47 protein-coding genes, 1 tRNA gene and 5 pseudogenes (1 of these 53 only partly in view) are annotated in these 57,671 nt (G+C 32.1%); 26 read left to right on the top strand and 27 right to left on the bottom strand.

Going from position 1 to position 57,671, the window contains the following annotated elements:
- Window positions 1-610: 610 nt before the first annotated feature.
- The 3 genes and pseudogenes from ACZZZT_RS15955 to ACZZZT_RS15945 form a co-directional block, all read right to left on the bottom strand.
- Window positions 611-968, bottom strand: a pseudogene (locus ACZZZT_RS15955) (XRE family transcriptional regulator).
- 33 nt (window positions 969-1,001) lie between these two features.
- The gene (locus ACZZZT_RS15950) at window positions 1,002-2,513 is read right to left on the bottom strand and encodes a hypothetical protein (protein ID WP_463461103.1); all 1,512 of its coding nucleotides are present in this window, start codon (window positions 2,511-2,513) and stop codon (window positions 1,002-1,004) included.
- Between the two features lie 715 nt (window positions 2,514-3,228).
- Window positions 3,229-3,302 (bottom strand) — tRNA-Arg (locus tag ACZZZT_RS15945).
- Between the two features lie 113 nt (window positions 3,303-3,415).
- On the opposite strand from ACZZZT_RS15945, the gene ACZZZT_RS15940 reads away from it, so the two are divergent.
- From ACZZZT_RS15940 to ACZZZT_RS15930, 3 genes are read left to right on the top strand one after another with little or no spacing between them, the layout of a single operon-like run.
- The gene (locus ACZZZT_RS15940; RefSeq protein ID WP_463461102.1) at window positions 3,416-3,928 is read left to right on the top strand and encodes an adenine phosphoribosyltransferase; all 513 of its coding nucleotides are present in this window, start codon (window positions 3,416-3,418) and stop codon (window positions 3,926-3,928) included.
- 33 nt (window positions 3,929-3,961) lie between these two features.
- Window positions 3,962-4,384, top strand: coding sequence for a hypothetical protein (locus tag ACZZZT_RS15935; RefSeq protein WP_463461101.1), 423 nt, complete (start codon window positions 3,962-3,964; stop codon window positions 4,382-4,384).
- The gene (locus tag ACZZZT_RS15930; RefSeq protein WP_463461100.1) at window positions 4,360-4,734 is read left to right on the top strand and encodes a hypothetical protein; all 375 of its coding nucleotides are present in this window, start codon (window positions 4,360-4,362) and stop codon (window positions 4,732-4,734) included. The genes ACZZZT_RS15935 and ACZZZT_RS15930 overlap by 25 nt, the downstream gene beginning before the upstream one ends.
- A gap of 23 nt (window positions 4,735-4,757) precedes the next feature.
- Here the strand turns inward: ACZZZT_RS15930 and ACZZZT_RS15925 are convergent, their stop codons facing one another.
- The 4 genes from ACZZZT_RS15925 to ACZZZT_RS15910 all read right to left on the bottom strand — a co-directional run bounded on the left by ACZZZT_RS15925 (window position 4,758) and on the right by ACZZZT_RS15910 (window position 7,246).
- Window positions 4,758-4,877 carry a hypothetical protein gene (locus ACZZZT_RS15925; RefSeq protein WP_463461099.1) on the bottom strand — a complete coding sequence of 40 codons (120 nt, stop codon included), beginning with the start codon at window positions 4,875-4,877 and terminating at the stop codon, window positions 4,758-4,760.
- 68 nt (window positions 4,878-4,945) lie between these two features.
- Window positions 4,946-5,401, bottom strand: a complete 456-nt coding sequence (locus tag ACZZZT_RS15920; protein WP_463461098.1) for a response regulator — start codon at window positions 5,399-5,401, stop codon at window positions 4,946-4,948.
- Window positions 5,391-6,050, bottom strand: a complete 660-nt coding sequence (locus ACZZZT_RS15915) for a sensor histidine kinase (protein WP_242607246.1) — start codon at window positions 6,048-6,050, stop codon at window positions 5,391-5,393. Before ACZZZT_RS15915 ends, ACZZZT_RS15920 begins: the two co-directional genes overlap by 11 nt.
- Window positions 6,051-6,802: 752 nt before the next feature.
- A complete protein-coding gene (locus ACZZZT_RS15910; protein ID WP_463461097.1) occupies window positions 6,803-7,246 on the bottom strand; it encodes a hypothetical protein in 444 nt (147 codons plus the stop codon).
- Between the two features lie 258 nt (window positions 7,247-7,504).
- Between ACZZZT_RS15910 and ACZZZT_RS15905 the strand changes: the two genes are divergently transcribed.
- On the top strand, window positions 7,505-8,329 hold the full coding sequence (locus ACZZZT_RS15905; protein ID WP_463461096.1) for an N-acetylmuramidase domain-containing protein: 825 nt from the start codon (window positions 7,505-7,507) through the stop codon (window positions 8,327-8,329).
- Window positions 8,330-8,609: 280 nt separating this feature from the next.
- Here ACZZZT_RS15905 and pheT read toward each other — a convergent pair.
- Together pheT and ACZZZT_RS15895 are read right to left on the bottom strand one after the other, a co-directional pair.
- Window positions 8,610-11,029, bottom strand: a pseudogene (gene pheT / locus ACZZZT_RS15900) (phenylalanine--tRNA ligase subunit beta).
- A gap of 165 nt (window positions 11,030-11,194) precedes the next feature.
- Window positions 11,195-12,187 (bottom strand): hypothetical protein, encoded by a 993-nt coding sequence (locus ACZZZT_RS15895; RefSeq protein WP_463461095.1) that lies wholly within the window; start codon window positions 12,185-12,187, stop codon window positions 11,195-11,197.
- A gap of 361 nt (window positions 12,188-12,548) precedes the next feature.
- Between ACZZZT_RS15895 and ACZZZT_RS15890 the strand changes: the two genes are divergently transcribed.
- The gene (locus tag ACZZZT_RS15890) at window positions 12,549-13,379 is read left to right on the top strand and encodes an aldehyde dehydrogenase family protein (RefSeq protein ID WP_463461094.1); all 831 of its coding nucleotides are present in this window, start codon (window positions 12,549-12,551) and stop codon (window positions 13,377-13,379) included.
- 102 nt (window positions 13,380-13,481) lie between these two features.
- Here ACZZZT_RS15890 and ACZZZT_RS15885 read toward each other — a convergent pair whose 3' ends face one another.
- The 6 genes and pseudogenes from ACZZZT_RS15885 to ACZZZT_RS15860 all read right to left on the bottom strand — a co-directional run bounded on the left by ACZZZT_RS15885 (window position 13,482) and on the right by ACZZZT_RS15860 (window position 21,000).
- Entirely contained in the window at window positions 13,482-13,715 is a 234-nt protein-coding gene (locus ACZZZT_RS15885; RefSeq protein ID WP_463462446.1) for a helix-turn-helix transcriptional regulator, read from the bottom strand.
- Between the two features lie 183 nt (window positions 13,716-13,898).
- Window positions 13,899-14,404, bottom strand: a pseudogene (locus ACZZZT_RS15880) (AraC family transcriptional regulator); the annotation flags it as partial.
- 70 nt (window positions 14,405-14,474) lie between these two features.
- A pseudogene (locus tag ACZZZT_RS15875) lies at window positions 14,475-15,337 on the bottom strand (bestrophin family protein).
- 26 nt (window positions 15,338-15,363) lie between these two features.
- Complete coding sequence (locus tag ACZZZT_RS15870; RefSeq protein ID WP_463461093.1) at window positions 15,364-16,671, bottom strand: TolC family protein; 1,308 nt, start codon at window positions 16,669-16,671, stop codon at window positions 15,364-15,366.
- Window positions 16,672-16,728: 57 nt separating this feature from the next.
- Window positions 16,729-19,827, bottom strand: coding sequence for an efflux RND transporter permease subunit (locus ACZZZT_RS15865; protein WP_073394137.1), 3,099 nt, complete (start codon window positions 19,825-19,827; stop codon window positions 16,729-16,731).
- A gap of 111 nt (window positions 19,828-19,938) precedes the next feature.
- On the bottom strand, window positions 19,939-21,000 hold the full coding sequence (locus tag ACZZZT_RS15860) for an efflux RND transporter periplasmic adaptor subunit (protein ID WP_073394138.1): 1,062 nt from the start codon (window positions 20,998-21,000) through the stop codon (window positions 19,939-19,941).
- Window positions 21,001-21,518: 518 nt separating this feature from the next.
- On the opposite strand from ACZZZT_RS15860, the gene ACZZZT_RS15855 reads away from it, so the two are divergent.
- The 5 genes from ACZZZT_RS15855 to ACZZZT_RS15835 all read left to right on the top strand — a co-directional run bounded on the left by ACZZZT_RS15855 (window position 21,519) and on the right by ACZZZT_RS15835 (window position 24,057).
- The gene (locus ACZZZT_RS15855; RefSeq protein ID WP_463461092.1) at window positions 21,519-21,833 is read left to right on the top strand and encodes a hypothetical protein; all 315 of its coding nucleotides are present in this window, start codon (window positions 21,519-21,521) and stop codon (window positions 21,831-21,833) included.
- A gap of 116 nt (window positions 21,834-21,949) precedes the next feature.
- Window positions 21,950-22,114, top strand: coding sequence for a hypothetical protein (locus ACZZZT_RS15850; protein ID WP_463461091.1), 165 nt, complete (start codon window positions 21,950-21,952; stop codon window positions 22,112-22,114).
- 29 nt (window positions 22,115-22,143) lie between these two features.
- On the top strand, window positions 22,144-22,998 hold the full coding sequence (locus ACZZZT_RS15845; RefSeq protein WP_042567070.1) for a hypothetical protein: 855 nt from the start codon (window positions 22,144-22,146) through the stop codon (window positions 22,996-22,998).
- A gap of 59 nt (window positions 22,999-23,057) precedes the next feature.
- Window positions 23,058-23,390, top strand: coding sequence for a hypothetical protein (locus tag ACZZZT_RS15840; RefSeq protein ID WP_463461090.1), 333 nt, complete (start codon window positions 23,058-23,060; stop codon window positions 23,388-23,390).
- Window positions 23,391-23,457: 67 nt separating this feature from the next.
- Window positions 23,458-24,057 carry a PAS domain-containing protein gene (locus ACZZZT_RS15835; RefSeq protein ID WP_302096054.1) on the top strand — a complete coding sequence of 200 codons (600 nt, stop codon included), beginning with the start codon at window positions 23,458-23,460 and terminating at the stop codon, window positions 24,055-24,057.
- A gap of 247 nt (window positions 24,058-24,304) precedes the next feature.
- Here ACZZZT_RS15835 and recG read toward each other — a convergent pair whose 3' ends face one another.
- On the bottom strand, window positions 24,305-26,413 hold the full coding sequence (gene recG, locus ACZZZT_RS15830) for an ATP-dependent DNA helicase RecG (RefSeq protein WP_073394140.1): 2,109 nt from the start codon (window positions 26,411-26,413) through the stop codon (window positions 24,305-24,307).
- Between the two features lie 260 nt (window positions 26,414-26,673).
- Between recG and ACZZZT_RS15825 the strand changes: the two genes are divergently transcribed.
- Window positions 26,674-27,561, top strand: a complete 888-nt coding sequence (locus tag ACZZZT_RS15825; protein ID WP_463461089.1) for a hypothetical protein — start codon at window positions 26,674-26,676, stop codon at window positions 27,559-27,561.
- A 122-nt stretch (window positions 27,562-27,683) separates the two neighbouring features.
- Window positions 27,684-28,226: a DUF1697 domain-containing protein gene (locus tag ACZZZT_RS15820; protein ID WP_463461088.1), complete on the top strand. Its 543-nt coding sequence runs from the start codon at window positions 27,684-27,686 to the stop codon at window positions 28,224-28,226.
- 79 nt (window positions 28,227-28,305) lie between these two features.
- Here ACZZZT_RS15820 and ACZZZT_RS15815 read toward each other — a convergent pair whose 3' ends face one another.
- Window positions 28,306-29,079 (bottom strand): Dph6-related ATP pyrophosphatase, encoded by a 774-nt coding sequence (locus tag ACZZZT_RS15815; RefSeq protein WP_463462445.1) that lies wholly within the window; start codon window positions 29,077-29,079, stop codon window positions 28,306-28,308.
- A gap of 67 nt (window positions 29,080-29,146) precedes the next feature.
- On the opposite strand from ACZZZT_RS15815, the gene ACZZZT_RS15810 reads away from it, so the two are divergent.
- Complete coding sequence (locus tag ACZZZT_RS15810; RefSeq protein ID WP_463461087.1) at window positions 29,147-31,207, top strand: M1 family metallopeptidase; 2,061 nt, start codon at window positions 29,147-29,149, stop codon at window positions 31,205-31,207.
- Between the two features lie 143 nt (window positions 31,208-31,350).
- Window positions 31,351-32,250, top strand: coding sequence for a patatin-like phospholipase family protein (locus ACZZZT_RS15805; protein ID WP_042567064.1), 900 nt, complete (start codon window positions 31,351-31,353; stop codon window positions 32,248-32,250).
- A gap of 78 nt (window positions 32,251-32,328) precedes the next feature.
- Here ACZZZT_RS15805 and ACZZZT_RS15800 read toward each other — a convergent pair whose 3' ends face one another.
- Window positions 32,329-32,850, bottom strand: a complete 522-nt coding sequence (locus tag ACZZZT_RS15800) for a DUF7935 family protein (RefSeq protein ID WP_463461086.1) — start codon at window positions 32,848-32,850, stop codon at window positions 32,329-32,331.
- Window positions 32,851-32,973: 123 nt separating this feature from the next.
- Between ACZZZT_RS15800 and ACZZZT_RS15795 the strand changes: the two genes are divergently transcribed.
- The 3 genes from ACZZZT_RS15795 (at window position 32,974) to ACZZZT_RS15785 (ending at window position 37,251) form a co-directional block, all read left to right on the top strand.
- Window positions 32,974-33,741, top strand: a complete 768-nt coding sequence (locus ACZZZT_RS15795; RefSeq protein WP_463461085.1) for a sulfite exporter TauE/SafE family protein — start codon at window positions 32,974-32,976, stop codon at window positions 33,739-33,741.
- A 332-nt stretch (window positions 33,742-34,073) separates the two neighbouring features.
- The gene (locus ACZZZT_RS15790; RefSeq protein WP_463461084.1) at window positions 34,074-36,410 is read left to right on the top strand and encodes an ATP-dependent helicase; all 2,337 of its coding nucleotides are present in this window, start codon (window positions 34,074-34,076) and stop codon (window positions 36,408-36,410) included.
- Between the two features lie 220 nt (window positions 36,411-36,630).
- The gene (locus tag ACZZZT_RS15785) at window positions 36,631-37,251 is read left to right on the top strand and encodes an L-threonylcarbamoyladenylate synthase (protein ID WP_042567057.1); all 621 of its coding nucleotides are present in this window, start codon (window positions 36,631-36,633) and stop codon (window positions 37,249-37,251) included.
- A gap of 190 nt (window positions 37,252-37,441) precedes the next feature.
- On the opposite strand, the gene ACZZZT_RS15780 is transcribed toward ACZZZT_RS15785, so the two are convergent.
- From ACZZZT_RS15780 to ACZZZT_RS15770, 3 genes are read right to left on the bottom strand one after another with little or no spacing between them, the layout of a single operon-like run.
- A complete protein-coding gene (locus ACZZZT_RS15780) occupies window positions 37,442-38,275 on the bottom strand; it encodes an OmpA/MotB family protein (RefSeq protein WP_042567056.1) in 834 nt (277 codons plus the stop codon).
- A gap of 34 nt (window positions 38,276-38,309) precedes the next feature.
- Window positions 38,310-39,329, bottom strand: coding sequence for a glycosyltransferase family 2 protein (locus tag ACZZZT_RS15775; RefSeq protein ID WP_073394147.1), 1,020 nt, complete (start codon window positions 39,327-39,329; stop codon window positions 38,310-38,312).
- Between the two features lie 16 nt (window positions 39,330-39,345).
- Complete coding sequence (locus ACZZZT_RS15770) at window positions 39,346-39,798, bottom strand: type I restriction enzyme HsdR N-terminal domain-containing protein (protein WP_073394148.1); 453 nt, start codon at window positions 39,796-39,798, stop codon at window positions 39,346-39,348.
- 80 nt (window positions 39,799-39,878) lie between these two features.
- Here ACZZZT_RS15770 and holA point away from each other — a divergent pair, with 80 nt between their 5' ends.
- The 3 genes from holA to ettA all read left to right on the top strand — a co-directional run bounded on the left by holA (window position 39,879) and on the right by ettA (window position 42,898).
- The gene (gene holA / locus ACZZZT_RS15765; RefSeq protein ID WP_463461083.1) at window positions 39,879-40,883 is read left to right on the top strand and encodes a DNA polymerase III subunit delta; all 1,005 of its coding nucleotides are present in this window, start codon (window positions 39,879-39,881) and stop codon (window positions 40,881-40,883) included.
- A gap of 67 nt (window positions 40,884-40,950) precedes the next feature.
- Entirely contained in the window at window positions 40,951-41,133 is a 183-nt protein-coding gene (locus ACZZZT_RS15760; RefSeq protein ID WP_035666747.1) for a CAL67264 family membrane protein, read from the top strand.
- A gap of 73 nt (window positions 41,134-41,206) precedes the next feature.
- Window positions 41,207-42,898 carry an energy-dependent translational throttle protein EttA gene (gene ettA / locus ACZZZT_RS15755; protein ID WP_042567052.1) on the top strand — a complete coding sequence of 564 codons (1,692 nt, stop codon included), beginning with the start codon at window positions 41,207-41,209 and terminating at the stop codon, window positions 42,896-42,898.
- A gap of 412 nt (window positions 42,899-43,310) precedes the next feature.
- On the opposite strand, the gene ACZZZT_RS15750 is transcribed toward ettA, so the two are convergent.
- Both ACZZZT_RS15750 and ACZZZT_RS15745 read right to left on the bottom strand, forming a co-directional pair.
- On the bottom strand, window positions 43,311-43,724 hold the full coding sequence (locus ACZZZT_RS15750) for a thiol-disulfide oxidoreductase DCC family protein (protein ID WP_463461082.1): 414 nt from the start codon (window positions 43,722-43,724) through the stop codon (window positions 43,311-43,313).
- Window positions 43,725-44,004: 280 nt separating this feature from the next.
- The gene (locus ACZZZT_RS15745; RefSeq protein ID WP_302096070.1) at window positions 44,005-46,170 is read right to left on the bottom strand and encodes an endonuclease MutS2; all 2,166 of its coding nucleotides are present in this window, start codon (window positions 46,168-46,170) and stop codon (window positions 44,005-44,007) included.
- A 135-nt stretch (window positions 46,171-46,305) separates the two neighbouring features.
- Here ACZZZT_RS15745 and ACZZZT_RS15740 point away from each other — a divergent pair, with 135 nt between their 5' ends.
- Together ACZZZT_RS15740 and ACZZZT_RS15735 are read left to right on the top strand one after the other, a co-directional pair.
- Window positions 46,306-46,971, top strand: a complete 666-nt coding sequence (locus ACZZZT_RS15740) for a uracil-DNA glycosylase (RefSeq protein WP_463461081.1) — start codon at window positions 46,306-46,308, stop codon at window positions 46,969-46,971.
- Between the two features lie 465 nt (window positions 46,972-47,436).
- Window positions 47,437-48,966: a CotH family protein gene (locus tag ACZZZT_RS15735; protein ID WP_463461080.1), complete on the top strand. Its 1,530-nt coding sequence runs from the start codon at window positions 47,437-47,439 to the stop codon at window positions 48,964-48,966.
- Window positions 48,967-49,002: 36 nt separating this feature from the next.
- Here the strand turns inward: ACZZZT_RS15735 and ACZZZT_RS15730 are convergent, their stop codons facing one another.
- The 4 genes and pseudogenes from ACZZZT_RS15730 to porX form a co-directional block, all read right to left on the bottom strand.
- Entirely contained in the window at window positions 49,003-49,377 is a 375-nt protein-coding gene (locus ACZZZT_RS15730; protein ID WP_302096073.1) for a DUF4258 domain-containing protein, read from the bottom strand.
- A gap of 36 nt (window positions 49,378-49,413) precedes the next feature.
- Entirely contained in the window at window positions 49,414-50,613 is a 1,200-nt protein-coding gene (locus ACZZZT_RS15725) for an alanine dehydrogenase (protein WP_042567047.1), read from the bottom strand.
- A 222-nt stretch (window positions 50,614-50,835) separates the two neighbouring features.
- Window positions 50,836-51,243 (bottom strand): tRNA (adenosine(37)-N6)-threonylcarbamoyltransferase complex ATPase subunit type 1 TsaE, encoded by a 408-nt coding sequence (tsaE, locus tag ACZZZT_RS15720; RefSeq protein ID WP_463461079.1) that lies wholly within the window; start codon window positions 51,241-51,243, stop codon window positions 50,836-50,838.
- 111 nt (window positions 51,244-51,354) lie between these two features.
- A pseudogene (porX, locus tag ACZZZT_RS15715) lies at window positions 51,355-52,907 on the bottom strand (T9SS response regulator signal transducer PorX).
- 219 nt (window positions 52,908-53,126) lie between these two features.
- On the opposite strand from porX, the gene ACZZZT_RS15710 reads away from it, so the two are divergent.
- From ACZZZT_RS15710 to lpxA, 4 genes are all read left to right on the top strand, one after another.
- On the top strand, window positions 53,127-54,356 hold the full coding sequence (locus ACZZZT_RS15710; protein WP_463461078.1) for an HD domain-containing protein: 1,230 nt from the start codon (window positions 53,127-53,129) through the stop codon (window positions 54,354-54,356).
- Between the two features lie 39 nt (window positions 54,357-54,395).
- Window positions 54,396-55,439 carry a UDP-3-O-(3-hydroxymyristoyl)glucosamine N-acyltransferase gene (gene lpxD, locus ACZZZT_RS15705; RefSeq protein WP_073394158.1) on the top strand — a complete coding sequence of 348 codons (1,044 nt, stop codon included), beginning with the start codon at window positions 54,396-54,398 and terminating at the stop codon, window positions 55,437-55,439.
- Complete coding sequence (locus ACZZZT_RS15700) at window positions 55,432-56,820, top strand: bifunctional UDP-3-O-[3-hydroxymyristoyl] N-acetylglucosamine deacetylase/3-hydroxyacyl-ACP dehydratase (RefSeq protein WP_073394290.1); 1,389 nt, start codon at window positions 55,432-55,434, stop codon at window positions 56,818-56,820. The genes lpxD and ACZZZT_RS15700 overlap by 8 nt, the downstream gene beginning before the upstream one ends.
- Window positions 56,821-56,892: 72 nt before the next feature.
- A protein-coding gene (gene lpxA, locus ACZZZT_RS15695) for an acyl-ACP--UDP-N-acetylglucosamine O-acyltransferase (RefSeq protein ID WP_029270176.1) crosses the window boundary here: on the top strand, window positions 56,893-57,671 show its 5' portion. The gene runs 7 nt beyond the window's last position; 779 of the gene's 786 nt are visible here — the first part of the coding sequence; its start codon is at window positions 56,893-56,895; the stop codon falls past the right edge of the window.

Raw genomic sequence — 57,671 nt, 5'->3', positions numbered from 1 at the left:
AAATGTACTCGGCTGCCGTTGGTATGTATTTATCTGTTACTAACTTTATAAATAAAAATCCTGTCGACAATATAAAGGCAATTATTATAAACAACTGCAAATACCATACATTATAAGAGGGGTCGGACATTAAAAATGTTTCGATAAATAAGCTTATATGCTTTTGGAAATAAAGGAAGATAAATATAATTACAGCAACAGGTATGGTAATGCTGATGTTTTGAAAAAAATCGCGTAGAAATCTTCCCATAGTCGGTATATTGATATTTGCGGAATTAAACTTTTATGTAAATATACAATTACTTCTTAACTAAAAAATTCGTAATTAAAGTTACATTTTTCATATTTACTTCGGATAGAGAAAATGAAAATACATCTAAAAATAAACACTTGGTTATCATTGTATATTTCTGATTATTTTAGCAACGTTTTTGTCTATTACTCTCGATAACGAGGTTTGCTGTGTTGAAAAAATAATCTTACATTATCAATACAAAACCCGCTCTCTGAAGTCTTCCTTATTAATGTAATTAAATAGAACAAACACCGTTAAAACAAATAAAGAGACTTCAAAAGTCTCTTTATAGAATTTATATATCTTTATAAATAATTATTTATTAATCAATTTTTCAAGCCTAACCATCATTTCATCTTTCTCTTTCAACATACGCTCGTACAAAGCAATCTTTTCTTCGTGTAGTTTAATAAATTGATCAATTTGATTAATGGTAGAATTGTAAAATACAAATGCAGTTTGCTGACAATTGTCAAATGTATTAGAAATAATATTTATTGCTTGCTCTTCATCAAAATTCTGAAAAGCTTCAACTGGAATTTTTAATGCGTCTGAGATTTGATTAAGTATATCATCTTCAATTACATCTTTTTGCTCCAGCATAGAAATTTTCTTTTGGTTCCAGTCATTTCCCAAATCAAAAGCTAATGCTTCTTTGTTTGATATCAAGCATTTCTCTAAAACGTTACCCAAATGGGAGCTTTTTTTAGTCTTTAAAAAATAAAATTTTATAACTTTCTTTGTTATCTGTTTCTACTAACCAAATACCCTCATCACAAACTATACTTTCATAATATAATTTTTTACCATCTTTCGATACACTTTTTACATAACTCATTACATTAGGATTTACAATCATAGCTACAAAAGTCATCTGTGAGAAAACTTTATTTTTAAATTCACCGCTAACGTAGCTATTATTTATAAAAGCTTTATTTTTTAAATTACTTGTATTATTATTATACTCAATAAAATTAATTTTTGAAATAGATCCAGTCAATTTATCGACCTTTGTAGAATATGAAAATTCAGTAAAATCATTAACTGAAACTGAAAAAATTAAATCTTTTTTATACTCCAATAAATTAATCTGTAGTCTAGAACTTGTATGTATTTTTTCAAAAAAATCTTTACTAACAATAGCATTAATAGATTCCCATAATTTAGTACCATTTTTATCAAACTTATAAATATAAAAACCTTTTGGAGTAGTTACTCCACCTATTATTTTAGTTGCTTTTTCACTAAAAGCTCCGTAAACAAAAATATCACCTGTCTTTTTATCTTCATAGTAATTATTTACAGATAATGTTCCTAAACCAGATGCAGCCGCTGTGAAAGGATTACCTGGCTTTTCTTGAGGTGACACAAAACCCTTTGGTCCTCCAGAATTATCTGATGTAATGAAAAATTTATTATTAAGTTTTAATGTCAGAGATATTTCATTTATTTTTTTGCCTACAAAATCATAAGTTGTTTTGTATAATATTGTAGTTTGAAAATCTGCAGAAACAGATTTTGTAATGATATCAAAATTTTCATTACCGTTTAATTTACAAATAAAAGATGTTTTATAATCTTGTTCTGCAAATGCATCACCCTTTAATAGAGATAAATTTGGTTTTTCTAATTTAAATCTTTTCCTTGCATTGTTAGCAATCTCAATGCTTTCTAAATAAATATCATCTTTTTCAAAATTAATTATATCTTTTTGTTTTTGATTTGTAAAACCAAAATCATGAGAATCATTGAAAGAAGCATCAAAAAACATGTCTGACGATCTATCTTCAACAGCGCATAATACGCTATTATAATCATATCGCCCAAAATAACTGGTATTTAGATCTTCGAGCGTATCATAATTAACAGGGAAAACATTCTTATCCTGAAAAAATTTATAATTAGCCTTCTTAATTTTTGTAGCATCGTTTGCTTTATAAGTATTCTCTGTGACTGAAAATGTAGGACTCATTAACTTTTCATTTTCAAAAAGAACAGATTTTTTTCCATTGACATCAAAGCTTAAAGCATTTGTAGTTATGTAAGAAAATGACATTGAAATTGGCCAACCTTTATAAACTACAATTTTTTTAGAATTTGGTAGGTATTGAAAAGTAATTGGTTCATTTCTATCTTCATATTTTTCTTCAACAATTACCGCTTGCGCAGACATATAAATTGTAGAAAACATAGCAATACTTAAAAGTATTTTTTTCATAAATTTTGTTTTTTATTTTAATTTACCTCAAAAATAAAATAAAAATTAACAAAAAAAATAGTCAAAATAATTATCATCATAAAATTCGTAATTTACCACATCACATAAACATAAATCAATATCATCATGGGTACATTTTTTATTATCGTATTAGTATTCGCGTTCTTTATACTGATGTCTTCCTTTTTTACAGTAAAACAACAATCGTCTGTAAAGAAATAAATTAAGTTTTAAAGTCCTTTGAGTAACAATTAATAATAGCAGATATGTAGAGGAAGATTTAAATAATGATGAAATCCTGCACCAATTTCTAAAATGTTGATATAGGCTTACCATTATAAATAATTATCTTCTTATTTGTTTAAAAAACTTCTTTACTACTCCGTTTGCCTTGAATTTTAGAAAGCTAAAATTTCTGCAGCTTCTTCCAGTGTAACATCCATTCCTTCATCGCTGAGCATTTTCTGTACCTTGCGTGGTGTAATTTTTCCTTTAACCTTTTCTTCTTCAAATTCCATAAGCTTAAATTATTGTTAATATAAGGATAAGGAATTTCTGCAAGTATAATATTTACAGGCTTTTGAAGTGGTTTGAATCAAGTAGAGTAATTCAACGATACATACAAATCATCAGAAATTAGAAGTATTAACTAGTTAAAATATTAGGTAAAAGACAAAAAAAGCTAAAACTTTTGTTTTAACTTTTTTTTAAGAAGTGACCTCGACTGGATTCAAACCAGTAACCTCTTGAGCCGTAATCAAGTGCGCTATTCAGTTGCGCCACGAGGCCTTTTGTTTTTCAATAAGGTATTTTTTATACCTTTGTTGATTGCTGTTAGCGGGTGCAAATATAGGCATAAATGTGACATATACAAACGAAAAATAACATAAAAATAAAAAAAAATGAAGATTGAAAATTATATACGTGATATTCAGGGTTTTCCAAAAGAAGGAATTTTATTTAAAGATATCACTCCGCTACTAAATGATCCTATTGCAAGAGAAGAATGCCTTAAAATATTATTAAATTCTTTAAACGGACAAAAAATTGATAAGGTAATAGGAGCGGAGAGTCGCGGTTTTTTCTTCGGAATGTTATTGGCTGATCGTTTAAACGCAGGTTTTGTTCCTGTACGTAAACCTAAAAAGCTTCCTTTTACAACAATTTCTGCTTCTTATGAATTAGAATATGGAACTGATTCTTTAGAAATACATATTGACGCTATCAAAAAAGGCGATAAAGTTTTAATTCACGATGATGTTCTTGCAACCGGCGGAACAGCAAAAGCACTTGCCGACTTAGTAAATGAATTAGGAGGCGAAATTGTTCAGTTTAATTTTTTAATGGAACTTTCTTTTTTAAATGGAAGAGAAAAAATAAAGGATAATCCTATATTTGCTGCAATTACCTATTAATGACCCAAATCATTTTAAAATAAACCTACTACTATGAAGCAACTGTATTGTGTGGCATTACTTGCCGTATTATTTTCCTGTAAAGACAATAAAGAAACTACTGCTGAAAATTTGAATAATAACATTCAGAAAGATACAACAGTTGTAAAGAATGTAACTGATAATTCTTCAGATTTAAACCTGAAAAGTAATTTAAGAAGTGGCGAGAAGCTACAGCTGGAACAGGTTTATGAAGATACTGTTCAATTTGTTAATTTTGATGGAAATGGAGATTATGCTTTATTTACGGTTCAGAAAGACAAAAAACTGATTTCGTTTTATACAGATCTTGCAAATGCCAAAGCTTTTAAAAGAGGAGATTTACTTGATGTATCCTGGAAAATGGATACCATTTATGAAGCCGGCGAAGGAGAAAAACTGGAATTTGCAGAATGGCTTGTAAATGCAAAAAAATAAAAGATGGAAATGTGAGTTTGTTTCGAAAAAAACATCCTAAACCAATAAAATACTATTCAGAGAAAAACGATTTTACAGCAGATTTTAAAGATCATATCTACGAACAAGTCGAATATTATCTGGCAAATTCTAAAAGCGAACTGGTAAAAAGTACTATAAAAGATGCAAACGCCGATTTAAGCTATTCGATTGAAGAAAGAGACAGAGAAAACCATTCTTATATTGTTTTAGGAATATCGAATGATTTTGAGCATCATACGAATATAATTCAGTGGTTATATCTTGATGATACAAACGGTAAATTATACGAATACGACTTACCAAACGATAGATTAATTCCGTTTGATTAAGTTCAAAAAAATTGTCTTAGTGATTAAACTAAGACAATTTTGTGTTTTATAGCATATAGCACTAAGCCTATTCTGGTTTTAATTTCGAGTTTATCAAATAAACACTCTCTGTAGCCATCAATTGTTTTTGGGCTTAAACACATTTCCGAAGCGATTTCTTTGTATGTTTTCTCAGTGCAGGCATGTTTTATGAAAACAATTTCTTTTTCTTTTAAATTGACTTTTTTGAATCGTCATTGGCTTTCTTCACTAGCATTCCGGAAACCAATTCGGTGAAATAAAAACCTTTTTCGATAACAGATACAATACCATCCTTAAATATTTCGGGTGAAGTATCTTTTAATAAATATCCTTTGGCACCGTTGGTAATCATTTTTATAATAACTTCTTCGTCGTCATTTACAGAAAGTGCAATAACTTTAAGTTCCGGTCTGTTTTCCTTAATCCATTTCATGGTGCTAATGCCATCTAAAACAGGCATATTTACATCTAGTAAAATTAAATCCACATTGGTATCTACATTTTCCTGTAAGTAGGTAATAAATACTTTACCATTTTCAAAGCGGTTTATTACTTCAAAATCTTTAAAACTATTGATCAAAAGTTCAAGCGATTGCGAAAACAGTAAATGATCATCTACAATAATAATTTTGTTTTTAGGTTTCATTGGTTTTAGTTAAAGGGTATTCTAAAGTTACGGTAGTTCCTGATGCGTCTGATTCCATAATTAAAGTAGCTCCAATTAATTTAGCTCTTAATTTCATATTGCCCAATCCCTGGCCTGAATTTGTATTGAGCGCGTCGTAACCAATTCCGAAATCCTTAATTTTCAGGCAAAAAACGTCGTCTGTTGTGGTAATATTTACTTCAAATTTATCACTGTGAGAATGTTTTAGGCTATTATGCAAAGCTTCCTGAAAAATTCGGTAAATAAACAAATCATGTTCTCCGCTAATCTCAGGTATTTCTCCGGAAAGAGTATATTTATACTGAATGCTTTTTAGTTTTTTTATGCGCTCTAAATCTTGTTTTATGGCTTCGATAAAATTGCTTTGCAGTAAATTATCTTTATTGATAATTCGGGACAGAATTCGAATTTCGTCCAGCGATTTGGCTAATATTTCTTTTAAATCACTTAATTCACTTTGCTGAATGGGTTTTTCGCTGTTGAGATACATATTAAGCTGCATAATACCAACTGAGACGATTTGCCCAATATTGTCATGAAGTTCTTTACTGATTTCAGAAAGTGTCTGATCTTTTATTTCAATTCTGGTTTTGATTAATTCTGATTGAAAATAAAGATTAGCTTCCATTTTTTCAACGAGATAATTATTTTTTTCTTTAAGAAATAAAAGAATATGACAAGCAAAATGATTAGTAAAGTTAAGAAAACTATACCTAACAAAATAACTAATAATTGTACTTCTTTTCGCTCCATAAAAACCCGATGATAAAACAACTATGCGCTAAAAAATTCAGAATAAACAATACCAGACTAAAAATGGATTCATCCTGTTTCACTAAGAACCATTTTATGGCAAGCATGAAAGGTAAAAAAGGCACATGAAAAACCAGAATTCCCAAGATATACCAAAAGAAAACTGATTTTTTAAAGTTTAATATTTTGTCTGAATTAAAAATTTCTACCAAATATAAGCAAGATAATATCATAACTACCAAAACGCCTACGGCAAAACTATAAATAAAAGAGTTGTTCATGTCTTTTTCAAAAAATAAAAGGTTGAGAAAAAAGAAAACACAAACAAGATTAAAAACAGCATGGCTGATATTTTGTTATTTCGTTTTGGCAAAAGACTCCTGATAATCAATATGTAGGCAGAAATACTGATGAGCATGTAAAAATTATATACATAATAATTTAATAAACCTGTCCAGTACGTAAAATAGTAGCCAACAATTTCTATAAGTATCGAAAACCAAATTAAAATAACTAAAGATTTTGCTTTAGTATCAGGAAGTTTGTGTAATGAAATCAAACCAATAATTCCTGATAATAAAGCAAAATAGATAACATAAGATCTTAAAAATTCAAACATAAATTTTTTTAATATGTTAAACTTGGCGGTCTGCCAATATTTCCATAATTCATTGGTTCAAGGCTTTGTATATCGCTTGGTGCATCATCTTGTATGGCAACAAAGCTTTGAATTTTTGCAGTATTGGCAGCCTCTATTTTTTTACCAGTCGGGACTAAAAATAAAGTTGTTTGTCCTGCTTTTTCTTCGTGTTTTTCATCTTCAGGATAAACGCCAAAATAAAAACGAATGCCATCTACATTGTATCCATCTTGTGCGCCCTGAGTTTTTACATAATGAATGTAACTTTCTAAAGCTTCTATCGAATACCAAATGGCATTTGCTTCTTCTTTTTCTTTTTTGGCAGACTTACCGGTTTTTAAATCGGCTTTCTTTTTGTTGTAATTTACGTTTAATACCTGAGCAAATTCTCTGGTAATTAACTGACTTGGTTTAGCGGGAGGGTTTTTCATTTTTTTTAATGTAATTGGTTAAAGGTTTAGTTAACAATATTTTTATTAAATATTTCTGCCAAAAGTATTTTAATCGTTGCAGAAACACAAGGGTGAATTTACCCTTTTTTCATTAGGTTGAATTATTTTAAAAACAGGTTAAAGTGCTGTTTTATAGTTGTTTAATAAGAATTACTTTTGTATTGTTTATTTTATGCAAAAAAACAAGCAGATAAAATAAATAAAAACCACCATCAAAAATAATTATAAATAAAAAGTATGAAAACTATAAAATTTGGACTCAAGTCAAGCGAAGTTTATTACCTAAATGAACTTCTGGAAAAACTAAAATACAGCGTTATTGTTTCTGATTACTTTGGGACTGAAACAAACAAAGCCGTTAAAGATTTTCAGCTAAAAAATAATTTGGTTGTAGATGGAATTGTAGGGCTTAAAACGTGGTCTGCACTTATCGAGAAAAGCAAAGAAGAGTTTTCTTCGAATAATAAATTGCTTTCAGAACAAAATCTGATTGATTTTTCAAAGGCTCACAATCTCGAATTGGCTGTTGTTAAAGCTGTTAATGAAGTTGAAAGCGGAGGGAAGGGCTTTTTAGTAGACGGGCGTCCGAAGATTTTATTTGAAGGACATATTTTTTGGAAAGAACTCGAAAAACGAAATATAGATCCCGCTAATTATGCCAACGCCAACAATCAGGATGTTTTATATAAAAATTATACAAAAAAGTATTATTTGGGAGGTGCGGCAGAATATACGAGACTGGAAAAAGCAATACGTTTAAATCCTGACAAGAAATTTAGTGATGCAGCAAAATGTTCGGCATCGTGGGGTTTGTACCAAATAATGGGTTTTAACGCAGTTTCTATTGGTTATGCATCTATAGATGAATATGTGAAAAAGATGTACTTAAACGAAGGTGAGCAATTAAAGGCATTCGGTATGTTTTTGGCAAAGAATAATTTGATTGGTCTTTTAAAAAACAAAAAATGGGCAGATTTTGCTTTGAAATATAATGGCCCGGCTTATAAAACAAATAAATATGATGAAAAATTGATGAAAGCGTATGCTAAATTTTCTGCTTAAATAGGTTTTGTTTCAGGTTTCAGGTTTCAAGTTTGCTTTTCTTTGAACATAATTTTTACCGCAGAGTTCGCTAAGATTTACACAGAGTTTCGCAAAGAGATTAAAATAAGATTTACGCAAAGTTCGCAAAGCTTTGTGAACTTTGCGTAAATCTTAGCGAACTCGGCGGTTAATTACACGTTCCAACAACCTGAAACCTGAAACCTGAAACAAACAAACAAAAACAAACCCGACAAGTCTTTAAAGCCTGTCGGGTCTGAATTATGTATAAATAAAATTTTTATCTCAAACTAGCTCCCAATTCTGTTTCGAAAGTTTGCTGTAGTTTCGACATGATTTTATCAATTTGAGAATCTGTAAGCGTTTTTGTATTATCCTGAATAGTAAAACTTAACGCATAAGATTTTTTGCCTTCCGGAAGTTTATTACCTTCATAAACATCAAATAAATTAATGTCTTTCAAAAGTACTTTTTCCGTTTGTTTTGCCAAATTATAAATGCTTTCGTAAGTTGTATTTTGATCAATTAACAAAGCTAAATCTCTACGAACTTCTGGATATTTAGGAATTTCAGAATATTTAATTTTTCCTGTAATGATTTTTAAAACCAAATCCCAATTAAAATCAGCATAATAAACATCTTGTTTAATTCCGAAATGTTTCAATATTGATTTTTTTACAACACCCATTTCTACCAATGTATCATTGTTATAGCAAATAGAAGTTCCTTCAGAGAAAATATCCGATTGCACCGGCGCATTTGAGATTTTATCAATTCCCAAACGTGATAAAATTGCACTCACATATCCTTTTAATAAAAAGAAATCAGTCGATTTTTGCGCATTTGTCCAGCTTTCTTTATTTCTGTTTCCCGAAATTGACAGCGACAAATGTTTGTGTTCTTCGTAACCATTTAGGTATTTATGGTATGATTTTCCGAACTCAAATAATTTTAAATCCGAATTTCTTCTGTTGATGTTGTATGAAATTGCTTCAAGCCCTGAAAATAATAAAGACTGACGCATTGTAGACAAATCACTACTCAACGGATTAAGCATTGTAACATTATGTTCTTCTTTTAAAACAGTAGATAATTTTGCATAAGCTGCTGTTGTTAAAGAATTTGCCATCATTTCATGAAAACCTTGAGAATTCAATTGTGATGCAATTACATTTTGTACTTTATAATCTTCAGTTCTTGGTGAATTAGAAACTGTTGCATTGAATTTTTTAGAAAAATCGATGTTGTTGTAACCGTAAACTCTTAGGATTTCTTCAATAACATCAATTTCACGTTGAACGTCAACACGATAAGCCGGAATTGTTAATCCTAAACCAGAATCAGAAACACTGTTTACTTTAATATCTAAAGAAACTAATATTTTTTTGATGGTATCTTTAGGAATTTCCTGTCCGATGATTTTGTAAACGTGACTGAAATTTAGTAAAACCGAAAAATCTTCTACTTTTTTAGGATACACTTCTACAACGTCAGATGTGATTTTTCCACCCGCTACTTCCTGAATTAAAAGGGCAGCACGCTTTAAAGCATATTCTGTAATCGTTGGGTCAATTCCTCTTTCAAATCTAAAAGAAGCATCTGTGTTTAATTGATGTCTTTTTGCTGTTTTACGAACGCTAACGGCATCAAAATAGGCACTTTCTAAAAATATAGTTGTAGTTCCGTCGGTAACACCAGATTTTTTCCTCCAAAAACTCCCGCAATACAAAGCGGTCCTTTTTCATCACAAATCATTAAATCTTCTGCATGCAATGTTCTTTCGACATCATCAAGAGTTGTAAATTTAGTTCCTTCCGGAAGTGTTTTTACAATTACTTTTCCGTTGATTTTTGCTGCATCAAAAGCATGTAAAGGTTGTCCTAATTCGTGTAAAACATAATTAGTAACGTCAACAATATTATTTTTTGGAGTTAATCCAATTGCTTTTAAACGATCTTGTAACCACGCTGGTGATGGTCCAACAGAAATTCCGGAAATTGTTACACCACAATATCTTGGCGCCAAATGAGAATCTTCGACACTTACATCAATTTTTAAAGTACGCATGTCAACTCTAAAATTGCTTACAGAAGGCGTAATCAATTCTACGTTTACACCACGCTGCAGCATTCCTGCTCTTAAATCACGTGCGGTTCCAAAATGGCTCATGGCATCAGCACGATTTGGTGTTAAGCCAATTTCGAAAACTTCATCATTTACAATTTGAAATACTTCAGCCACAGGAGTTCCAGGCGTTAATGCTTCATCCAAAACCATAATTCCGTCGTGGCTTGAACCCAATCCCAGTTCATCTTCGGCACAAATCATTCCGTGACTTTCCTGACCGCGAATTTTTCCTTTTTTTATAGTAAATTCTACACCGTCTTTATCGTATAAAACTGTTCCAATAGTAGCAACAGGTACTTTTTGTCCCGCAGCTACATTCGCAGCTCCGCAAACAATTTGTATAGGCGCTTCAAGACCGATATTTACGGTTGTAACTTTTAATCTGTCGGCATCAGGGTGTTTTTCGCATGTTAACACGTGTCCTACAACAACTCCTGCTAAACCACCTTTTACAGATTCATATTTTTCGACAACTTCAACTTCCAGACCCAAATCTGTCAATAATTCCGAAGTTTGCTCAGACGTCCAGTCTGTTTTAATGAATTGTTTTAACCAGTTGTAAGATATTTTCATTTTAGTGATATTATTCTTGAATAAGGGTGTAAATATAAGGATTGATCGTGGGAGTTGGAAATATTTTTTTGTTTTTTGATTAGGATTTTTTTTCAAAAATAAATAATTAAAGTTTGAATTTAAAAAGAAAGAGAGAACCTAAGTTCTCTCTTTTATAAATTAAAATTATTTGGTAGTACAGACTCCGGCGTGTACAATTAACCAAAAAGTGCCATCACCACTATAAGTTAAATTGTAATTATCTAGCATTGTATTGTTTAATGTATGTTGATTTCCAAATTGACCTGGCGCCGCAGTTGTAGGAGGACTATCAGATAAGTAAACATGCGTTTCTGTAAATACAGTTCCCGGATTTGTTGCGTTGATTTCGATACCTATATTGGCACCCTGAATAGTAACCGTAACTGTTCCGGCCAAATATCCTTTAGTAATATCATTTTGTCCTGCTCCGGCATATAAATTATAAGTATAAATGCCATTTTGTGCATTGTCATAATAATTTGCCCAGCCCCATTTTTCTGAGATTTGTAAGGCATTAAAAGTATAGTTTCCGTACATATACGCTGTGTCGCAAGTTGTTACATCAGGAGGAGGCGTTGTGCAGGTTCTCAGGCAATAATTAAAATAAGTTGCCCAGTTTTTTCCGGGAAATTTAATATCTCCGGCCCAGCCAGTTTCAGTTTTTACAATAGTTCCGTTTACGACATTTTTCATGCTTGAATGTGCTGCAATGTAAAAACATTTGTTTGCATCGAGAGTTATACTGGAAATCGGGATTGTAAAAGTGTAGCTCTGAACTAAAGGGTTAAAAGTCTTTTTATACGGAAATTGTCCGGGAACAGGGTTTCCATTTTGGGTTGGAATATTGGCATAAGCACCAACAAATAAATGTAGTTCGCTAAAATACCAGTTGCTAAGTGCAGTATAGGTTACATAAAGATTGGTAGCATCATTTTCAACTAAAATTTTTCCCGAGTTTGTAAATTGCCCGGCCATAATGTTAATTGAAACAGGATCACATTCTGAATAAGTTCCTTTGGAGGTTAAACTGGAACTATTCGATTCTTTAGCTTCTGTTGGAGTCTCGGTACTTACAGGATCGTTAGCACAATTGACAGAAACAAAAGCTAAAACCAGCATTAAAATAATCTTTTTCATTTTAATAAGGAATTAAATTAGTAAAGAAACAATTCAATACCATCTGCGCAGATTTTTAACAGGCATATAAATTATCGATCACAAATTTTATCGCTTATTATTAACATTTCAAAATATAATCGTTTAATGTATTATTTAGGCGATTAAAGGTTTGTTTATTAGTGTATTAGATTACCAATATATGATTTAAAGTGTTTTGAATTGAGTATTTTTCATTTTTATTATTAATATTTTATTAAATAGATATTAAAAGCTGGTTATAAAAATGAATATGTAATTTTTGTGCTATTAAATGAATGAAAAGTGCTATTCTATTTCGATTCATGAAGGTAAATTTGAAATGAATCAAAAAAATAATATTATGAGCAATACCACAGAAAGACCTGAATTTAAGGCAAAATACAATAATTATATAAATGGAAAATTTACAGCTCCTCTTAAAGGAAAATATTTGGATGTCATTTCGGTAATTGACGGAAAAGCATTTACACAAGCCGCGCATTCGGGAAAAGAAGATTTAGAATTGGCCGTCGAAGCTGCTTATGAGGCACTTAGACCGTGGCAAAAAATGTCTGTCGCAGAAAGAAGTATATTATTAAATAAGATCGCTAAAAAAATAGAAGATAATATAGAATATATTAAAACCGTACAAACTCTTGACAACAGTAAATTGATTTATAAAAAAGCCGCGTCGGATATTGCTCTGGCAATTGATCATTTCAGGTATTTTGCAGGTTTAATTCGCACAGAAGAAATTTTAATTGCCCAGCTTGATTCTAAAATTGTTTCTATTGTATTATGTGAACCATTAAGTGTTGTTACAAGAGTGATTCCGTGGAATTTCCCGATTTTACTGGCTGTCTGGAAAATTGCTCCCGCATTGGCAGCAGGAAATACAATTGTTTTAAAAACCACCAAAAGACTACCTATTTCAATATTAGTTATAATTAAGTTAATCGGAGCCGTCCTTCCTCCGGGAGTTCTAAATATTGTAAACGGTCTGGATATCGAACTTACAGATTCATTAAAAGCAAATAAAACTGCATTTGGGAATTTATCTGCTGAAGAAAAATTTCCAGATATTTACTATCCGTCTGTGGCAGATCATGATGATGATTTTTTTGATAAAGCTATTGAAGGCGCTGTCTTATTTGCATTAAATCATATATTAATCAATCAGGATATTAATTAGAAAGGAGCAAAGGAGCAAAGGTTTTCTGTAGTTAGATCTGAAAAACCTTTGCAACTTTGAACCTCTGTCCCTTAAATAAGTAGCTCTAAACCTTAAAAAAGATTAATTGACATGCAACATCTGATATTGTTTTGGAGTAATTCCTTCATACTTTTTAAACAATCTTGTAAAATAATTAGCATCTTCAAAGCCAACTAAATAACAAACTTCATTAATTTGTAATTCAGGATTTCGGAGTAATTTTTTAGCATGTTTTATTTTTTCATTTAAAATATATTCAATCGGACTCATTCCCAGTTCTCGTTTGAAAAACCTGTAAAATGATACGTTACTCATACAGGCTTTTTCACTCAGACTTTTAAGATTAATATTTTCTTTTAAATTGAGTTTGATAAATTCAGTAATTTCAAAAATCAGGTTATTAGACTGGATAATCATTCCTTTGTCTAAAGCATGTAAGTTTTGAGTTTGTATAATCCGAATCAGTAATTCCTGCAAAGTCAGGTCGGCCAGGGCATCTTTTGTAATCGAGGGGCTCATACATTCCTTAAGAAGTTTATTCATCGTTGTCGCCAGATCAGCATTATTATAAAAGTAATAATTTTGATAATCTAAGTTCCAATATTCATTATGAAATTCTTTTGGATAATGTTCATTTAAAAAATTTAAAGTATCAGTTATTTTCGATTTATCAATTGCTAATGCCAGACATTGTGTTGGTTTTTTTCTGATGCTTCGGGAAAATCGATTTTCATTTCTACGTTTGAAGGAATTATAACGGTTTCTCCGGGCAGATAATCAAACGCGGGATCGTCAAAAAGATGCATTGTCTTTTTTCCTTTTAACATACTTGTTATAACAAAATCATTAAATTTTAGCGGCACCAAACTAGAAGATTGGTAAGTTTCAAAAATATTTAACTCACATTGATTTAGTGTGTAAACTGTTCTGTTTTCAACAAGTGTTTTTAATGATTTTTCATTCGACAAATTTGGAGGAGTGATGAGAAAAGGTTGCTTGCTCATTTAATTAAATTTTTAGGTGTATTTTTTAAATTTAATCAAATAAAACAAAATTGTAGGATTTAACTTTCTCTTAAATCAATTCTTCAACGTGCTTTTTAATGTTTTCAGAAATCTTTCTGGTTGGCAAATCATTTTCATCATCACCAAACGGATCTTCGATTTCTTCGGCAATAAGTTCTAAACTCGCCAAAACATAAAAAATAAAAACGACCACCGGTGCAACATAATATCCCAGACTAATTGAATATCCAAATGGCAAAGTCATCGTGTAAAAAAGATGAATTTTTTGATAAAAGCACTGTAAGAGTAGGGAATAGGTGTGTTTTTAATACGCTCGCAGGCTCCACAAATATCGGTGAAAGATTGTAATTCTTCGTTTAAAATAATCAATTGATCGCCGGTAATTTTTTTGTCATCATACAAATCATTGATTTTATGAAACATCATTCTTTTCAATTGATTCGGTTTGTGTTTATGATGATCAATTTCCAAATCTACATCTTCAAAAAGCTGCTTGCTCGTATCTACATCTTTAAGATGTTTGTGCAAAATATCGGCATACATTGGAATGAATTTCCTGAAAAATTTCCTGTCATTCTCGTCTTTTAGCATTGCCGAAAGTTTAATCGCAAGATTACGGCTGCTGTTTACCAGACCGCCCCATAATTTACGTCCTTCCCACCAGCGATCATAAGCCGTATTAGTACGAAATACAAGCAATAATGAAATGACAAAACCAAGCATTCCGTGCATAATAGGAATGTTGTGTATATAGTCATTTTTACCAAATTTAAAATATTCAACTTCCAGATAACCAACCGTTGCCGCGTATATTCCGATAGCAAGCATAATGGGCAATAACTTTCTAACAGTATCAGATTTATGAAAATGGAATATAAAAGTAAACCAGTCCTTGGTATTGTATGAGATCATTAAAGTTTGTTTTGAAACAAATTTACTTAAAAATTAATAGTTCCCGCCAATTCTTTTAATGCAATTTCGGATAATTTTGCTTCGTATTGCGCATTGCTGTAACGTACTTTTGCGTTTACATAATTAAGCTGTGCCGTCCTGAAATCAATCGTTGTTATTGTTCCAATTTTGAATTTATCCAAAGTAATATCCAAATTTTGTTTGGCAATCGCTTCGTTATCTTCTTCAAGATCGATTAATTCTAAATTGGTCAAATAGGTTTGAAAAGCCGTGCTTAATTGTGTGTTCAAAATCATATTTTGCTGCTCAATTGCGATTTGAGAATTCTCGATTTGCAATTTTGCGACTTTTTCATTTCGATGCTGATTAAAACCGTCGAATATGTTAAGCGTTGCATTAAAACCATAATTTAAACCTTTTGAAGATGCTGAACTTGTAAAACCCAAACTCGACTGGCTTTCAGAAAAATTATAACCAGAGGTTAAGTTTACAACAGGATAACGGTCTGCTTTTACTTGTTTAAGCTGCAATTCGGCAATACGTTTGTTGATTATTTGAGCTTCGAGAGCCGGATTTTGTTTTTGTGCCAAATCCATTAAATTAGCTAAAACCAAAGTACTGTCAACTGTAACCAGATCAGTAACTTTAAAGTCAATTTTTGGATCACGCGCCAAATATTGGTTCAATAAAATCTTGGCATTCGCATAAGATTCTTTTTGCCTCAACAAAGCAACCTGATCTGAATTTAAATCAACCTGAGCATTTAAAACCTCTAATTTTGAAGCTTTTCCAATACTGAAACGGTTTTGTGCCAATGTCAGTCTTTGTTTTGAAATTACAATAGTTGTGTCCAAAGCCGATAATTGCTGCTGCTGTAGAACCAAATCATAATAAGAAGAATTGACCTGGCCAATTTTTACCAAAATGGTTTGTTTTAACTGAGAATCACCAAGCTTTTGAAGCTCTTTTAACTGATCTAATTTTGCAAACATTTTCATACCGTCAAAAACCGTCCAGCCTAGTGTTACACCATAATTTAAACTGTTGTTTTTTGCATTATCCAAAGAGGTTGATGTACCATCCTGACGTGTTTGCGATGAGTTGGTAATGCTGTTATTATCAACAATTGAGGCAGTCGCAACGGGCAGCATTCCTGCATTTCCAATAGTTACGTTTGTCTCGCTTATCTGGGTGTTATTTTTTGCAATTTTAATTTCAAAGTTATTCTCCAAAGCTATTTTCATAGCATCTTCAATAGTCAGCGTTACTTGTGCATTTATTTTTATAATGCATAAGAAGAATAATAAACTGCTAAATAAAATTTTAATATTCATATTGGTTTTCTTTTGCTGTAAATTCATGAACCAAATCAGGAATTTACAGCCAATAAATTATTTGTTACTTTCTCTTTCGTATTCGTCAATATGGTCAAATTCCGGATAATGTTTTCTGGCTTTAGACCACATTAAATAGATTGCAGGAATAACAAAAAGCGTCAATGCTAATGAAAAAATTGTTCCTCCAACAATTACAACTCCCATTCCAATTCTACTTGTAGAAGCCGCTCCAAGTGACATTGCAATTGGCAAAGCTCCTAATGCGATAGCTAAACTGGTCATCAAAATTGGACGTAAACGCGCTTCTGAAGCTTCTAAAATAGCCTCAAGTTTTGGCTTGCCCTGTTCTCGCAACTGGTTGGCAAACTCTACGATCAAAATACCGTTTTTGGTTACCAAACCAATAAGCATTACGGTACCAATCTGGCTAAAAATATTCCATGTCTGGTTGAATAGCCATAGAGAAAATAATGCACCGGCAACAGCCATTGGAACAGTTAAAATAATAATTAACGGATCTATAAAACTCTCAAATTGAGCAGCCAGAATCAAAAATATTAATAATAAAGCCAACCCGAAGGCGAAAGAAGTATTGGAACTACTTTCGACAAAATCTCGCGATTCTCCACTTAAATCGGTTGTAAAACTCTGATCCAGAACTTTAGCTTTAATTCGATCCATTTCCTCAATACCATCGCTGATACTTTTTCCCGGTGCCAAACCTGCGGCAACAGTTGCAGACATATAACGGTTATTGTGGTATAATTGCGGTGGATTACTTTGCTCTTGTATTTTTACAACATTATCCATCTGAATCAACTGACCGGATTTGTTTCTCACAAACATCGAGGTTAAATCCAAAGGTTTCGAACGGTCTTTTTGATCAAACTGACCAATTACCTGATATTGTTTTCCGTTTTTAATGAAATAACCGAAACGCTGACCGCTTAAAGAAAGCTGTAAAGTCTGCGCAATATCCATAATTGATATACCTAAACTTTCGGCTTTTGCACGATCAATACTTACGTTTATTTCAGGCTTGTTGAATTTCAGATTTACATCGGTCGTAGAAAAAACATCACTTTTACCGACTTCTTCCATAAAAGCAGGAATTTTTTCTCTAAGTTTATCAAAAGTTGGTGCCTGAATAATATACTGAATCGGAAGTCCGCCACGTCTGTTTACAGAAATTGTAGGCTGTTGAATTACAGATGTTTTAGCGTCTGGATATTTTTTAGTCCATTTAGTTAATTTATCAGCGATATCTTTTTGAGATCTGGCTCTTTCATCTGGTTCTTTCAGCGAAAGCCTAATAAAACCTGAATTTGTTGCAGATCCTCCGGAACCTCCTGCGGTAATAACTAAACTAACTTTTTTCTCCGGAATAGAATCATCAACCAATTTTGACATTTCCTGCATAAAACGGTTGGTATATTCATAAGAAGAACCTTCTGGAGTGGTCATACGCATCGTTACAGAACTACGGTCATCATATGGAGCTGTTTCTTTTGGAAGAATGGTAAAGAACAGATAAATCAATCCAAAACAAACAATCAAAATAGGGAAACTGATCCACTTTTTATCCATAAAACGGCCAAGAGAATCTGCGTAACCGCTGTTTAATTTTTCAAAAAACGGTTCTGTTTTAATATAGAATTTCGATTTTTTCTGTTCGCCGCCTTTCATCAAATAGGCATTTAGCATTGGTGTTAAAGTTAGGGATACAAAGGCAGAAATTAATACCGCGGCACCAATTACGACACCAAATTCCCTAAAGAGTCGGCCAACGAAACCTTCTAAGAAAATTACAGGTAAAAATACCGCAGCAAGTGTAACCGAAATCGAAATTACAGCATAAAAAATCTCGTTTGATCCTTTTATTGCCGCTTCAATTGGCGACATTCCTTCTTCGACTTTCTTGAAGATATTTTCGGTTACCACAATTCCGTCATCCACCACCAAACCTGTAGCCAAAACAATTGCCAATAAAGTTAATACGTTGATAGAGAATCCGAAAAGCCACATGATAAAAAACGTAGCAATTAAGGAAACAGGAATATCAATTAAAGGTCTGAAAGCAATTGCCCAGTCTCTAAAGAATAAATAAATGATGATAATTACCAGAATGATTGAAATTCCCAATGTTTCGGCAACTTCAAGTACTGATTTCTTTACGAACAGTGTATTATCAAGTGCGATATTAAGTTTAATATCTTTTGGGAGATCCTTTTTTAAAGCTTCGTATTTTTTATAAAATTCAGATGAAATATCTAAATAATTAGCTCCCGGCATCGGCACGATGGCTAAACCAATCATTGGAAGTCCGGACGATGTTAAAGAAGTTTCAATATTTTCAGGGCCTAATTCGGCACCTCCAACATCGCTTAAGCGAACAATTTTATCACCATCGGTACGAATGATAATATTGTTGAATTCTTCCGGTTTAGAAAGATTTCCAATTGTTTTTACGGTAAGTTCTGTATTGTTTCCTGTTAGTTTTCCTGATGGCAGTTCTACGTTTTGTGCGTTTAAAGCATCGCGAACATCAGAAACAGTACAATTATAAGCATTTAATTTTATCGGATCGATCCACAAACGCATCGCATAACGTTTTTGTCCCCAGATTTGAACACCACTTACTCCTGGAATAGTTTCTAAACGCTGCGAAATAACATTTTCGGCATAATCACTTAATTCTAAAGGGCTTCGGCTGTCACTTTGAACTGTCATCGAAATAATAGATTCACTATCAGCATCAGCTTTAGAAACTACCGGAGGCGCATCAATATCCTGGGGTAAACTTCTAACGGCTTGCGAAACTTTGTCTCGAACATCGTTTGCAGCTTCTTCTAAATTTTTATCTAAATTAAATTCTATGGTAATATTACTGCTTCCCTGATTGCTTGACGAAGTAATATTTCTGATTCCATCAATAGCATTTATTGCTTTTTCAAGGGGTTCTGTAATTTGTGATTCAATAATGTCAGAATTGGCTCCGGTGTAGTTGGTTCTAACAGAAACCTGCGCCGGATCAATAGAAGGGAATTCCCGAACACCCAGAAAGGTATAACCAATGAAACCGAATAAAATAATCAAAAGATTCAGTACAATGGTTAAAACGGGCCTTCTTATACTTGTGGTTGATAAACTCATGTTTATATTTTAGATTTTAGATTTTGAATAAGGAAAATAGAGTATAGAGAATAGATTTAAGATTTAAACTTCATCATTATTAACTTATAACTCTTAACTCATAATTCAAAACTACTTTTTTACGTTAACTTTTATAGGAGCTTCATTTTTTAATGACATTACACCACTTGTAATCAAAGTGTCGCCTGCTTTTAATCCTGATAAGATTAAGATTGAAGCATCAGTTCTTGTTGTAGCGTCTACCATCACTTCTTTGGCCTTGCCCATATTTGCGATATAGACTTTTTTACCATCCTGTATTGGTATGATAGCCTCAGAAGGAACTACAATAGCATCTTTAATAATGCTTAAAGGCAGTTTTACATCGGCAAATGTTCCGGGAAAAAGTTTTCCTTCAACATTATCGGCAATCGAGCGTATTTTTAAAGTACGGGTTGCGACTTCAACTTCCGGCTCAATGGCGTAAATTTTTGCAGTATATATTTTATCAGATCCCGAAACAGTAAAATCAATTATAGAACCTGATTTTACTTGCGAAGCATATTTTTCGGGAATAGAAAATGTGATTTTTAATTTTCCGGTATTAACCAATTTTGCAACCAAAATAGTTGGTGTAATATAAGTTCCCGGTGAAATAGAGCGCAAACCAATTTTTCCTGAAAAAGGAGCTTTCACAGAAGTTTTGGCAATTTGTGCTTTAATTAATTGTGTTTGAGCTTTCATTGATGCGTAATCTGCATTGGCAACATCAAACTCTTCCTGGCTTATAGCTTCTTTTTGCAAAAGTAATTTTGCTCTTCTTTCGTTTTCAGCGGCTAAACCTTCTTTTGTCTGTGCCTGCTTTAACTGAGCTCTTAATTCAATATCGTTTACTTTAAAAAGAACCTGACCTTTATTTACATATGTACCTTCAGTAAAATAAATCCCCTCAACAATTCCCGAAACTTCACTATGAATTTCTACTTGTTCATTGGCTTCAATAGATCCTGATAATGATAAATTATTATCAAAAGTTGAAGTTTGAACAACAATTCCGGTTACAGTTGTAGGTTTGTCTTTATCGCCGAATTTTTTAGATTCATCATTTTTACTTTTGTTAGACATCACTCTATAAGTGATAAACCCTCCGAGTACTATAATAATAAGGGCGTAAATTAGGTTTTTCAGTTTCATAAACTTGAGGTAAAGATATTTTTTTGGTGTTTTTAGTAGCTCGCAAATTTAACTTTTTGTATTGAAATCAAAAGGCGTTAGCTTTTATTTAACAATAAATTTAAACAGCTGTTTAATAGATTATTTGGGCAAACTTTTGCCTTTAGACTGGTTTTTTGATAAAAGGTTTAAACTGAATTTGATTTTTTTCTGTTAAAGTTAACAATTTTTGGACAGTAAATATTTAAAATATTTATAATCAATTGATTAGGTTTTTTGAATGGTTTATAATAATTCTAAACAAATATTTTTTTCACATTTTGTATGATTTATTTTGCAGTTTATCGTTTTTATTTGTAACATTGATAAGCTTAAACAAAATGGTAGTTTTTTGTGAGAATATTAATGTTTTCGGCGGTTAAGTGTTAAATTATGTAAGTTTTTTATTTAAATTTAAGTTAAAAAACTGCTTTTTTAAAACTATTTAATTAACAAGTGTTTATTAATTGTTTGCTTTTTAGATAAAAAACTACCCATTTATGAGAAGAAAAATACTCGTTGGTTTATGGATTTCGTTATTGTTTTGTGCTATTTCATTTTTGTTTTGGCAAAATGAAATAAAGTATACTTTACCCACACCAATTCCTCAAAATTTCCACCAGATAGCAATAGGAAATAAAGTCGACTTAAAATGCTGTATCACTGATAACAGACCTGTTTTTATTCATTTTTTTAATCCAGATTGTCCATGTTCCCGATTTAATATTCCGCATGTAAGTGGATTGATTAAAAAGTACGGAGACCGGATTAATTTTAAAATTGTTGTACTGAATAAAAAAAGAATTTTACCATAGAAGAAATTCAGAAGAAGTTTGATGCCAAAATTCCCGTTTATTTTGACGAAAGCATTGCTAAAAATTGTGGTGTTTTCTCAACTCCGCAAGCCGTTATCGTTGATCCGTCGCATAATTTGTATTATCGAGGAAACTACAATAAAACAAGATATTGTACTAATGCCGACAGTAATTATGCACAAATGGCATTAGAATCATTATTAAAGCAAACCAAAACTCCATCATTTGATGCTTTAGCTCTAAGAGCTTACGGATGTTCATTACCAAAATGTTCTAAATAAATCTAACCTTAACCAAAATTACCAAAATTATGAAAACAAAAGCCAGTTTAAACGAACAGGATTATTTGCACAGTTTTATGTCAACAATGACGCAAAAGTCTGATACTATTATCAATTATGTTCTTGCAGCCTATTTCTTTCTGGGAATTGGCCTTTCCTTTAAATACGACACCTTTGAAATTGGAGTAGGAGTGGGTACATTAAATCTCCTTATGTATTATTCTGCAAAACTTTTACTTAAAAAATCAAATTTTTACCAGTATGTTTTATCCGTTGTACTGGCTATTTTTATGGCACAATACATTTACCAGATGCACGGTTTGTTTGAAATGCATTTTACAGTATTTATTGCCAGTACGATTCTTATTATTTATCAAAACTGGAAATTACAAATTCCGCTTACGCTTTTGGTTGTAATACATCACGCAGGTTTGGCTTATATGCAGAATTTTGTTTACCAGGATCCAAATGGTTTACAAATTTATTTTTCGCAGGTAAATTTTGATGTGGAAACTTTAATTATTCACGTGATATTGGCGGCCGTAGTATTTTTTATGAATGGTTATTGGGCTTATTATTTTAAAGAACACAGCCAGAATCATATTTCTAAAATATCTGACGAATACGAATTGGAAAACATCAAATTGGCTTCGGCAAAATACAGTTCACTTTCTGCAACTAAAGAATACAACGATTTTGTTCACAGAACTACTTTAGATTTAAAACTTCCTGTAAGCTCTGTATTAAAATTGATTGATGTTTCTAAAGGACATACTGACAATGACCAATTGCTGAGCTACTTGGAAATGATGAGAGACAGTGCCAAAAAAATTGATGATTTGGTGAATGATATTCACGTAAAATCAACCAATAGCAGAGGTTAAAATTGAGTAGTTTCAATACTTCGACGATTTCCAAATCAATTTTAACTTAATCTTATTTTATGTCCAAACACGATTTTGAATCGGCAAATACTATGCTGACAGACTTAAAAAACTCTTTTGATGTTTTCTTAAAAAATGATGTTTCGTCAAAAACAGAATTTAAAACTGATTTTGGTAAAGAAGTTACTAAAATTTTTGATGAAAACCAGAATAATCCAAATGCAAAAAAATTAGATTTTCAGTATAAAAAAATCATTCAGATAGCAAACGATATTCAGCATTTAAAATCTGTAAATGATGATACTTTGCCAGACTGGCTGGAAGATGAACTGGAATCTGTTTTTAAAAAAATCAAAGACTTATTAAAGATTTTAGAAGAAGAACTTAATTAAAATAAAACGTAAGAAATATCATTTATACGTAAAAACGTAAGACATATTAATTTTAAACACAAGATTTATGGATACCAGAATTACTCGCCCGACTCCATCTGATAGAGAAGTTGATTGGAATAAAACTAAAGTGTTACTAAGTAAAACAGATACAAAAGGAACCATTTTATATGCCAATGAAGCTTTTATCGACGTTTCTGGTTATGATGAATTTGAGCTGATCGGACAGCCGCACAACGTTATACGTCACCCGGATATGCCAAAAGTTATTTTTAAATTTTTATGGGATAGTATTAAATCAGGCAAAAATATTCATGCGATCATCAAAAACATGTCTAAAACAGGCAGATACTATTGGGTAATTACCGATTTTAAAATCATTGCCGATGAAGATGGAGAAATTGTTGGATATTTTGGAACCAGAAAATCGGTGCCTGAAACTATTATTGTAAAATTTATAGAACCTTTGTACAAAAAACTAATACATATTGAAGAAGTTAGCGGAATAGGGGCTTCTGAAGATTATTTGACAGGTTTTCTTGAAGAACGCAAAAAAACATACATGGAATATGTTGATCATCTGGTTGCAACAGGCAAAGACGACAAAAATAAAGTAAGTAAAGGTTTTTTTAATGGTTTTTTTGAAAAGAAAAATACAAAAAAATAACAGTAAATTATTTTGAAGATTAAAACATAACGGCGTACTTCATTGTATCGATAAAATTATTCAACTTCAAATTTGCTCCCCAACAAATTTAAATCAATCTTACCATGCGGTAAATGAATGTTTGATACAGTGAAGTATTTTTTTTAGGCTCAAAGTGGCAAAGGTACAAAGGCACAAAGATATTGAGAACCTACGCTTTTAATTTTAAGTTTGAAATTAAACCTTTGTACCTTTGCGCCTTTGTACCTTAACTAATATAATTCCAAATGTTTTTCTTCTTAGTTAATTCTATAAAAACAGCTTTTAGGGTTGCATGCTCAGGTTTTTGGAGTGGTGCGTCATTTTTTAAAACCATCATGGCATAATTTCTGGCTAGTGCCAAAATATCACGATCACGAACAATATCAGCAATTTGCAGATTTAAAACACCGCTTTGCTGAGTTCCCATTAAATCTCCGGGACCGCGAAGTTTAAGATCGACTTCGGCAATTTCAAAACCATCATTTGTTTGCACCATTGTTTCCATTCTCGTTTTACTGTCGGCACTTAATTTATGGCTTGTCATCAAAATACAATAACTCTGTTCGGCGCCACGACCCACGCGGCCACGCAGCTGGTGAAGCTGAGACAAACCAAAACGTTCGGCACTTTCGATAATCATAACACTGGCGTTGGGTACATTTACACCAACTTCAATCACAGTCGTTGCGACCATAATATTGGTTTTCCCTTCAGAAAAACGTTTCATTTCGGCATCCTTATCCGCAGGTTTCATTTTTCCGTGCAAGATTGAAATTGAATATTGAGGAAGCGGAAAATCACGTGAAATACTTTCGTAGCCATCCATCAAATCCTTAAAATCCATTTTTTCTGATTCCTGAATCAGCGGATAAACAATATAAATTTGTCTCCCTTTTGCAATTTCATCTTTCAGGAATTTCCAGACCTTCAATCGGTTACTATCAAATCGATGAACCGTCTGAATTGGTTTTCTGCCGGGAGGCAATTCATCAATAACAGAAATATCCAAATCGCCATATAAACTCATCGCCAAAGTTCTGGGAATAGGCGTGGCAGTCATCACCAAAACGTGTGGCGGAATATCATTTTTCTTCCACAGTTTAGAACGCTGTTCAACTCCAAAACGATGCTGTTCATCAATTACAGCCAAACCTAAATTTTTGAATTTTACTTTATCTTCCAACAAAGCATGCGTTCCAATCAAAATATGTAAACTGCCGTTTTCAAGTTCTTCATGAATTATTCTTCGGGCTGCTGTTTTGGTCGAACCCGTTAATATTTTTATGTTTAGGTTTAAAGTTGCAGCCAATTCTGATAAACCAATAAAATGCTGATTGGCAAGTATTTCTGTTGGTGCCATCAAACAAGCCTGAAACCCGTTATCGATTGCCAAAAGCATGCTTAAAAATGCCACAATTGTTTTTCCGGAACCTACATCACCCTGTAATAATCGGTTCATTTGGGCGTTACTTCCCATATCAGAACGGATTTCTTTAACCACACGTTTTTGTGCATTTGTAAGTTCAAAAGGCAAATGATTCTGGTAGAATTCATTAAAAAATTCACCAACTTTAGTAAACGGATGTCCCTTTATTTTATGTTTTCTAATGAGGTTTTTAGTGATTAATTGCAATTGAATAAAAAACAATTCTTCAAATTTCAATCGAAATTGGGCTTTCGCCAAAGCCTCAGTACTTTTTGGAAAATGAATATTGAATAAAGCGGCTTTTTTTGAAATCAGTTTTAATTCTTCGATTAAATAAGCTGGAAATGTTTCAGAAAATAATGCCTGGGTTTCAATAAACAATTGCTGCATCAATTTATTGATCGTTCGGTTCGAAATTCCGCGATTTGTGAGAGTTTCTGTTGAAGGATAAACAGGCTGCATCGCAGAACGAAGGCTTTTTTCGTGTTCGCTTAGCAACTCAATTTCCGGATGCGCCATACTAAACTGACTTCCGTAAAGAGAACATTTTCCAAAAATCACACAAACTTCATTTAGTTTTAGACTCTCACGAACCCATTTATGTCCCTGAAACCAATTCAGGTCAATTTGTCCTGTATCATCAACGAAAGTAGCAACTAAACGTTTTTTATTTTTTGCAAATTCAACCGTTTTAATATTGATGATTTTTCCAATAATCTGAACTTCAGAGCCTGTGTTTTGCAGTTCATTTATTTTATAATAGCGCGTTCTGTCAATATATCTATTTGGGAAAAAATTAATCAAATCTCCATATTTATGAATGCCCAATTCCTTACGAAGCAACTGACCACGGCTTGGACCAACACCTTTTAAGTATTCGATTGGGGTTTCGAGGAGATTATTAGACATTTTTTAGACTTCTTAGATTTTAGTCCCGAAACTTCGGGATAGACTTTAGAATATAGAAATTAAGAATATAGACAAAAGTCTTTACTCTATATTCTTTGTTCTATATTCTTTTCTCTTTAGGATAGCGAAGATAGATTTTAATTAGGAATTTTAAAAACGAATAATTACAATAAAAAAATGTAAGAAAAATATTGTTTTATATTTTTTTATTGTATTATTGTAAGATTAATTTTATACTAAACTATTAAACCAGCATCAAAATGAATAATAAAATTCTTTATTTACTAATTGTTTCATTCTTTTTGTTATCCAATTCAAATTTATCAGCACAAAGTCAAAACATTACCATTTTATCAATAGAAAATTCAGATAGAAGTGTTGATTTATTATATGAAAAGAAAAATCCGGGAAGTTATACACTAACCCTTGAATTTTCAAATTTAAGTAATTGTAATGTTAGTACTTACGAAAAAGTAGTAAGCGATGATTCAGGATTTATTATGAAACTTGAGCCATTAAATAAAGATCAGGATATTACTTATTCGATGCGATATTCTGCAACTTTAGGAGCTGTAAATCCAAAGATCGATAATTTATTTCGTTACATACTTCCTTTCAAAAATGGCAAAAAAATAAAAATATTTGAATCAGAATCTGCAGGTGAAAAATATTTTGGTTTGAAAAAGTCTGTAGATTGGAAATCGTATGCAGTAGCTTCAAATAAGCCAGATACAGTATATAGCATGAGAAAAGGTATTGTGGTTTTGATAGATAATCAATACAACGACAATTCTCTTTTAGACGCTCAATTTACTTCCAGAAGAAATCAAGTAGTGATAGAACATGAAGATGGAACTTTTGCAATGTATAAAGGTTTCCAAAAAGATGGAATCTTTGTAGAACTTGGACAGACAGTTAATCAACAGACTGAATTAGGAATAATTGAAAAATATAATTTGAAGAGCTATAGATTAGATTTTGATGTTTTTTATCTGTCTCAAGATGTTGTAAACTCACAAAACAACCAATCTTCACCTGATGCTAAAAATACATATCAATATTTTCCACCTGTTTTTTACACTCAGGATGGAAGAAAGCGCCTGGAATCTGGTAAAGAATATACTGTCTTTGTAAATGAAAATATTTAATAAAGAATTTAAAATCCGGTGAGAAAAAATTTATAAGAAAAAAATATTCTTTAAAGTGAAATTGTTTCTTTAATTGTTGCCAAAGTTTAAAAACTATATCTTTGAGTTTTAAATTTTGAAAAATGACAACACATTTAGCACTTCTACGCGGTATCAATGTTTCGGGGCACAATATGATGAAAATGGAAGCTTTGAAAACAATGTTAGAAAATATTGGTTTTCAAAACGTGAGAACGTATCTACAATCCGGAAATGTTTTTGTAGAAAGCGAAGAAGAAGCTTCAAAAGTGGGATTTATGATCAAGCAGGAAATTTTTAAAGTTTTTGGACACGAAGTTCCTACGATTGTGATTACGAAAAAAGATTTGGAATTGTGTTTTGAAAACAATCCGTTTTTTAAAGAAAAAGATATAGATACCAAAAAACTCTATGTTGCTTTTGTTTCAACTGTTTTGAAAAAAGAAAACATAAATGACCTAAAAATCAGTCAGTTTAAACCTGATGAAGCAAGTATAGACGGAAACAGAATTTTTATTAAATATGAAATTGGAGCCGGAAAAACCAGATTAGAAGGTAAATATATTGAGAAAAAACTAAATGTTATAGTAACAATGCGAAATTGGAATACGGTTACGAATTTGCTTAAAATGTATGATGAAAATTAGAAAATGTGTCAATTAGAAAATGAGATAATTACAAAGCGTTCTAAAATTATCAAATTGATACATTTTCTAATTGTCTAATTTAGTTTTTAGGTATCAAATCGCAATACCAAAATCCAAAATTAAAAGGATCGTCTGTATTTGTATCGCAGGCTGTATTTGAAGTATCTTCATTTCCGGATTTTTCATATTTTCTATAAACAATTTCTCCAATTTCAAAATTTATGGGTTCTGAAAAAATAGGTCCGTTAAAAGTAAAAGTATGGAATTCGCCGCTTTCTCCGCATACATCTACATTATCGGGTAAATCATTAATGAAATCCTGATCGATAATTCGCCCCACAAAACTTTTATCTAAATAACGTTCGTTTACGCAAACTACAATAGTTTTAAATCCCAAAGTAATAAATTCCTGTATTAAATTTTGCGTTGGAATTTTCCAGATAGGAAAAACACCTTCAAAACCAATTCTAGCCAATTGATCTTCACGATATTTTCGTAAATCTTCGAGAAAAATATCTCCAAAAACAGAATGTGTAATTCCTTCGTTCTTTAATTCCGTTAAAGTTTCTGTCATTACATTTTCGTAAACTTCCATGGATGGCATTTCCGGAATCTGTAAAATTTTTAATGGAATTCCGATGCTTTTCGATTGTGATTCTAACAATTCGACCCGAACACCATGCATTGAAATTCTCTGAAATTGCTGATTTACGCTTGTTAAAAGATATTCGATCTCATATTCAGGATTTTGAAGTATTTTATATAATGTAATTGCAGAATCTTTACCGCTGCTCCAATTGAATATGGCTTTTTTTTGTTTTGACACGATGTTGTAATTTTCTATCGTAAACATACAAATTTCATTCGATTTGTTGATTAAACCTTTGTAACTTTGGGATTTTGCCACAAATTTATTTTCAATGAAATACATCCTACTATTATTTACCACTTTCATATTTGCACAACAAACCCAATTTGTCGATTTTAAATCGGTAAACGGACAATTGAAATTAGATGCCAAAGAAAAATCTGTTTCAGGATCTGTAGATTATGAATTTGAGGTTCTAAAACCTTTGGATACCATAAAATTAGATGCCAAAAATATGGAATTTTCTAAGGTTGCAATCAACCAAAAAGAGGCGATTTTTGTTAATACAGGAAAACAATTGCAAATTATTTACAATTTTGAAAAAGGGCAAAATCATCTGACTTTTGATTATGTTGTAAAACCAAAACAGGCTTTGTATTTTGTATCTATCGAAAATGCTGAAGTTCAAATCTGGACACAAGGGCAGGGAAGATACACCAGCAATTGGTTTCCGAGCTTTGATGATGTGAATGAAAAATTGATTTTTAATCTGGGGATTACTTATAATAAAGAGTATCAGGTTGTTTCAAACGGAGTTTTGAAAGATAAATCGTCAAGCGGAGATTTAGTTCATTGGCAATACCAGATGAAAAATCCAATGAGTTCTTATTTATTGATGCTTGCCATTGGAAAATATGACAAGAAAGAATTGATTGCGAAATCTAAAATTCCGTTAGAATATTATCTGGAAAATAAGGATGTAAACCGTTTTGAACCTACATACAGATATTCGAAACGTATTTTTGATTTTTTAGAAAAAGAAATAGGGGTCAGTTATCCATGGGAAATTTACAGAGAAATTCCGGTTCGCGATTTTCTATATGCGGGAATGGAAAACACAACTGCAACACTCTTTGCAACCCGTTATGTGGTTGATTCAATTGGTTTTGAAGACCGAAATTATACTAATGTTGACGCGCATGAATTGGCACATCATTGGTTTGGAGATTTAATAACAGCTGAAAGCAGCACACATCATTGGCTGCAAGAAGGTTTTGCAACCTATTATGCTGCTTTGGCCGAAAGGGAAATTTATGGTGACGACTATTTTTACTCGAAATTATACGACACAGCTCAACAAATAAAATTTGCTTCGAGAACTGACACAATTCCGGTTTTAAATGCCAAAGCAAGCTCGCTTACTTTTTATGAAAAAGGTGCCTGGGCTTTATTTGTTTTACATGAATCAATTGGCGATAAAGCATTTAAGAATGCCGTAAAAAGTTATTTAAAAAAATATGCATATCAAAATGTGAATACTCAAAACTTCTTTGATGAAATTAAAAAGGTTTCGAATTTTGACCTCGTTCAGTTTCATAAAACCTGGTTAGAATCTACTGTTTTTGATACTCCTGCAGCAAATGCTTTGTTGAGTAAAAATAAAGCAATCCAAATTCGCTTAGAAGTTGATAAATTGAAAAAGACACCAATAGCAGAAAAGTTGGGTTTTTTAAGAAACACTTTGAAATCAGATGTTTATTATGCAGTTAAAGAAGCAATTGTTGATCAGTTAGAAAATGAAAAGTTTGAAGCAAAGAAAGAACTTTTGCTCATGGCTTTACAAACCAATAATATACAAATTCGGCAGGCTGTTGCGACTACTTTAACCAAAATCCCGGAAGAATTTAGATCAGAATATGAAACTTTATTAAATGATAAATCATATCAAACGCAGGAAATTGCTTTGTATTGGCTATGGAAAAATTTTCCGGATCATCGCACGGCTTACTTAGATAAATCAAAAAAATGGATAGGTTTTAATGATTATAATCTTCGTACTATGTGGCTTTCACTGGCGTTGTCAACTCCGGATTATGCTCCTAATTCAGAAGATTTAATTGCTGAACTAATTTCGTTTTCTTCTAATAAATATGAAGCTACGACACGACAAAATGCTCTTGATAAATTAATCGCATTTAAAATAATTAACGATCAGGTTCTCAGTAATTTGGTTAGTTCTACAACGCATCATATGTGGCAATTTTCGAAATTTGGAAGAGACACGATTCGATTTTTATTAAAAAAACCTGAAATGCGTGCTTCATTTGATAGAATTTTACCTAATTTGACCCCCGATGAACAGTTTCAATTGAATCGTTTGTTGAAGGAGTAGAAGAAAGAGAATGGAAAATAGAACAAAGAAAATAGAGCAAAGAAAATAGATTTTTGCGTGTAGCTTTTAGTCTTTTTTCTATATTCTTTACTCTATTCTCTAAAAAAAAGCCCAAAAACAAAATAAATACCTACATTAAATTTATGAGAGCATTGGTTATTTCAGGTGGTGGCAGCAAAGGCGCATTTGCCGGCGGAGTTGCACAATATTTAATAGAAGAAAAAAATCACGAATATGATTTGTTTCTGGGAACTTCAACAGGAAGTTTGCTGATTCCGCATTTAGCCTTGGGGCATATTAAAAAAATTCACTCTGTTTATACCAATGTTACCATGTCAAGTATTTTTAATATTTGTCCGTTTGTGGTTAAAAACAAAGATGGAGTTGATATTGTAACAATAAACCACTTTAATGTTTTGCGTCAGTTTTTTAAAGGGAAAAGAACATTTGGCGAAAGCAAAGGTTTAAGAAAATACATTAAGAATAATTTTAGCCTTACTGATTTTAATAAGCTGAAGAAACTGAATAATGATGTTATTATTACCGTAACCAATTTTACTAAAAACGAATCAGAATATAAATCTATAAAAGATTGTAGTTATGAAGAGTTTTGTGACTGGTCGTGGATTTCGAGTAATTATGTTCCGTTTATGAGTTTGGTTGAAAAGGACAATTGTGAATATGGTGATGGAGGATTTTCCAGTTTGGTTCCTATTCGTGAAGCCATTAACCGTGGAGCCACAGAAATTGATGTAATTATTTTGGAAACTGAAGTGAATATGGATAAAATGGTTATTGGAAAAAACCCGTTTTCGTTAATGATTGATTTGTTCCGAATTGCCCTGGATCAGGTAGAGAAACATGATATTGCTATAGGAAAACTTATGGCAAACAACAAAAATGTGAAACTTAACTTATATTATACTCCGACAAAACTTACAGATAATGCGCTTATTTTTAATAAAGAAGTAATGAAGGAATGGTGGGAGCAAGGTTATGAATATGCTCAGAATAAATCTGAGGTTATGAGTGATAATAGGTAATTTTAGATTGTTGATTTTAGATTTTAGATTGCTACGGTAATCTAAAATCTAAAATCTGAACTCTAAAATATTTTAATCCTACCACAGATCTGCAACCTCATTCTTAATATATCCCAAAGCAGCATTACTAGGAGATTGTTTCTCTAATAAATCATTCAAAATCACTTCACGTAATTTATCTGCGCTGTCAACACGGTCACTCATGGCAGCTTTACGAATAATTTGAATTGTTGAGTTTTTAGCTGTTGTGATGATTGTCCAACATTCATCAGACATGTAAATTTGTTGTGTTAAATTATGCTCGAATTCTTGTTCGATTTGGTCGATTACGAAGTTTTCATAATCGTGTTTTTCGTTTGAAATTGGCGCAATTCTAATCAATAATTTTGTTAGGTTGATACGCTCTAAATATAAAGTCATACGTTCGTAAGCCTGTAAACGTATCGGTAAAGATTGTTTCTGATATTCTTTATTCAATAAAAAAGCACGTTTTCTATCGTTGTTTTTAATATGTAATTCAAAAAAACTGTATGCTACAAATCCTGTCACAATGGCGGGTAGGGTATAACTGGCTAATTCTATAATTCTTGTAAAATCCATTTGAATAATTTTTCAACAAAAATATACTTTTTGAGGAGAAAACAACATTATTTTTATTGTAATAAATGAAATGGAAGTCTACTTTTGTGCACAATTCTTTAAACCTGCTGAAACCCAATAGAAATGGAATCATACATCATTGTTTTACTTTGTTTAGCTGCTTTTGCTGCAGGATTTATTGATGCCATTGTTGGCGGCGGCGGACTGATTCAAACACCAATGGGTTTGATTTTATTACCTAATCTACCGGTTTCAACCGTTATCGGAACTTTAAAATTACCTGCTTTTACCGGAACTGCTTTTGCAGCTTTTCAATATTTGAAAAAAGTAGTGATTCAATGGAAGTTGCTTTTGATAATGATGTGTTTGGCGGTTCCATCTGCGTTTTTAGGTTCTACGATTTTGACGATGGTAAGCAATGATTTTATGAAACCATTATTACTTATCGTTTTGTCGTTATTGTTTGTTTACACTTACGCAAAGAAAAATTTTGGTCAGCATGTTGAAAAAGACCATTCGGCAACAACTCAGATAATTTATGCAGTTGTAATTAGTGTAATTGTTGGTTTTTATGATGGTTTTATAGGTCCTGGAACGGGCAGTTTTTTTGTAGTTGCCTTTATCGCTTTATTGGGCTTTGATTTTTTGCATGCTTCTGCAAATGCCAAAATGGTAAATCTTGCCACTAATTTTGGTTCGATTTGCTTGTTTATGATAAAAGGAAAAATCATTTGGTCAATAGCAATTCCGATGGCAATTAGTAACGGACTAGGAGGATGGCTTGGTGCAAAACTGGCAATAAATAAAGGAAATGGTTTTATTCGAATTTTCTTTTTAGTTGTGGTAATTGGGACTTTGATACGTTTTGCTTATGATGTGTTTTTTAAATAGAGTTGCTAAGATACTAAGTTGCTAAGGTTCTAAGTTTTTAGCATGAATCTTAGAACTTTGGCAACTTAGAGGATCAGCAAGCTTGTTTAAAAGAAGCGAAATGTTTGAACTTAGCCCCGATAGAGGCGGTATCCTCGAAGTGAAACGAAGAGATATAGCCGAAAGCGGGAATGTAGCCTGAAAAAGAGCCCTTTGTTTTGCTTCGGACAATCTTTTATAATGACTTTATTCACTAATTTTAAAATATCTTAGCAACTTAGAACCTTAGTACCTTAGTATCTTTCTTTTTACATCTATAATTGCTATTTTTGCATTAAAAGGAGAAAAATTTCATGCAAAAATATATTGACCAGCTCAACGAAGCGCAACGAGAACCCGTTTTAAAGAAAGATGGGCCAATGATTATTATTGCTGGTGCAGGATCTGGAAAAACCCGTGTTTTAACAATTAGAATTGCTTATTTGATGGCGCAGGGTGTTGATGCATTCAACATTTTATCACTTACTTTTACGAATAAAGCAGCCCGTGAAATGAAACACAGGATTTCGGATATTGTGGGTGCAACTGAGGCTAAGAACTTATGGATGGGAACTTTTCACTCGATTTTTGCCCGTATACTGCGTTCAGAGTCAGATCATTTGGGTTATCCTTCCAATTTTACCATTTACGATTCACAGGATTCGGCGAGACTTATTTCTTCGATTATTAAGGAAATGCAGCTGGATCGTGATATTTATAAACCAAAACAGATTTTAGGCCGAATTTCGAGTTATAAAAACAGCTTGATTACGGTAAAAGCCTATTTTAATAATCCTGAACTTGTTGAAGCCGATGCAATGGCAAAAAGACCAAGATTGGGTGAGATTTACCAGCAATATGTAGAGCGCTGTTTTAAAGCCGGTGCGATGGATTTTGATGATTTATTATTGAAAACCAATGAATTGCTGACTCGTTTTCCAGAAGTTTTGGCGAAATATCAAAATCGTTTCCGTTATATTTTGGTTGATGAGTACCAGGATACAAATCATTCTCAGTATTTGATTGTTAGGGCTTTATCAGATAAATTTCAGAATATTTGTGTGGTTGGAGATGATGCCCAGAGTATTTATGCTTTCCGCGGCGCGAACATTAATAATATCCTGAATTTCCAGAAGGATTATGAAGGTGTTGTAATGTTTCGTTTGGAGCAAAATTACCGTTCGACACGAAATATTGTTGAAGCGGCAAACACTATCATGGAGCATAATAAAACCAAACTGGATAAAGTAGTTTGGACAGCGAATGATTTTGGAGCAAAAATCAAAGTTCATCGTAGTTTGACCGATGCCGAGGAAGGACGTTTTGTAGCGAGTACCATTTTTGAACAGAAAATGCAAAATCAGCTTCATAACGGAGCTTTTGCAATTTTGTATCGTACTAATGCTCAGTCGCGTGCGATGGAAGATGCTTTAAGAAAACGTGATATTCCGTATAGAATTTATGGCGGATTGTCTTTTTATCAACGTAAAGAAATCAAGGATGTTTTGTGCTATTTGCGTTTGATAATTAATCCGAAAGATGAAGAAGCGTTGATTCGTGTGATCAATTATCCGGCGCGTGGAATTGGAGATACAACTGTTGAAAAACTAACTATTGCTGCCAATCATTACAAACGCTCGATTTGGGAAGTAATGGTGAATATTGATAAAATTGATTTGAAACTGAACACGGGAACAAAAAATAAATTGAATGATTTTGTGACAATGATTCAGAGTTTTCAGGTAATCAATGAAAATCAGGATGCTTTTTATATTACAGATCATGTGGCTAAAAAAACAGGTCTGGTTCAGGAATTAAAGAAAGATGCTACGCCGGAAGGAATGGCAAAAATTCAGAATATCGAAGAACTTTTAAATGGTATAAAAGATTTTACTGAAGGACAAAGAGAAATTGACGGGGCAAGAGGAGCACTTTCTGAATTTATGGAAGATGTGGCACTTGCAACAGATTTGGATAAAGATACAAGTGATGAAGATCGTGTGGCTTTGATGACAATTCACTTGGCAAAAGGGCTTGAATTTCCACATGTATTTGTAGTGGGTATGGAAGAAGATTTGTTTCCGAGTGCGATGAGTATGAGTACCAGAAGTGAATTGGAAGAAGAACGTCGTTTGTTTTATGTAGCTTTGACCCGTGCAGAGCATCAGGCGTATTTAACTTACGCACAATCTCGTTACCGTTGGGGAAAATTGACAGACAGCGAACCATCTCGTTTTATTGAAGAAATTGATCCGCAATATTTAGAATATTTAACGCCTGCAGAAAGTAATTATCGTTATAAACCAATGATTGATGGTGATATTTTTGGTGATGTTGATAAATCAAAATTACGATTAGCAAAACCGGTTGGTGGAACTCCGCCAAAACACATTACGGATAACGAGTCAAAACCTGATTTGAATATTCGAAAACTAAAACCTGTTGCTGGAAATGCGCCAACTTCTACCGGTGCAAATTTATTCGACAGTAAATTAACGGTTGGAAATGTTGTTATGCATGAACGTTTTGGTAAAGGTGAAGTTGTTAATCTTGAAGGTGTTGGTGCTGATAAAAAAGCTGAAATAAAATTTGAGGTTGGTGGAATTAAAAAGCTATTGCTGCGATTTGCAAAGTTGGATGTTATAGGGTAAAAAAAGTTTCAAGTTTCAGGTTGCTTGACTTTGAAGATAAATTTAACCGCAAAGTTCGCAAAGATTTACGCAAAGTTCAGCAAATAAATTAAGCTGTGTTTACTTTAAAGTTCACAAAGCTTTGCGTTTATTTTGTAAAACTTAGGGAACTTTGCGGTTAAACGGACTTGAATAAACTTTGGAACCTGAAACAAAATTAAATTTTAAACAAAATTAAAAAATGGCCGAATTTATAAAAATATATCCTGATAAACCTAGTGAAGCTGCAATTGCAAAAGTTGTAAAAGTGCTTAAAAATGGAGGTTTGGTAATTTATCCAACAGATACTGTTTACGGTTTGGGCTGCGATATTACCAATTCTCGTGCTTTGGAGAAAATCGCAAAAATTAAAGGAGTGAAGTTAGAAAAAGCAAATTTTTCATTCATTTGTCATGACTTGAGTAATTTATCAGATTATGTGCGTCAGATTGATACTTCTACTTTTAAAATTCTAAAAAGAGCTTTGCCTGGACCTTATACATTTATTTTACCCGGTAATAATAATTTACCAAAAGAATTTAAAAAGAAAACTACTGTTGGTATTCGTGTTCCTGATAATAATATTGCTTTGGAAATTGTTCGCCAATTAGGAAATCCAATTGTTTCGACTTCTATTCGTGATGAAGATGATGTAATTGAATATACAACAGATCCTGAGTTAATTTTTGAGAAATGGCAAAATCTGGTTGATATGGTAATTGATGGTGGTTATGGGGATAATGTTGGTTCGACAATTATAGATTTATCTGAACATGAACCCGTTATTGTAAGAGAAGGAAAGGGTGATATCGATATTTTGTAAAAAAATACTGAAATAGTATAATTATTTAAAATATTTAACTAATTTTAGGATAGTTAAAATTTAGTTAGTTAATTTAAAAATAATGCTATTCTTAATTAACATTTAATTGGTTATTAAAAAGAGTTAAGAGTAAAATAAAAGCAGGTCAATTGACCTGCTTTTTGTATATTCTATAAAATGAAAAGCCAGATTATTTAGCTTGTTTTTTCATTTCTTTTTCAATCATATCGTAGAATTGATCGATTTTTGGCATAACAACAATACGAGTTCTTCTGTTACGTGCTTTGTTTTCAGGAGTATCGTTTGCAACTAATGGAATGTATGAACTTCTACCAGCAGCAATTAATTTTGCAGGATTAACACCAAGGTCATTTGTTAATACACGAACGATAGAAGTAGAACGTTTAACACTTAAATCCCAGTTGTCTAACAAAACTCCGTTGCTTTTGTAAGGAACGTTATCTGTGTGACCTTCAACCATACATTCAAAATCAGGTTTGTCGTTTACAACTTTTGCAACTTTAGCTAAAACGCCTTTTGCTGCATCAGTTACGTCATAACTTCCACTTTTAAATAACAATTTATCAGCGATAGAGATGAATACAACTCCTTTTTCAACATTGATTTCGATATCCGGATCGTTGATTCCAACTGCACCTTTTAAACTTGTAACTAATGCTAAAGTTACACTGTCTTTTTTAGTAAGCGCATCTTGAAGTCTAGAGATTTTTAAATCTTTTTCTTTTAAGCTTTCTAAAGATTTTTCAAGGTTTTCAGCACCTTTTGTAGTTAAAACTGTTAAATCTTTCGAGCTGTTAATTAAGTCTTGATTGTGTGCTTTATAACTTTCAGCTGTTGCTGCTAATCCTGCTTTTTCTTCTAGACAAGAATTTAATTTAACTGTGCAAGAGTTTAATAAATCTTGTGTCTCTTTTTGTTTAGCTTCAAGCGCCGCATATTCCTTTTTCGATACACACGAAGTTAAGGCCATTAATACTGATAGTGCGATAACTATTTTTCTCATAGGTATTATATTTAATTAAACGTTGATTACAAATTTAGTTTTTAATATTTTGATTACTGTTAAAGATTTCCTTAAATACAGTCAATTTCTTAATGTAATACAAGTAAACGATACTTTTTACGGTATAGTATTGCTGTATCTGAAAATCTTTTCGCTCGCGTAAATATTTTAAAGATATACAATAAAATGAAAAATGCGCTTTTAAAATAGCAAAAGTATGTTTAAATTTTCCTTGCGTAAGAAAACGGATGCCGGCAATACCATCCAAAATCATTCGGAAGAAAATCACAAAAAACAAACCCTTTTTGGGTAAATTTTTGACTAACATCAATAGTGAATTTCTGAAATTCAAAAATGTTTTTTTAGGGTTTCCTTGTTGTAATGTAGCACCTCCAACATGATAAACAACTGATTGTGAGTTGTATTTAATTATATGACCTTCATTTGCAGCGCGCCAGCATAAATCAATTTCTTCCTGATGTGCAAAAAAAGTTTCATCAAATCCTTTTAATTCATCATAAACCTCTTTTCGAATAAAAAAACAAGCCCCGGATGCCCAGAATAACTCGCAATTATCATCGTATTGACCGTTGTCTTTCTCTAGTGTATCAAAAATTCTTCCGCGACAAAATGGAAAACCATATTTGTCTATAAAACCACCTGCTGCACCGGCATATTCAAAATATTCCTTGTTTTTAAAATCCAGGATTTTAGGCTGAATTATAGCGGTTTGTTTTTCAGAATCAAAGGTATCAATAATAGGTTTTAGCCAATTTTCTGTTACTTCAATATCAGAATTAACTAAGGCATAAATTTCTGCATTTACCTCTTTCAGGGCATCATTGTAGCCTTTTGCAAAACCGTGATTACCGCTGTTTTTTATGATTTTTATTGTTGGAAAATTTTGCCTGACAAAATCTATCGAATTATCTGTAGAAGCATTATCTGCAACATATATAGTGGCTTCCTCTGAAAATTGAATTATTGAAGGTAAAAATTGTTCCAACAATTTAACTCCGTTCCAATTTAAAATGACAACAGCTATTTTATCCAAAAGTATTTTTTATTATTTAGTAAATTTCTTTATAATCCGGTAAAGATTTTAAAAACTCATATTTTTCGTTTTCAAAATCCATCTGACAGTAATAATGAGTCAGACCATTTGTGACTTTCAAAAATCGTGCCTGCATTGTCATATTATAACGGGCAATTTGATCAAAAGTTGCTTGTGATATTTTTACCTCTGGAGCTTTGCACTCTACCAATATATGTATAGAACCATCCGAATTAAAAACTACAATATCATACCGTTTTCGTAATCCGTTGATTGTTAAAACTTTCTCTACATTTATGAGTGATTTTGGGTATTTTTTTTCATTCATTAAATAATGAACAACATGTTGGCGAACCCATTCTTCGGGAGTAAGAATGATAAATTTTTTCCTGATTTCATCAAAAATAGACACTTTATTTTCGCTATTTTTGAATCGGAAAGTATATGAAGGAAAATTTAGCTTTAACATAAAGCAAAAATATAAAATAAGTTTAAAGATTATGGTTTTCAATCTGAAATCTGAAGTCTAAAATCTGCAATCAAAATTAAATGGACGAAGTTGTAAAAATTGTTAATGATATAAAGGCAGGAAATATAAAACCAATTTATTTTTTAATGGGCGAGGAGCCTTATTATATCGATAAATTATCTGAATATATTGAACAAAATATACTTTCTGAAGAAGAGAAAGGATTCAATCAGACTGTTTTATACGGAAGAGATGTTTCTGTTGAAGATATAGTTTCAACGGCCAAGCGCTATCCTATGATGTCTGATCGTCAAGTTGTTATCGTGAAAGAAGCACAAGATTTATCCAGAACAATTGATAAAATCGAATCGTATGTAAATAACCCAATGGAAACAACTGTTTTGGTTTTTTGCTACAAATATAAAACGCTTGACAAACGTAAAAAAGTCACTAAATTATTAGCGCAAAACGGAATTGTTTACGAAAGTAAAAAATTGTACGAAAACCAGGTTGGTGATTGGATTAAGCGCGTTTTGGCTGGAAAAAAATACACAATTGATCCAAAAGCAAATGCCATGCTGGTGGAGTTTTTAGGAACTGATTTGAGTAAAATTAATAATGAACTGGAGAAACTTCAAATCATTTTGCCGCAAGGAACGATGATTACGCCACAACATATTGAAGAAAATATTGGTTTTAGTAAAGATTACAATGTTTTTGAACTTAGAAAAGCAATTGGTGAACGTAATCAATTGAAAGCCTATAAAATTGCAGAAAATTTTGCCCATAATCCTAAAGAATATCCTTTGGTAATGACAACCGGACTGGTTTTTGGATTTTTTGTTCAGCTTTTAAAATACCACGGACTTAAAGATAAAAATCCTAAAAACGTAGCGGCGGCAATTGGCGTAAATCCTTATTTTTTAAAGGAATATGATTTGGCAATTAAAAATTATCCGATGCGAAAAGTGAGTCAGATTATTGGGGCTTTGCGTGATGTAGATGTTAAAAGTAAAGGAGTAGGAGCAAATGCTTTACCACAATCAGATTTACTAAAAGAAATGCTTTACAAAATATTTAATTAAGCCGTTAAAATTCACGATATTTGCCTTTCTAAAAATTTTACTACTTAAAAATAATAATTACACAATTATGGGAATGAATAAAAATACCGTTTTAGGATGGGCTACTTTTATAATGATACTTATGGGATTATTGCTTATAGGTCTTGGCGCTTTTAGATACAGAGATGTTTCAGGCTGGGGGTTTGTAGCAGTAGGTGTTGGTTTTTTTGCTAATGCCTGGGTTTTTAATGCATTAAAAGGTAGAGTCTAAAAAATATTAATTGCAAAAATCAATTGCAATACACAATCAATAGAAAATAATTAATTAAAATAAAAACAAACAAATGTCAGACGATAAGAAAGTAATTTTCTCAATGCAGAAATTGAGTAAGACCTATCAGGGAGCAGACAAACCAGTACTTAAAAATATTTACCTGAGTTTCTTTTATGGTGCTAAAATTGGTATTTTAGGACTTAATGGTTCAGGAAAATCTTCTTTATTAAAAATTATTGCAGGAGTTGATAAAAACTATCAGGGAGATGTTGTTTTTCAACCTGGTTACACTGTAGGTTATTTAGAACAGGAACCAATTCTTGATGATTCTAAAACAGTTATCGAAATTGTTCGTGAAGGAGCTGCTGAAACTATGGCAGTTTTGGAAGAATACAATCAAATTAATGATTTATTCGGTCTTGAAGAAAACTATTCCGATCCTGATAAAATGGATAAGTTGATGGATCGTCAGGCTGCTTTGCAAGATAAAATTGATGCTCTTGGTGCCTGGGAAATCGATACAAAATTAGAAATCGCAATGGATGCATTGCGTACACCAGAAGGTGATACACCAATTAAAAACCTTTCTGGAGGTGAGCGTCGTCGTGTAGCTTTATGTCGTTTGTTGTTGCAACAACCTGATGTATTACTTCTTGATGAGCCTACCAACCACCTTGATGCTGAGTCTGTTCTATGGTTAGAGCAACATTTGGCACAATATGCAGGAACTGTAATTGCGGTAACGCACGATAGATATTTCCTAGATAATGTTGCTGGTTGGATTTTAGAGCTAGATAGAGGAGAAGGTATTCCGTGGAAAGGAAATTATTCTTCTTGGTTAGACCAAAAATCAAGCCGTATGGCACAAGAAGAAAAAGTAGCTTCTAAACGTAGAAAAACGTTGGAACGCGAGTTGGACTGGGTTCGTCAGGGAGCAAAAGGCCGTCAGACAAAACAAAAAGCACGTTTACAGAACTACGATAAATTATTAAACGAAGACCAAAAACAGCTGGATGAAAACTTGGAAATCTATATTCCAAATGGTCCACGTTTAGGTACGAATGTTATTGAAGCAAAAAATGTAGCCAAAGCTTTTGGAGATAAATTATTATATGATAATTTAAATTTCACTTTGCCACAAGCCGGAATTGTTGGAATTATCGGACCGAACGGTGCTGGTAAATCGACCATTTTTAAAATGATTATGGGTGAACAAAAAACGGATAGCGGAGAATTTTCTGTTGGAGAAACGGTTAAAATCGCTTATGTAGATCAGTCGCACTCTAATATTGATCCGAATAAATCAATCTGGGAAAACTTCGCCGATGGTCAGGAATTGATTATGATGGGTGGAAAACAAGTAAACTCAAGAGCTTATTTATCTCGTTTTAACTTTGGTGGCGGAGAGCAAAATAAGAAAGTTTCAATGCTTTCAGGTGGTGAGCGTAACCGTTTGCACCTTGCAATGACTTTGAAAGAAGAAGGAAACGTACTTTTATTAGATGAGCCTACGAATGATTTAGATGTAAATACACTTCGTGCTCTTGAAGAAGGTTTAGAGAATTTTGCTGGATGTGCCGTTATTATTTCGCACGACAGATGGTTCTTAGACAGAATTTGTACGCACATTCTAGCTTTCGAAGGAGATTCTGAAGTTTATTATTTCGAAGGAGGTTTCTCTGAATACGAAGAAAATAAAAAGAAACGTTTAGGTGGCGATTTAACTCCAAAACGTTTGAAATACAGAAAGTTGATTAGGTAGTTTCTGATGAATTTTTAAATTAAAAATCCCAAATTCCAATTATAAAGATTGAAGTTTGGGATTTTTTATTGGAAAATTTCACCCAAATGTCACTCTGAGCGAAGTCGAAGAGTAAGGAGCTATTTCCTGCTATCCGCTCGTATCTTTTATTTTTTCTAAAGAAAAAAATAAAAGGATACCGCTTCTATCAGGGCTAGGGCACTAGGTTTCATAAGAATTTTTTCTATCAATCGTATTCTATGTCAGACTGAGCGAAGTAGAAGTCCCGCAAAGAAATAATGTAAAGTATATATTAAGATTGTAGAGCTACTTACGAAGATCCCTCGTTCCTCGGGATGACATAAAATGAGAATAAAAAATAAATAAAATCTGTGTAAATCGGCTTTATCCGTAAAAATCCGTGGACCGATTTTTATAAAAACTTTGCCTTCAATTCCGGAGTAGGAATCATACAGTTTTCTTTTTTACCATACCATTTGTAGCGGTTTTTAGCAATGTAATCATAAATATAGTTTCGAAGTTTTTCCGGGAATATTTTTAAAACAGAAATCAAACTATAAATTCCGCCAAGTTCTTCCGCAATTTCAATAGCCGCCGTTGATTTATAATAATAAGCAACACCAGGATTGTATAAAATGATACTATCAATCTTATTTTGGTCAACACCAATATATTTACAAATCTCAATTCCCAATTCTGATTGCAATGCTACAAAACGAAAAATATCTTTTTTATCATGTTTGATGATAAACTGAACTGAACTGTTGCATAAATTGCAAACACCATCGAAGAGGATTATTTTTTTGTTTTCTGGAAGATTTTGCATTTTGTATATTTTAGGTAAAACTTTGACAAAGCTGGATACGTTTTGTCATTTCTGAGAAGATTGTGTTTTTTCAATGTATCGATTAATTCTATTAAAACTAAAATTATTATAAATTCTATAAATCAAAAAACGCGTCCATAAACTGTTTATAATTAATTTTATAAAAAATTACATCTTCCAAATCGTATTTTTTAAAATCAGTTCTTAAATCGCCTTATTTTAATTTTTGACTAAAATTTGACATTTCAATGCTGAAAAACCCCAACAGAAAACTGAATACTTATTTCTTCCCGGCTTCAACAAATTCCAATTCATCCAAACTTACTTTCGAAGTAAAAATCCCGTAATTTACGGTTGCTTTATTTTTTTCGATAGAATCAATACTTCCAACAGATCTTCCGTCAAGCATTCTTACTCTGTCGCCAACTTTTAAAATTGGTTTTGGTTTTTCGATAACGGGTTTAAGTTTCTTTTCTTTTTTCTCTTTTCTGATTTCTTCAACTTGAACTGAAACTTCGGCAATAACTTCTTTTTTCTTTTCGATTATAGCTTTGGCTTCTTTTGGAGTAGCTTTTTTACGTTTTGAATTTTCAATTTCTATGATTTTCAAAAATTCTCCAATAAGTTCTTTTTTGTTTTTATTGTTGAAATATTTCTCTGAAATATCTTCGATTTTCTGACCAATGTAAATTGTTTTCTGGTTGCTGTCATATAATTCCTGATAGCTTTCCAGTTTCTGTTTGATTTTTACATTGATGTTCTCCATCTTTTTGCTTTCTTCACGAGCTCTTGTTTCTTCTTCTTTAAGATTTATAGAAGTTTTTTCCAATTTAGATCGCTCTTTTTGAAGTGTTGCAATGGTTTTATCAAAACGAACTTTTCCAACTTCGATTTTCTTTTTGGCACGATTAATCAATCCAAACGGAATTCCATTTTTCAAGGCAACTTCAAAAGTAAAGGAGCTTCCAGCCTGACCTAAAGCCAGTTTATACATAGGCTCAAGCGATTTTTCATCAAACATCATATTCGCATTTGTAGCAAAAGGCAATTCGTTTGCAAGGATTTTCAAGTTTGAATAATGCGTTGTGATAATTCCGAAAGCTTCACGATGGTAAAATTCTTCCAAGAAAATTTCAGCCAAAGCTCCACCCAATTCAGGATCAGAACCAGTACCAAATTCATCAATTAAAAACATGGTTTTCTTGTTGCATTTTTTAAGAAAATAATTCATGTTTTTTAATCGGTAACTGTAAGTACTCAGGTGATTTTCAATAGATTGATTATCTCCAATATCCGTTAAAATCCTATCAAATAAGAAAGTTTCACTGCGCTCGTGAACCGGAATCAACATCCCTGATTGCAACATCAATTGCAACAAACCAACCGTTTTAAGCGAAATTGTTTTTCCTCCCGCATTAGGTCCTGAAATTACAATAATTCGGTTATCTTGTTTTAATTCAATTGTTTGCGGATGTGTAACTTCGTTTTTTTGTTTGTTATTCAAATATAAAATAGGATGATACGCTTCTCTGAAAAACAATCTTCTTTCTTCAGTAATAGTTGGTAAGATTCCGTTGATTCTGTTAGCGTATTTAGCCTTTCCTGCAACAACATCAATATCACTTAAAAACTCCTGATATTCAATTAATATTGGTAAAAACGGACGAATCTGATTTGATAATTGCTTTAGAATTCTGGTAATCTCTTCTTTTTCTTCGTATTCAAGATTCGCTAATTCTCTCGAATATTGTAATGTAGCTTCAGGTTCGATGTAAGCAATGCTTCCTGTTTTAGAACTTCCTAAAATAGAGCCTTTTACTTTACGGCGATACATGGCTAAAACGGCTAAAACGCGTCGGTTTTGAACAAAACTTTCTTTGATATCATCTAAATAACCTAAACTATTGTTGTGGGTAAGAGCAACTCCAAAACTTTGGTTTACTTTTCCGCGAACGATATTCATATTCTGACGAATACTCAATAAAGCAGGCGAAGCATTGTCTTTGATTTCTCCATATTTGTCTACAATAGCATCAATAAGAGTAACAATATCTTTAGTATATTCTACTCTTGAAGCTCTTGCATTTAAATTAGGATAATAATCGTCGAATTTTTTTAGGAAATTCAATAAAAAATTTGCTGTTGATGAAAGCGTTGCAATTTTTCTAAAACTTCCAACTTCCAGGAAACTGTCTTCAATAGCCAGAAATTTTATTTCATGCGTGATGGCATCAAATCCGTGATTTGGAATTGCGTTATTATTTTCAAAAGACGAAACATATTCTGATGTTTGCATTAAAGCCTGCATCAAAGTTTCTTTATCTCTAAATGGTGTTATTTGTAAAGCTTTTTCTTTTCCAATATCGTTATTACAGCCTGCAGAAATGGTTTCGAGAACTGTTGGAAATTGTAAATCTTGTAATGTTTTTTCGGTAATACTAATCATTTAATTCCTTTAATAAAGTACGTACAAAAGTACAAAAATAGTATGATTGAATTCGACAAACTTATTGCCTAAATTTTATGGCTTTGTAAATATGATTTTACTTAAAAATTTCTGAAATTCGCAATAAAAATTATCATGGACATAAAAATGCATTCTTCGTGGAAACCAGTTTTAAATGAAGAATTTGAAAAATCCTATTTCAAAGAATTAATAGACTTTGTGAAATCTGAATATACAACCAAGGTCTGTTATCCAAAAGGCGGACAAATTTTTTCAGCTTTTGATCATTGTCATTTTGATCAGGTAAAAGTTGTTATTATAGGTCAGGATCCTTATCATGGACCTAATCAGGCCAATGGATTATGTTTTTCGGTTAATGACGGAATTCCGTTTCCTCCATCTCTTCAGAATATCTTTAAAGAAATCGAAACTGATTTAAATAAGCCAATGCCTAAAACAGGTAATCTGGAGCGTTGGGCAGATCAGGGAGTTTTTCTCTTAAATGCTACTTTAACAGTTCGACAAGCCGAAGCAGGAAGTCATCAGGGAAAAGGCTGGGAGAAATTTACAGATGCTGTTATTAAACAAATTTCTGCTGAAAAGGAGAATGTTGTGTTTTTACTTTGGGGAGGTTTTGCACAAAAGAAAACCGCTTTGATTGATGCATCAAAGCATCATATTTTAAAGTCGGGGCATCCATCACCTTTAAGTGCAAATAGAGGATTTTGGTTTGGAAACAAACATTTTAGCCAGACGAATGAATTTTTGAAATCGAAGGGAATGAAAGAGATTGATTGGTAATAAGGGTAGATTCTCAAATGAATTTAAAGTTATCTTAGTTGTTTTTCTTTAATTTTTCATATTTGTAATAATTATTAATCAGAAAAAAGCTTTTAAAATAATTGTCTAAAAATTTATTTTTGAAATTCAATTATTAAATTTAAATCACTTATAATCAAAGAGATTATCTTTGTTTTTTGGTTTTAATAATAAAAATTAGCTTTAAAATTTAAATCTATTTTTTTGGTGTAAACTAGGTTTTGTAGTGGTTAAAACTACTTTTGCATTTTTGATAAAAATGCCACCTATGAAACAAAAACTACTTTTAATTTTTCTTTTTTTTCTTTTTATATTTCTTCTGCACAAGAAATAATTATTGTTCCTTCTAATCAGTATAATATTGACATCAACAAGTCACTCATTGTAACCAATCTGGGCGTAAATTATGTTAACACTACATGGGAAGGTCAAAAAACTTCTATCACTTTGGATATTAATTATAATTTTGAAGTTCCTGTTAGTGTAATTAAGGTAGGGACTCCATATAGCTTAATTAATCCTAGCGATAGCAAAAAATACATTCTTTATTTTACCGCATTGCCTTTAATTACAATTACTGCTAATAGTGAAATTGTAAATGAACCTAATGTATTAGGTAATTTTAAATTAATTGAGAGCAATCAAAACATTATAACTTCTGATATAGGAATACAACTTAGAGGAGCTTACTCACAAAGTTTACCTAAAAAATCCTTTGAAATTGAATTTTGGGAAGATCAAAATGGTACCGAAACTCATGATGTTAGCTTATTGGGCATGCATTCTGATGATAGTTTTAATTTGCAAGCAATGTATAATGAATCTCTTAGGTTTCATAGTAAAACTAATAATGATTTATGGAAAATGATACACGAGCCATATTACCTGAATTTAGAACCGGAAGTAGTAAGTGGCATTGAAATGAAATATGCAGAACTATTTTTAAATGGTGAATATAGAGGGATATATTGTGTTGGTGAAAAAGTAAATAGAAAATTATTGAAATTAAAAAAACATAATGGAAATATAAGAGGGGAACTCTACAAAGGAGATCAATGGGGAAATAGTTCAACTTTTACATCTTTAATTCCATATAATAATGATGACTTATTATGGGGTGGTCTGGAGTACAAACATCCAAAAGAAGTAACAGATTGGAGTAATTTATATCAATTTGTTGATTTCGTGATAAATGAGACAAATAGTAATTTTTATGCTGAGTATAAAACTAAATTTGATCTCAAAAATGCAGTTGATTATTTTATATTTCTTAATTTACTTAGAGCTACAGACAATAGAGGAAAAAATTTATATATAGCAAAGTATACTGCAAATGAACCTTATTTCTATGTTCCATGGGATCTGGACGGAACTTTCGGAACTATATGGAATGGCCAACATGAAAATATTACAAATGACTTATTATCTAACGGATTTTATAATAGGCTTTTAAACGACTGTTCAGCTAATGGTTTTCGTGAAACGCTAAATTTGAGATGGCAGGAATTAAGAAGTAAATTAATTACTCATGATAAGTTAATGGATATGCTTACAAGTAATTATAATATCCTGAAAGAAAATGGAATTTATGAAAGAGAGCATCTTGCCTGGCCAGATTATAATGCTAATGAAAATGAAATAGATTATATTTCTAATTGGCTAACCAACCGATTGTCATATTTAGATATTAAATTTTCTGAAACTTGTAATACTTTGGATGTAGCAACATTTGATCAGGTTTCTAAAACTTTAGTTTATCCAAATCCAACTTCGGATATTATTAACATTAGTACAATTGATAACCTCAGTCATTATTTATCGTTATACGATGGTACTGGAAGATTAATATTCTCAAAAAAATCCGAAGGCAATCAGGATCAAATTTCAATTAAAGATTTAAGCAAGGGAATTTACTATCTTAAAATAGTAGATTCTGAAAATAAAGTTGATGTGAAAACTATTATAAAAGAAAAGTAAAAAAGAAAGCCAGTTATAATTAACTGGCTTTCTTTTTTACTTTTTAACAATCTCGTCTAAAACAGCTTTGTTTTCGTAGTTAATTACTTTTAAAATAATTTCTTGATTCTTAACTGTTTTTCCTTCTATAATGTAAAGTTTTCCTTTTTTTAGCGGCACATTACTTTGGTCAAAATCAACATCTCCGTAAGTCAATGTGTTTTTTACATCTGCGGTATCAACCCATTTTTCGTTCAAAGTTTGAATTGCTTTATCAGAATATTGAAAAGGTTTGGTTCTTAAGTTATTTAAAACTCTGGCATTTGGAAAATAATTGCAACGGGTATCTTTTCCGCTAAAAACAAGGGCTACAAAAAAGCATCCCATAATAAGACCAATTAAATAATAAGCAAAACGATGTACGAACTTCATGAGTAAATTTTTTGGCAAAGGTACATTAAAGTTCTTTTAAAATACAAGTAAATTAATATCGTTATCCGGTAAATCAAACCATTCGCCAATTGCTTTATTTGTTAGGATTCCGTGGTATAAGTAAACCCCGTTTTTAAGTCCTTTATTGCATCTGATCGAACTTTCTAAACCGCCCTCTTCGGCAATTTGAAGTAAGTAAGGAGTTAAGATGTTACTTATTGATAATGAAGCAGTTTTGGAATATCTTGACGGGATATTTGGCACGCAATAATGCAAAACATTACTCTTTATAAAAGTTGGTTTTTCGTGTGTAGTAACTTCCGAAGTTTCAAAACAGCCACCAGTATCAATACTAACGTCTACAATTACGGCACCTTTTTTCATATGCTCTACCATTGTTTCTGTAACAATAATCGGGCAGCGTTCTTTACCGCGCATTGCACCAATAGCAACATCGCAACGTCTTAAAGCTTTTAATAGTGCTTTTTGCTGAACTGTAGAAGTAAAAATTCTTTGATTCAAATTATTTTGTAAACGACGTAATTTTGTAATCGAATTATCAAAAACTTTTACGTTTGCACCAAGACCAATTGCGGTTTTTGCTGCAAACTCGCCAACCGTTCCGGCACCTAAAATTACAACTTCGGTAGGAGGAACGCCGGTAATATTTCCGAATAAAAGCCCTTTTCCAAACTCATCTGTAATCATTAATTCTGATGCAATTAGGATAGAAGCTGTTCCTGCAATTTCGCTTAAAGATTTTACGGCCGGGTAAGAACCGTCTTCATCTTTGATATATTCAAATGCAAGTGCTGTTATTTTTTTCTGCGCTAACGCTTCAAAGTATTCTTTCTTTTTGGTTTTTAACTGAATAGCCGAAATTATAATCGTTTCGGGATTAATCATTTTGATTTCAGCCAGAGTAGGCGGCTCAACTTTAAGCAACATTGGGCAGCCAAAAACTTTTTTAGTGTCTTTTGTTACTTCCGCGCCTGCGTCGCTATACTCTTTGTCAGAATAGCTTGAACTTTCTCCGGCTCCTGACTCGATCATAACGCGGTGTCCTTCGTATGTTAACGAATTTACTGCGTCTGGTGTCAGGCAAATACGACGTTCCTGATAACTAGTTTCCTTCGGTATTCCTATGAAAAGTTCTCTTTTAAATCGGCCAACTTCAAGCTTTTCTTCTTGTGGCAACAATTGTTGTTTCGTAAATGGAGTTAAGGTTATTGACATGGGTTGTGCGAAAAATTAGAGGTACAAATTACGTAAAAAGTTTTAAAATTAGTGCAAATTTTCTGCTAATACTAAAAGCTAATATTAAGGAATTATTTTTTCCATTTTAAGATATATTGTTTCACAGAGATTCACGAAGTTTGCACAAAGATTCGCAAAGTTTTTTAAAGAAATCTTTTGTGTTTCTCTGCGAAAACTTCGTGAATCTCTGTGGAATAACTTTTAAACTAATTCGAGCTTACGTTTCCCATCAGTCAACAATTCAATTGTAACTGTAGAATGTTCCTCAGGAATTAGATTTGCAATTTTTTCAGACCATTCAATAAAACACCAGTTTCCTGAATATAAGTAATCATCAACTCCCATATCAAGCGCTTCGGTTTCTTTGTTTAATCTGTAAAAATCAAAATGATACACTATGTCATTATTAAAGGTATAGTACTCATTAACCAAAGAGAAAGTCGGGCTGCTTGTGGCATCTTCAACTCCTAAACTTTTGCATAATTGTTTGATAAAAGTAGTTTTTCCAACACCCATTTCTCCGTTAAAAAGAATGATTTTTTTAGGATTTTGAGCTAAAATCTGCTCTGCTACTTCTTGAATCTGATCTAATGAAAAAACGATATTCATTGCTTATAATTAGTATTTTTTGCCACGAATTTCACTAATTTTCGCAAATTTTTCACATTGAAATAAAAAAAAACAATTCGTGAAAAATTAGTGAAATTCGTAGCTATATTTTTATTTTGGGTTGAATACCAAAAACGGAATAATCATTTCTTCTAACGAAATTCCGCCATGCTGATATGTGTTTTTATAATAACTTACATAATGATTATAGTTGTTTACATACGCCAGAAACAAATCATTTTTGGCAAAAATAAACGAACTGCTCATGTTTATCGCTGGCAAACCAATTTTTTTAGGTTCTTTTACCACATATACATCTTTTTGTTCGTAAGTTAAACTACGACCTGTTTTATAACGCAAATTTAAACTTGTATTTTTATCTCCAACAACTTTCGAAGGGTTTTTTACATTAATCGTTCCGTGATCTGTAGTCAGTATTAATTTGAAACCCAAAAGTTGAGCTTGTTGAATAATTTCTAATAATGGTGAGTTTTTAAACCAGCTCAATGTCAACGAACGATAGGCTTTATCATCAGAAGCGAGCTCTTTTACAACATCCATTTCTGTTTTGGCGTGCGATAACATATCTACAAAATTGTAAACTACAGTTACCAAATCATTGCCTTTTAGGGCTTTAAAGTTTTCGGCTAATTTTTTACCACCTGCATAATTGGTGATCTTAAAATAATCTTCTTTTATATTTAAACCTAAACGTTTTAATTGTGCCGATAAAAATTCGGCTTCATAAAGGTTTTTTCCTCCGTCTTCAACATCATTTTTCCAATATTCAGGAAATTTTTTCTCCATTTCAACAGGCATTAAACCTGAGAAAATCGAGTTTCTGGCATATTGGGTAGCAGTTGGAAGTATGGAGAAATAGGGAACTTCTTTTTCTAACTTGTAATAATTAGCAACCACGGTTTCAAAAGATTTCCATTGATCGTAACGTAAATTATCAATTACAACAAATAAAACAGGTCTGTCTTTCTTTTTAATTTCAGGAACAACCAGTTCTTTAAATAAGTTATCAGATTGGATTGGCCTGTCGGCTTTTGGTTCGAACCAATCTTCATAATTTCTTTCAATATATTTTCCGAATTGAGAATTGGCTTCAACTTTCTGTGATTCAAGGATTTCAATCATTCCCTGATCGTTAATATTTTCAAGTTCTAATTCCCAAAAATCAATTTTTTGTATAATTCTACCCAATCTTCATAAGAATTAACCATGGCCAATTCCATCGAAATTTTTCTAAATTCTTTTTGATAATCTAAAGTAGTTTTCTCTGAAATTAACCTCGAGTGGTCCAGATTTTTCTTTAAACTCAATAAAATCTGATTTGGATTTACCGGTTTTATCAAATAATCAGCAATTTTAGAACCAATTGCTTCTTCCATTATATATTCTTCCTCACTCTTGGTGATCATAATCATTGGGATGGCCGACTTTTTTTCTTTCATTTCAGAAAGGGTTTCCAAGCCGCTCATTCCAGGCATATTTTCATCCAAAAAAACAATATCATAATTGTCTTCATCAAATAAAGCTATGGCATCCAGGCCGTTATTACAAGTTGTTACTTTGTAGTTTTTCTTTTCCAGAAATAATATATGTGGCTTTAAAAGATCGATTTCATCATCAACCCAAAGTATTTTAATCTTATCCATAAACAAATTAATTTTAATGCAATTTAAAGGTATAGAACTTAAAAAGTATTAAAAATAGTATAAAATTCAGAATAACAAATTCAGTTTTTTTTCAAAATTAATTTTAGATCTATTTTAATTAAGGAAATTAATAAGGTGAAATCGCATTTTTTTAAGTTAAAAACTCAAAGCTGTTTATACTTAATTACTTATATTTGTTGACCAAAAAATAACCAAATAGTGACCCACATAAATAAATTAAAAATATTTAATGACCCCATTTACGGGTTTATTTCCATCCCAAACGAACTTATTTACGATTTAATTCAGCATCCGTATTTTCAGCGTTTGCGACGTATTTCGCAAATGGGATTGTCTTATTTGGTATATCCGGGAGCCAACCATACCCGTTTTCATCATGCTTTAGGGTGTATGCATTTGATGCAAAAAGCTATTGAAACACTTCGATTTAAAGGAGTTGCAATTTCTCAGGAGGAAGAATGCGCTTTGCTGATTGCTATTTTGCTGCATGATATTGGACATGGACCATTTTCGCACGCCATGGAAAAAAGTATTGTAGAGGATGTAAATCACGAAGCTATTTCTTTATTATTCATGAATCAGTTAAATGATGAATTTGATGGTAAATTGAGTTTAGCAATTCAGGTTTTTAAAGGTCAATATCATAGAAAATTTATGTTACAACTGATTTCAAGTCAGTTAGATATGGATCGAATGGATTATCTTAAACGTGATAGTTTTTATACCGGAGTTGCAGAAGGAAACGTAAATTCTGAGCGTTTGATTCAGATGATGAATGTTGTTGATGGCGTTTTGGTTATTGAAGAAAAGGGAATTTATTCTGTTGAAAAATTTCTGCTTTCAAGACGATTAATGTATTGGCAGGCATATTTGCATAAAACTAGTCTGGTTGCCGAATTAATTTTGATGAAGGTTTTAAAAAGAGCCAAAGAACTTACATTAAAAGGAGTGAATTTGCCTTGCAGTGAACCTCTTTTGTATTTCATGAAAAACAAAATTACATTAGAGAATTTTGATGCTGAAAAATTGGATTTATTTTCTCAATTAGATGATTTTGATATTATTAGCGCTTTAAAAGCCTGGCAAAAACAAGATGATTTTATACTTTCTACATTAAGTAAAATGATCATTAACAGAGATTTATTGAAGATAAAGTTGAGCGCGGAAAAGATTCCGATGGAAGAATCCCAATCTTTGAAAGAAGAGTTTGCAGAAGAACATCATATTTCGGCTGTAGATGCCGGATATTTTATTTTTAGAGGTAAAATAAAAAACCAGGCATACAGTAAAGAGGCAGAACCGATACGAATTTTGAAAAAAGATAAAACAATTGAAGACGTTGTTGAAGCCTCTGATCAGTTGAATTTGAAATCGTTATCTAAGTTGGTCACAAAATATTACATCTGTTTTCCAAAACAACTTATCTAAAATTAACATTTAAAATCTATTTTTTATATTTTTGTCGCGATGAAATTTACAGCAGAACAAATAGCAGGAATTTTAGAAGGAGAAGTTGTTGGGAATCCCAATGCAGAAGTTTCTCGACTTTCTAAGATTGAAGAAGGCGAGGAAGGATCGCTTACTTTTTTGGCTAACCCGAAATATATCAACTACATATATACTACAAAAGCGAGCGTAACTATTGTTAACGACAGCTTTGTACCCGAAGCCGAAATCACTACAACTTTAATAAAAGTGGAGGATGCATATGCGTCTTTTTCTAAACTTTTGCATTTTTATAATCAGGTAAAATTGAATAAAAATGGAATTGAAGCTCACTCTTTTATATCTGAGGGGACTAAATATGGAGAAAATCTATACTTAGGAAGCTTTAGTTATGTAGGTCAGAATGTAGTTTTGGGTGATAATGTAAAAATATATCCAAACAGTTTTATTGGTGATAACGTTGTTATTGGCGATAATGTGTATATTTTTGCCGGGGCTAAAATATATTCTGAAACCGTAATTGGCAATAATTGCACCATACATTCAGGAACTATTATAGGTGCAGATGGTTTTGGTTTTGTACCAAATGAAGAAGGTGTATATAGTAAAGTACCACAAATTGGTAATGTTATTATTGAAGATAATGTAGATATTGGTGCCAATACTACAATAGACAGAGCAACTCTGGGTTCTACGATTATTAGAAAAGGAGTTAAATTAGACAATCAAATTCAGATTGCCCATAATGTAGAAATAGGTAAAAACACTGTAATTGCTGCTCAATCAGGCGTTGCGGGTTCTACAAAAATTGGCGAAAACTGTATGATTGGCGGGCAGGTTGGTATCGCAGGCCACTTAATAATAGGTAATAATGTAAGACTTCAGGCGCAGTCGGGAGTTGCAAGAAACATCAAAGATGATGAGATTTTGCAAGGTTCTCCATCGCTTGGATATGGTGATTTTAACAAATCATACGTTCATTTCAAGAACTTACCTAAAATTGTCGCCGAACTGGACGAATTAAAAAAACAAATAATAAACCCAAAAAATGGAAATAATGGTTAAACAGAAGACCATCAAAAATGAAATTTCGCTAACAGGAGTTGGATTACACACTGGAAAAGAAGTTACAATGACTTTTAAACCAGCTCCAATTAATAATGGTTTCACTTTTGTAAGAGTAGATTTGCAAGGACAACCAGTGATTGAGGCTGATGCTAATTATGTTGTTAATACACAAAGAGGTACAAATTTAGAAAAATTAGGTGTAAAAATTCAAACTCCGGAACATGTTCTGGCTGCATTAGTTGGATGTGATTTGGATAATGTTATCATAGAATTAAATGCTTCTGAACTACCAATTATGGATGGTTCTTCAAAATATTTTGTTGAAGCTATAGAAAATGCCGGTATCGAAGAACAAGATGCTAAACGTAATGTTTATGTGGTAAAAGAAGTTATTTCTTTTACTGATGAAGCTACTGGCAGCGAGATTTTGGTAATGCCAAGCGACGACTATCAGGTTACTGCAATGGTTGATTTTGGTACTAAAGTTTTAGGTACGCAAAACGCAACAATGAAAAGCATTGCCGATTTTAAAGATGAAATTGCAAATTCAAGAACTTTTAGTTTTCTCCATGAATTAGAATCTTTATTGGAGCACGGATTAATTAAAGGTGGAGATTTAAACAATGCTATTGTTTATGTAGATAAAGAAATATCTGAGTCTACAATGGAAAATCTAAAGAAAGCATTTGGCAAAGATAAAATTTCGGTAAAACCAAATGGTGTTTTAGACAACCTTACGTTACACTATCCAAACGAAGCTGCACGTCATAAATTATTAGATGTTGTGGGAGATTTAGCTTTAATTGGAGTTAGAATTCAGGGAAAAATTATTGCTAATAAACCAGGGCATTACGTAAATACTCAGTTTGCTAAAAAAATTGGCAAAATCATAAAAATCGAACAAAGAAATCATGTTCCTGTTTATGATTTAAATAAAGAGCCGTTAATGGATATTCACAAAATCATGGCGATGTTACCACACCGTCCACCGTTTTTGTTGATTGACAGAATTATCGAAATGTCTGATCGCCATGTAGTTGGTTTGAAGAATGTTACGATGAATGAAAATTTCTTCGTAGGACATTTCCCGGAAGCTCCGGTAATGCCAGGAGTTTTAATTGTTGAAGCGATGGCTCAAACAGGAGGAATTTTGGTTTTAAGCACAGTTCCGGATCCTGAGAATTATTTAACGTACTTTATGAAAATTGACAATGTTAAATTTAAACATAAAGTATTGCCTGGAGATACATTAATTTTCAAATGCGAATTGATTTCTCCTATTCGTAGAGGAATCTGTCATATGCAGGCAAATGCTTACGCAAATGGTAAATTAGTTACCGAGGCAGAATTAATGGCACAAATTGTAAAAAAACAATAATAATTTAATCAAATTTATTGTTTACGTTTGTTGCCCAAATTAGATTATTTTAATAAAATATAAAAGATACAGATGAATCAACCATTAGCATATGTTCATCCTGGCGCTAAAATCGCTAAAAACGTTGTAATTGAGCCTTTTACAACAATTCACAATAATGTTGTTATTGGTGATGGTACTTGGATTGGTTCAAATGTGACCATTATGGAAGGCGCTCGAATTGGTAAAAATTGCAATATTTTTCCAGGAGCGGTAATTTCTGCGGTTCCACAAGATTTAAAATTTGGTGGCGAAGATTCTCTTGCTATAATTGGCGACAATTGTACTATTAGAGAATGTGTTACTATAAATAGAGGTACAGTTGCTTCAGGACAAACTATTCTGGGAAACAATTGTTTAGTAATGGCTTATGCACACATTGCGCATGATTGCGAGATTGGAAACAATGCTATTATTGTAAACGGAGTTGCTCTTGCAGGTCACGTTGTGGTAGGAAATCATGCCGTAATTGGAGGTTTGGCAGCGATTCACCAATTTATTCATATTGGCGATCATGCTATGATTTCTGGTGGATCTTTGGTTAGAAAAGATGTTCCGCCATATACAAAAGCAGCAAAAGAGCCATTGTCTTATGTTGGTATCAATTCGGTTGGTTTAAGAAGAAGAGGATTTAGTACTGAAAAAATCAGAGAAATTCAGGAGATTTACAGAATTTTATACCAAAAAAATTACAATACAACTCAGGCTTTAAGTATTATTGAAGCAGAAATGGAAGCTACTCCTGAGAGAGATGAAATTTTAGATTTTATCAGAAATTCATCCAGAGGAATCATGAAAGGTTATTCAGGAAA

The sequence above is a fragment of the Flavobacterium sp. AC274 genome, assembly GCF_979258275.1.
This window is presented reverse-complemented; position numbering and strand designations above follow the sequence as displayed.

Excerpts from the sequence above, each read along its gene's own strand:
- ACZZZT_RS15870 (WP_463461093.1), bottom strand. The coding sequence starts at position 16,671 with ATGAATATTAAAATTTTATTTAGCAGTTTATTATTCTTCTTATGCATT.
- ACZZZT_RS15730 (WP_302096073.1), bottom strand. The coding sequence starts at position 49,377 with ATGAAGTTCGTACATCGTTTTGCTTATTATTTAATTGGTCTTATTATG.
- holA (WP_463461083.1), top strand. The coding sequence starts at position 39,879 with ATGGACGAAGTTGTAAAAATTGTTAATGATATAAAGGCAGGAAATATA.
- ACZZZT_RS15745 (WP_302096070.1), bottom strand. The coding sequence starts at position 46,170 with ATGATTAGTATTACCGAAAAAACATTACAAGATTTACAATTTCCAACA.
- ACZZZT_RS15865 (WP_073394137.1), bottom strand. The coding sequence starts at position 19,827 with ATGAGTTTATCAACCACAAGTATAAGAAGGCCCGTTTTAACCATTGTA.
- ACZZZT_RS15885 (WP_463462446.1), bottom strand. The coding sequence starts at position 13,715 with ATGAGTAACGTATCATTTTACAGGTTTTTCAAACGAGAACTGGGAATG.
- ACZZZT_RS15855 (WP_463461092.1), top strand. The coding sequence starts at position 21,519 with ATGAGAAGAAAAATACTCGTTGGTTTATGGATTTCGTTATTGTTTTGT.
- ACZZZT_RS15740 (WP_463461081.1), top strand. The coding sequence starts at position 46,306 with ATGGACATAAAAATGCATTCTTCGTGGAAACCAGTTTTAAATGAAGAA.
- ACZZZT_RS15910 (WP_463461097.1), bottom strand. The coding sequence starts at position 7,246 with ATGAAAAACCCTCCCGCTAAACCAAGTCAGTTAATTACCAGAGAATTT.
- ACZZZT_RS15845 (WP_042567070.1), top strand. The coding sequence starts at position 22,144 with ATGAAAACAAAAGCCAGTTTAAACGAACAGGATTATTTGCACAGTTTT.
- ACZZZT_RS15935 (WP_463461101.1), top strand. The coding sequence starts at position 3,962 with ATGAAGCAACTGTATTGTGTGGCATTACTTGCCGTATTATTTTCCTGT.
- ACZZZT_RS15905 (WP_463461096.1), top strand. The coding sequence starts at position 7,505 with ATGAAAACTATAAAATTTGGACTCAAGTCAAGCGAAGTTTATTACCTA.
- lpxD (WP_073394158.1), top strand. The coding sequence starts at position 54,396 with ATGAAATTTACAGCAGAACAAATAGCAGGAATTTTAGAAGGAGAAGTT.
- ACZZZT_RS15805 (WP_042567064.1), top strand. The coding sequence starts at position 31,351 with ATGAGAGCATTGGTTATTTCAGGTGGTGGCAGCAAAGGCGCATTTGCC.
- ACZZZT_RS15860 (WP_073394138.1), bottom strand. The coding sequence starts at position 21,000 with ATGAAACTGAAAAACCTAATTTACGCCCTTATTATTATAGTACTCGGA.
- ACZZZT_RS15840 (WP_463461090.1), top strand. The coding sequence starts at position 23,058 with ATGTCCAAACACGATTTTGAATCGGCAAATACTATGCTGACAGACTTA.
- ACZZZT_RS15795 (WP_463461085.1), top strand. The coding sequence starts at position 32,974 with ATGGAATCATACATCATTGTTTTACTTTGTTTAGCTGCTTTTGCTGCA.
- ACZZZT_RS15780 (WP_042567056.1), bottom strand. The coding sequence starts at position 38,275 with ATGAGAAAAATAGTTATCGCACTATCAGTATTAATGGCCTTAACTTCG.
- ACZZZT_RS15815 (WP_463462445.1), bottom strand. The coding sequence starts at position 29,079 with ATGTTTACGATAGAAAATTACAACATCGTGTCAAAACAAAAAAAAGCC.
- ACZZZT_RS15725 (WP_042567047.1), bottom strand. The coding sequence starts at position 50,613 with ATGTCAATAACCTTAACTCCATTTACGAAACAACAATTGTTGCCACAA.
- recG (WP_073394140.1), bottom strand. The coding sequence starts at position 26,413 with ATGTCTAATAATCTCCTCGAAACCCCAATCGAATACTTAAAAGGTGTT.
- ACZZZT_RS15785 (WP_042567057.1), top strand. The coding sequence starts at position 36,631 with ATGGCCGAATTTATAAAAATATATCCTGATAAACCTAGTGAAGCTGCA.
- ACZZZT_RS15950 (WP_463461103.1), bottom strand. The coding sequence starts at position 2,513 with ATGAAAAAAATACTTTTAAGTATTGCTATGTTTTCTACAATTTATATG.
- ACZZZT_RS15930 (WP_463461100.1), top strand. The coding sequence starts at position 4,360 with ATGGCTTGTAAATGCAAAAAAATAAAAGATGGAAATGTGAGTTTGTTT.
- ACZZZT_RS15760 (WP_035666747.1), top strand. The coding sequence starts at position 40,951 with ATGGGAATGAATAAAAATACCGTTTTAGGATGGGCTACTTTTATAATG.
- ACZZZT_RS15835 (WP_302096054.1), top strand. The coding sequence starts at position 23,458 with ATGGATACCAGAATTACTCGCCCGACTCCATCTGATAGAGAAGTTGAT.
- ACZZZT_RS15800 (WP_463461086.1), bottom strand. The coding sequence starts at position 32,850 with ATGGATTTTACAAGAATTATAGAATTAGCCAGTTATACCCTACCCGCC.
- ACZZZT_RS15890 (WP_463461094.1), top strand. The coding sequence starts at position 12,549 with ATGAGCAATACCACAGAAAGACCTGAATTTAAGGCAAAATACAATAAT.
- ACZZZT_RS15770 (WP_073394148.1), bottom strand. The coding sequence starts at position 39,798 with ATGTTAAAGCTAAATTTTCCTTCATATACTTTCCGATTCAAAAATAGC.
- ACZZZT_RS15895 (WP_463461095.1), bottom strand. The coding sequence starts at position 12,187 with ATGAAAAAGATTATTTTAATGCTGGTTTTAGCTTTTGTTTCTGTCAAT.
- tsaE (WP_463461079.1), bottom strand. The coding sequence starts at position 51,243 with ATGAATATCGTTTTTTCATTAGATCAGATTCAAGAAGTAGCAGAGCAG.
- ACZZZT_RS15750 (WP_463461082.1), bottom strand. The coding sequence starts at position 43,724 with ATGCAAAATCTTCCAGAAAACAAAAAAATAATCCTCTTCGATGGTGTT.
- ettA (WP_042567052.1), top strand. The coding sequence starts at position 41,207 with ATGTCAGACGATAAGAAAGTAATTTTCTCAATGCAGAAATTGAGTAAG.
- ACZZZT_RS15810 (WP_463461087.1), top strand. The coding sequence starts at position 29,147 with ATGAAATACATCCTACTATTATTTACCACTTTCATATTTGCACAACAA.
- ACZZZT_RS15825 (WP_463461089.1), top strand. The coding sequence starts at position 26,674 with ATGAATAATAAAATTCTTTATTTACTAATTGTTTCATTCTTTTTGTTA.
- ACZZZT_RS15700 (WP_073394290.1), top strand. The coding sequence starts at position 55,432 with ATGGTTAAACAGAAGACCATCAAAAATGAAATTTCGCTAACAGGAGTT.
- ACZZZT_RS15790 (WP_463461084.1), top strand. The coding sequence starts at position 34,074 with ATGCAAAAATATATTGACCAGCTCAACGAAGCGCAACGAGAACCCGTT.
- ACZZZT_RS15920 (WP_463461098.1), bottom strand. The coding sequence starts at position 5,401 with ATGAAACCTAAAAACAAAATTATTATTGTAGATGATCATTTACTGTTT.
- ACZZZT_RS15915 (WP_242607246.1), bottom strand. The coding sequence starts at position 6,050 with ATGGAAGCTAATCTTTATTTTCAATCAGAATTAATCAAAACCAGAATT.
- ACZZZT_RS15925 (WP_463461099.1), bottom strand. The coding sequence starts at position 4,877 with ATGTGTTTAAGCCCAAAAACAATTGATGGCTACAGAGAGTGTTTATTT.
- ACZZZT_RS15940 (WP_463461102.1), top strand. The coding sequence starts at position 3,416 with ATGAAGATTGAAAATTATATACGTGATATTCAGGGTTTTCCAAAAGAA.
- ACZZZT_RS15820 (WP_463461088.1), top strand. The coding sequence starts at position 27,684 with ATGACAACACATTTAGCACTTCTACGCGGTATCAATGTTTCGGGGCAC.